The sequence below is a fragment of the Thalassotalea sp. HSM 43 genome, from assembly GCF_004752005.1.
GTDB lineage: Bacteria > Pseudomonadota > Gammaproteobacteria > Enterobacterales > Alteromonadaceae > Thalassotalea_A.
This window is the reverse complement of the sequence record NZ_CP038493.1, coordinates 1555327-1612997: the sequence shown is the minus strand read 5'-3', so window position 1 is coordinate 1612997 and position 57671 is coordinate 1555327. Positions and strand designations below refer to the sequence as shown.

General features: G+C 44.3%; 56 protein-coding genes (1 of these 56 running past the window's edge). 21 read left to right on the top strand and 35 right to left on the bottom strand.

The window, feature by feature from the left end; translation table 11 throughout:
• Window positions 1–135 precede the first annotated feature (135 nt).
• Complete coding sequence (locus tag E2K93_RS06920; protein ID WP_135438393.1) at window positions 136–327, top strand: bacterioferritin-associated ferredoxin; 192 nt, start codon at window positions 136–138, stop codon at window positions 325–327.
• 52 nt (window positions 328–379) lie between these two features.
• Here the strand turns inward: E2K93_RS06920 and bfr (E2K93_RS06915) are convergent, their stop codons facing one another.
• From bfr (E2K93_RS06915) to E2K93_RS06905, 3 genes are all read right to left on the bottom strand, one after another.
• Complete coding sequence (bfr, locus tag E2K93_RS06915; protein WP_135438392.1) at window positions 380–844, bottom strand: bacterioferritin; 465 nt, start codon at window positions 842–844, stop codon at window positions 380–382.
• 9 nt (window positions 845–853) lie between these two features.
• Window positions 854–1342 (bottom strand): bacterioferritin, encoded by a 489-nt coding sequence (bfr, locus tag E2K93_RS06910; RefSeq protein ID WP_135438391.1) that lies wholly within the window; start codon window positions 1340–1342, stop codon window positions 854–856.
• A 97-nt stretch (window positions 1343–1439) separates the two neighbouring features.
• Window positions 1440–1895 (bottom strand): hypothetical protein, encoded by a 456-nt coding sequence (locus tag E2K93_RS06905; RefSeq protein ID WP_135438390.1) that lies wholly within the window; start codon window positions 1893–1895, stop codon window positions 1440–1442.
• 285 nt (window positions 1896–2180) lie between these two features.
• Here E2K93_RS06905 and E2K93_RS06900 point away from each other — a divergent pair, with 285 nt between their 5' ends.
• Complete coding sequence (locus E2K93_RS06900) at window positions 2181–3533, top strand: APC family permease (protein WP_135438389.1); 1353 nt, start codon at window positions 2181–2183, stop codon at window positions 3531–3533.
• Here E2K93_RS06900 and E2K93_RS06895 read toward each other — a convergent pair.
• From E2K93_RS06895 to E2K93_RS06885, 3 genes are all read right to left on the bottom strand, one after another.
• Window positions 3506–3832, bottom strand: a complete 327-nt coding sequence (locus E2K93_RS06895; RefSeq protein WP_135438388.1) for an antibiotic biosynthesis monooxygenase family protein — start codon at window positions 3830–3832, stop codon at window positions 3506–3508. The genes E2K93_RS06900 and E2K93_RS06895 overlap by 28 nt on opposite strands.
• Window positions 3832–4443: a DUF938 domain-containing protein gene (locus E2K93_RS06890; RefSeq protein ID WP_135438387.1), complete on the bottom strand. Its 612-nt coding sequence runs from the start codon at window positions 4441–4443 to the stop codon at window positions 3832–3834. Before E2K93_RS06890 ends, E2K93_RS06895 begins: the two co-directional genes overlap by 1 nt.
• Window positions 4444–4579: 136 nt before the next feature.
• Window positions 4580–5452, bottom strand: coding sequence for a mechanosensitive ion channel family protein (locus E2K93_RS06885; protein ID WP_135438386.1), 873 nt, complete (start codon window positions 5450–5452; stop codon window positions 4580–4582).
• A 167-nt stretch (window positions 5453–5619) separates the two neighbouring features.
• Here E2K93_RS06885 and E2K93_RS06880 point away from each other — a divergent pair, with 167 nt between their 5' ends.
• The 3 genes from E2K93_RS06880 to E2K93_RS06870 all read left to right on the top strand — a co-directional run bounded on the left by E2K93_RS06880 (window position 5620) and on the right by E2K93_RS06870 (window position 7231).
• Window positions 5620–5877, top strand: coding sequence for a hypothetical protein (locus E2K93_RS06880; protein WP_135438385.1), 258 nt, complete (start codon window positions 5620–5622; stop codon window positions 5875–5877).
• Window positions 5878–6141: 264 nt separating this feature from the next.
• Window positions 6142–6507, top strand: coding sequence for a CidA/LrgA family protein (locus E2K93_RS06875; RefSeq protein ID WP_135438384.1), 366 nt, complete (start codon window positions 6142–6144; stop codon window positions 6505–6507).
• Entirely contained in the window at window positions 6500–7231 is a 732-nt protein-coding gene (locus tag E2K93_RS06870) for an LrgB family protein (RefSeq protein ID WP_135438383.1), read from the top strand. The genes E2K93_RS06875 and E2K93_RS06870 overlap by 8 nt, the downstream gene beginning before the upstream one ends.
• Before the next feature lie 2 nt (window positions 7232–7233).
• Here E2K93_RS06870 and E2K93_RS06865 read toward each other — a convergent pair whose 3' ends face one another.
• Entirely contained in the window at window positions 7234–8397 is a 1164-nt protein-coding gene (locus E2K93_RS06865; RefSeq protein ID WP_135438382.1) for a helix-turn-helix domain-containing protein, read from the bottom strand.
• A gap of 384 nt (window positions 8398–8781) precedes the next feature.
• On the opposite strand from E2K93_RS06865, the gene E2K93_RS06860 reads away from it, so the two are divergent.
• Together E2K93_RS06860 and E2K93_RS06855 are read left to right on the top strand one after the other, a co-directional pair.
• Window positions 8782–10899 (top strand): PKD domain-containing protein, encoded by a 2118-nt coding sequence (locus E2K93_RS06860; protein ID WP_135438381.1) that lies wholly within the window; start codon window positions 8782–8784, stop codon window positions 10897–10899.
• Between the two features lie 145 nt (window positions 10900–11044).
• Window positions 11045–12001, top strand: coding sequence for a LysR substrate-binding domain-containing protein (locus E2K93_RS06855; protein WP_135438380.1), 957 nt, complete (start codon window positions 11045–11047; stop codon window positions 11999–12001).
• A gap of 48 nt (window positions 12002–12049) precedes the next feature.
• Here the strand turns inward: E2K93_RS06855 and E2K93_RS06850 are convergent, their stop codons facing one another.
• Together E2K93_RS06850 and E2K93_RS06845 are read right to left on the bottom strand one after the other, a co-directional pair.
• Window positions 12050–13006 (bottom strand): transporter, encoded by a 957-nt coding sequence (locus E2K93_RS06850; protein ID WP_135438379.1) that lies wholly within the window; start codon window positions 13004–13006, stop codon window positions 12050–12052.
• A 280-nt stretch (window positions 13007–13286) separates the two neighbouring features.
• Window positions 13287–13934, bottom strand: a complete 648-nt coding sequence (locus tag E2K93_RS06845; RefSeq protein WP_135438378.1) for a YceH family protein — start codon at window positions 13932–13934, stop codon at window positions 13287–13289.
• A gap of 271 nt (window positions 13935–14205) precedes the next feature.
• Between E2K93_RS06845 and E2K93_RS06840 the strand changes: the two genes are divergently transcribed.
• Window positions 14206–14865 (top strand): hypothetical protein, encoded by a 660-nt coding sequence (locus tag E2K93_RS06840; RefSeq protein ID WP_135438377.1) that lies wholly within the window; start codon window positions 14206–14208, stop codon window positions 14863–14865.
• A 50-nt stretch (window positions 14866–14915) separates the two neighbouring features.
• On the opposite strand, the gene E2K93_RS06835 is transcribed toward E2K93_RS06840, so the two are convergent.
• The 4 genes from E2K93_RS06835 to E2K93_RS06820 all read right to left on the bottom strand — a co-directional run bounded on the left by E2K93_RS06835 (window position 14916) and on the right by E2K93_RS06820 (window position 19055).
• Window positions 14916–15779 carry a YicC/YloC family endoribonuclease gene (locus tag E2K93_RS06835; RefSeq protein ID WP_135438376.1) on the bottom strand — a complete coding sequence of 288 codons (864 nt, stop codon included), beginning with the start codon at window positions 15777–15779 and terminating at the stop codon, window positions 14916–14918.
• 234 nt (window positions 15780–16013) lie between these two features.
• Window positions 16014–17705 (bottom strand): GMC family oxidoreductase, encoded by a 1692-nt coding sequence (locus E2K93_RS06830; protein WP_135438375.1) that lies wholly within the window; start codon window positions 17703–17705, stop codon window positions 16014–16016.
• Window positions 17705–18352 carry a gluconate 2-dehydrogenase subunit 3 family protein gene (locus E2K93_RS06825; protein WP_135438374.1) on the bottom strand — a complete coding sequence of 216 codons (648 nt, stop codon included), beginning with the start codon at window positions 18350–18352 and terminating at the stop codon, window positions 17705–17707. The genes E2K93_RS06830 and E2K93_RS06825 overlap by 1 nt, the downstream gene beginning before the upstream one ends.
• Before the next feature lie 94 nt (window positions 18353–18446).
• Complete coding sequence (locus E2K93_RS06820) at window positions 18447–19055, bottom strand: thioredoxin family protein (protein WP_228445535.1); 609 nt, start codon at window positions 19053–19055, stop codon at window positions 18447–18449.
• Window positions 19056–19229: 174 nt separating this feature from the next.
• Between E2K93_RS06820 and rph the strand changes: the two genes are divergently transcribed.
• Together rph and pyrE are read left to right on the top strand one after the other, a co-directional pair.
• Window positions 19230–19943 carry a ribonuclease PH gene (gene rph / locus E2K93_RS06815; RefSeq protein ID WP_135438373.1) on the top strand — a complete coding sequence of 238 codons (714 nt, stop codon included), beginning with the start codon at window positions 19230–19232 and terminating at the stop codon, window positions 19941–19943.
• Window positions 19944–19964: 21 nt separating this feature from the next.
• On the top strand, window positions 19965–20609 hold the full coding sequence (gene pyrE / locus E2K93_RS06810; RefSeq protein WP_135438372.1) for an orotate phosphoribosyltransferase: 645 nt from the start codon (window positions 19965–19967) through the stop codon (window positions 20607–20609).
• Window positions 20610–20706: 97 nt separating this feature from the next.
• Here the strand turns inward: pyrE and E2K93_RS06805 are convergent, their stop codons facing one another.
• Window positions 20707–22233 carry a DUF1254 domain-containing protein gene (locus E2K93_RS06805; protein ID WP_228445533.1) on the bottom strand — a complete coding sequence of 509 codons (1527 nt, stop codon included), beginning with the start codon at window positions 22231–22233 and terminating at the stop codon, window positions 20707–20709.
• 156 nt (window positions 22234–22389) lie between these two features.
• Between E2K93_RS06805 and E2K93_RS06800 the strand changes: the two genes are divergently transcribed.
• On the top strand, window positions 22390–23325 hold the full coding sequence (locus E2K93_RS06800; protein WP_135438371.1) for a LysR family transcriptional regulator: 936 nt from the start codon (window positions 22390–22392) through the stop codon (window positions 23323–23325).
• Here the strand turns inward: E2K93_RS06800 and E2K93_RS06795 are convergent.
• From E2K93_RS06795 to bioH, 5 genes are all read right to left on the bottom strand, one after another.
• A complete protein-coding gene (locus E2K93_RS06795) occupies window positions 23322–23717 on the bottom strand; it encodes a VanZ family protein (protein ID WP_135438370.1) in 396 nt (131 codons plus the stop codon). The genes E2K93_RS06800 and E2K93_RS06795 overlap by 4 nt on opposite strands.
• Before the next feature lie 116 nt (window positions 23718–23833).
• Window positions 23834–24163: a DUF4144 family protein gene (locus tag E2K93_RS06790; protein ID WP_135438369.1), complete on the bottom strand. Its 330-nt coding sequence runs from the start codon at window positions 24161–24163 to the stop codon at window positions 23834–23836.
• Window positions 24163–25269, bottom strand: coding sequence for a mechanosensitive ion channel family protein (locus E2K93_RS06785; protein ID WP_228445531.1), 1107 nt, complete (start codon window positions 25267–25269; stop codon window positions 24163–24165). Before E2K93_RS06785 ends, E2K93_RS06790 begins: the two co-directional genes overlap by 1 nt.
• 39 nt (window positions 25270–25308) lie before the next feature.
• Window positions 25309–26598: an NADH:flavin oxidoreductase/NADH oxidase family protein gene (locus E2K93_RS06780; RefSeq protein WP_135438367.1), complete on the bottom strand. Its 1290-nt coding sequence runs from the start codon at window positions 26596–26598 to the stop codon at window positions 25309–25311.
• Window positions 26599–26684: 86 nt separating this feature from the next.
• Window positions 26685–27470, bottom strand: coding sequence for a pimeloyl-ACP methyl ester esterase BioH (bioH, locus tag E2K93_RS06775; RefSeq protein WP_135438366.1), 786 nt, complete (start codon window positions 27468–27470; stop codon window positions 26685–26687).
• A 90-nt stretch (window positions 27471–27560) separates the two neighbouring features.
• Here bioH and E2K93_RS06770 point away from each other — a divergent pair, with 90 nt between their 5' ends.
• A complete protein-coding gene (locus tag E2K93_RS06770) occupies window positions 27561–28304 on the top strand; it encodes a ComF family protein (protein ID WP_189637872.1) in 744 nt (247 codons plus the stop codon).
• An 85-nt stretch (window positions 28305–28389) separates the two neighbouring features.
• Here E2K93_RS06770 and E2K93_RS06765 read toward each other — a convergent pair whose 3' ends face one another.
• A complete protein-coding gene (locus tag E2K93_RS06765; RefSeq protein ID WP_228445529.1) occupies window positions 28390–30897 on the bottom strand; it encodes a M14 family zinc carboxypeptidase in 2508 nt (835 codons plus the stop codon).
• Window positions 30898–31174: 277 nt separating this feature from the next.
• Here E2K93_RS06765 and nfuA point away from each other — a divergent pair, with 277 nt between their 5' ends.
• A complete protein-coding gene (gene nfuA, locus E2K93_RS06760) occupies window positions 31175–31753 on the top strand; it encodes a Fe-S biogenesis protein NfuA (protein WP_135438363.1) in 579 nt (192 codons plus the stop codon).
• Between the two features lie 160 nt (window positions 31754–31913).
• On the opposite strand, the gene E2K93_RS06755 is transcribed toward nfuA, so the two are convergent.
• The gene (locus E2K93_RS06755) at window positions 31914–33161 is read right to left on the bottom strand and encodes an MFS transporter (RefSeq protein WP_135438362.1); all 1248 of its coding nucleotides are present in this window, start codon (window positions 33159–33161) and stop codon (window positions 31914–31916) included.
• Between the two features lie 3 nt (window positions 33162–33164).
• On the bottom strand, window positions 33165–34454 hold the full coding sequence (locus tag E2K93_RS06750) for an MATE family efflux transporter (protein ID WP_135440426.1): 1290 nt from the start codon (window positions 34452–34454) through the stop codon (window positions 33165–33167).
• A 125-nt stretch (window positions 34455–34579) separates the two neighbouring features.
• On the opposite strand from E2K93_RS06750, the gene E2K93_RS06745 reads away from it, so the two are divergent.
• From E2K93_RS06745 to E2K93_RS06735, 3 genes are read left to right on the top strand one after another with little or no spacing between them, the layout of a single operon-like run.
• Complete coding sequence (locus tag E2K93_RS06745; protein WP_135438361.1) at window positions 34580–35635, top strand: polysaccharide deacetylase family protein; 1056 nt, start codon at window positions 34580–34582, stop codon at window positions 35633–35635.
• A gap of 10 nt (window positions 35636–35645) precedes the next feature.
• Window positions 35646–36314 carry a glutathione S-transferase family protein gene (locus E2K93_RS06740; protein WP_135438360.1) on the top strand — a complete coding sequence of 223 codons (669 nt, stop codon included), beginning with the start codon at window positions 35646–35648 and terminating at the stop codon, window positions 36312–36314.
• 59 nt (window positions 36315–36373) lie between these two features.
• Window positions 36374–36889: an NUDIX hydrolase gene (locus E2K93_RS06735; RefSeq protein WP_135438359.1), complete on the top strand. Its 516-nt coding sequence runs from the start codon at window positions 36374–36376 to the stop codon at window positions 36887–36889.
• Window positions 36890–37000: 111 nt separating this feature from the next.
• On the opposite strand, the gene E2K93_RS06730 is transcribed toward E2K93_RS06735, so the two are convergent.
• The 6 genes from E2K93_RS06730 to E2K93_RS06705 form a co-directional block, all read right to left on the bottom strand.
• Window positions 37001–37726: a YebC/PmpR family DNA-binding transcriptional regulator gene (locus E2K93_RS06730; RefSeq protein WP_135438358.1), complete on the bottom strand. Its 726-nt coding sequence runs from the start codon at window positions 37724–37726 to the stop codon at window positions 37001–37003.
• Window positions 37727–37873: 147 nt separating this feature from the next.
• Window positions 37874–38509, bottom strand: coding sequence for an SCO family protein (locus tag E2K93_RS06725; protein WP_135438357.1), 636 nt, complete (start codon window positions 38507–38509; stop codon window positions 37874–37876).
• A gap of 29 nt (window positions 38510–38538) precedes the next feature.
• Entirely contained in the window at window positions 38539–39453 is a 915-nt protein-coding gene (gene cyoE / locus E2K93_RS06720; protein ID WP_135438356.1) for a heme o synthase, read from the bottom strand.
• A gap of 9 nt (window positions 39454–39462) precedes the next feature.
• Entirely contained in the window at window positions 39463–40455 is a 993-nt protein-coding gene (locus E2K93_RS06715; RefSeq protein ID WP_135438355.1) for a COX15/CtaA family protein, read from the bottom strand.
• A complete protein-coding gene (locus tag E2K93_RS06710; protein WP_135438354.1) occupies window positions 40455–41021 on the bottom strand; it encodes a hypothetical protein in 567 nt (188 codons plus the stop codon). The genes E2K93_RS06715 and E2K93_RS06710 overlap by 1 nt, the downstream gene beginning before the upstream one ends.
• A complete protein-coding gene (locus E2K93_RS06705; RefSeq protein WP_135438353.1) occupies window positions 41018–41845 on the bottom strand; it encodes an SURF1 family protein in 828 nt (275 codons plus the stop codon). Before E2K93_RS06705 ends, E2K93_RS06710 begins: the two co-directional genes overlap by 4 nt.
• 41 nt (window positions 41846–41886) lie before the next feature.
• Between E2K93_RS06705 and E2K93_RS06700 the strand changes: the two genes are divergently transcribed.
• Window positions 41887–42105 carry a DUF2909 domain-containing protein gene (locus E2K93_RS06700; RefSeq protein ID WP_248289535.1) on the top strand — a complete coding sequence of 73 codons (219 nt, stop codon included), beginning with the start codon at window positions 41887–41889 and terminating at the stop codon, window positions 42103–42105.
• A 118-nt stretch (window positions 42106–42223) separates the two neighbouring features.
• Here the strand turns inward: E2K93_RS06700 and E2K93_RS06695 are convergent, their stop codons facing one another.
• The 7 genes from E2K93_RS06695 to E2K93_RS06665 all read right to left on the bottom strand — a co-directional run bounded on the left by E2K93_RS06695 (window position 42224) and on the right by E2K93_RS06665 (window position 50477).
• A complete protein-coding gene (locus E2K93_RS06695) occupies window positions 42224–43105 on the bottom strand; it encodes a cytochrome c oxidase subunit 3 (RefSeq protein WP_135438352.1) in 882 nt (293 codons plus the stop codon).
• 52 nt (window positions 43106–43157) lie between these two features.
• On the bottom strand, window positions 43158–43742 hold the full coding sequence (locus tag E2K93_RS06690; RefSeq protein WP_135438351.1) for a cytochrome c oxidase assembly protein: 585 nt from the start codon (window positions 43740–43742) through the stop codon (window positions 43158–43160).
• A gap of 12 nt (window positions 43743–43754) precedes the next feature.
• A complete protein-coding gene (gene ctaD / locus E2K93_RS06685) occupies window positions 43755–45344 on the bottom strand; it encodes a cytochrome c oxidase subunit I (RefSeq protein WP_135438350.1) in 1590 nt (529 codons plus the stop codon).
• A 12-nt stretch (window positions 45345–45356) separates the two neighbouring features.
• Window positions 45357–46910, bottom strand: coding sequence for a cytochrome c oxidase subunit II (gene coxB / locus E2K93_RS06680; protein WP_135438349.1), 1554 nt, complete (start codon window positions 46908–46910; stop codon window positions 45357–45359).
• A 475-nt stretch (window positions 46911–47385) separates the two neighbouring features.
• Window positions 47386–48000 (bottom strand): transcriptional repressor LexA, encoded by a 615-nt coding sequence (lexA, locus tag E2K93_RS06675; RefSeq protein ID WP_135438348.1) that lies wholly within the window; start codon window positions 47998–48000, stop codon window positions 47386–47388.
• A 216-nt stretch (window positions 48001–48216) separates the two neighbouring features.
• On the bottom strand, window positions 48217–48780 hold the full coding sequence (locus tag E2K93_RS06670) for a fasciclin domain-containing protein (protein ID WP_228445527.1): 564 nt from the start codon (window positions 48778–48780) through the stop codon (window positions 48217–48219).
• A 170-nt stretch (window positions 48781–48950) separates the two neighbouring features.
• On the bottom strand, window positions 48951–50477 hold the full coding sequence (locus tag E2K93_RS06665; RefSeq protein WP_135438347.1) for a hypothetical protein: 1527 nt from the start codon (window positions 50475–50477) through the stop codon (window positions 48951–48953).
• A gap of 456 nt (window positions 50478–50933) precedes the next feature.
• Here E2K93_RS06665 and plsB point away from each other — a divergent pair, with 456 nt between their 5' ends.
• The 4 genes from plsB to E2K93_RS06645 form a co-directional block, all read left to right on the top strand.
• Entirely contained in the window at window positions 50934–53360 is a 2427-nt protein-coding gene (gene plsB / locus E2K93_RS06660; protein WP_135438346.1) for a glycerol-3-phosphate 1-O-acyltransferase PlsB, read from the top strand.
• A gap of 94 nt (window positions 53361–53454) precedes the next feature.
• On the top strand, window positions 53455–54555 hold the full coding sequence (locus tag E2K93_RS06655) for a Kelch repeat-containing protein (RefSeq protein WP_135438345.1): 1101 nt from the start codon (window positions 53455–53457) through the stop codon (window positions 54553–54555).
• A 472-nt stretch (window positions 54556–55027) separates the two neighbouring features.
• Window positions 55028–57052 (top strand): alpha/beta hydrolase domain-containing protein, encoded by a 2025-nt coding sequence (locus E2K93_RS06650; RefSeq protein ID WP_135438344.1) that lies wholly within the window; start codon window positions 55028–55030, stop codon window positions 57050–57052.
• Between the two features lie 570 nt (window positions 57053–57622).
• On the top strand, window positions 57623–57671 hold the beginning of the coding sequence (locus tag E2K93_RS06645) for a GIY-YIG nuclease family protein (protein ID WP_135438343.1). The gene runs 239 nt beyond the window's last position; the window shows 49 of its 288 coding nt (coding positions 1–49); its start codon is at window positions 57623–57625; the stop codon falls past the right edge of the window.

Below are 57671 nucleotides of genomic sequence, written 5' to 3'. Positions count from 1 at the left end.
AACCGTTAGATATCGAGAATTGTTTTTTATTTATACAATCCGTTAACAAAAATGATGTTGATAATCATTCGTATTTAGATTAGAGTGGCGGCAAGTTATATATTGCCAACAAAAATACGCCGTAAAGAGTTAACAATGTTTGTTTGTATTTGCCATCAAATTACCGAATCTGACCTTGCCAATGCCGTTGAACAAGGTGCCAATACAATGAAGGAAATTCGCGAACAATTAAACGTTGCCAGTCAATGTGGCAAGTGCGTACAGTTCGCCAAGCAAGTGTTGGAAGAGCATAACTGCAATTACGATCTTGCGGTAAAAGTCGCCTAGCATTTTTACCTACTGATTATACGTCCCTATTATCAAACCAACCGCTGCGTTGTTACATCATCGCTTGTAAGTAATTTTTGATACCTGATTTTTCAATCATAAATTGCTGCGCTTCTAACCAATCAATGTGCTCTTCTGCCGACTCCAATATGTCTTCAAGCATATCGCGACTGACATAATCATTGACTGACTCGCAATGACCAATAGCACGCACTAAGGTATCTCGAGCGTCTAGCTCGTAATCGAGATTGGCTTGGATCATTTCTTCACAATGTTCACCAATACGCAGGCGCCCTAAATGTTGTAGATTCGGCAAGCCTTCTAAAAACAAGACGCGTTCCATAATCGCATCGGCATTCTTCATCACCTTAATTGAGCGTTTATAATCGGCTTTATTAAGCTGCTCAAACCCCCAGTTTTTGTGCATACGGGCATGCAGAAAATATTGGTTGATGGCTATCAGCTCATTGGCGAGAACATTGTTAAGGTGCAAAATCACTTCTTTGTTACTTTTCATGTAGTGCTCCTATGCGACCGGCGGCTCATCACCCATTTGTGATTGCAGGTAATTCTCAATGCCGATTTTATCAATCAGCCCCAATTGTTGCTCGAGCCAGTAGACATGATCTTCTTCGGTATCGTAGAGCAGTTTCTCTAGAATTTCTCGCGACTGATAGTCGTTCTCCGTCTCACATAGGGCGATAACATCACGCACACAGTCAACAACCTCTAGTTCTAAGGTCAAATCGTTTTGCATCATCTGTTTGACATTGCTGCCGATCAACAACGCACGACGGTCTACCAAGTTAGGCTGACCTTCAAGAAATAACATGCGTTTGATTAACCAATCGGCGTGTTGGGTTTCTTCTTCACGCTCATGTTCAAGACGTTGGTACAGCTTATTTAAGCCCCAGTCTTCGTACATTCGAGAATGAATAAAATATTGGTCGATGGCAGCGAGTTCGTTGGCGAGTAGGCGATTAAACGCATCAATTACTTTTTGACTACCTTTCATGGGTACTCCCAAAATTGGTGGGTGTGTATCCAAGAATAGCGCAAATTCTCTGACCCGCTAGCCGAGTCAGAGTGATTCAAGCAATAACCGCTAAATTTTAGTTGCTGAGGTATTTTAAGGTTTGATTATTAACACATTGGGTGAAACTTTTTTGTCGCTCTTGGCGAGGTAAATCTGCTAACGCGGCTTTTACTTGCTGCATATTTTGCTGGCGCTGTGCCTCATCGAGTTGCGCCATTTGGTCGTAAAAACAAGCAGCGATGCCGTAATTAAGCGCCGCATCAGATGCCAATGAATTGTCACCAAGGCAGGCGGTTAAATCGTTTGCCAGAGTTTCTTTGTCGGTCTCTTTAATAAGCTTGGTAAAGCTTGGCATCTGTTCGCCTTTTTCTAATAGGCAACCATAGTACATATCTGCCACCGCAACTTTGGGCATCAGCTCAGAGTGTTGTTTGGCAAATGCATCAATCATAGGGTTAGGTTGGGTATCGTCACTGGCTTGGCTGGTTAAAGGTAAGCTGGCAACAAGGATAGCGGTGATCAGTGTTTTCATCTGGTAAATATCCTAATAGCGTATGCACACAGGGTAATGAATGTTTTACAAAAAAAAAAGCCCTACACGATAGTAGGGCTCTAAAAAGGGATATCTCAGGGAGAGAAAACGAATGAAAAATCATTCTGCTAAGCATTATATAGTTGCTTAAAAATAAAGCTGTTATCGAAATGTAATTGTTGCGCCAACTTTGTGAAGCGCTTTGTAAGTGCTTAAAATATAAACAAATGACAAGTGTGGTTTGTTAGGTAATACTGGTAAAAAAACAACAAGAGTAGCGATTTTATGTCTGATCACGGTTTAATTCGTACCTTATCACGTAAAGAAGTGCTGGTTTTAGCGGTTGGTGCCATGATTGGCTGGAGCTGGGTGATCATGACCGGTGTGTGGATAAGCTCGGCGGGAACCTTGGGCACACTGCTGGCATTTGTTGTTGGCGGCTTCGCTATTTTACTGATCAGTTTGACCTACGCCGAACTGGTATCGGCGATGCCCAAAGTCGGCGGCGAACATGTTTATACCCAACGGGCTTTTGGCCGCACGGGCTCATTTATCTGTACCTGGGCCATTATCATGGCCTACGTTACCGTGCCTATCTTTGAAGCGGCGGCATTACCCACGGCAATGGAGTATTTATTTCCTAACATCAAACTTGGCTATTTGTGGCGCATATACGATGCCGACGTGTACATCAGTTACGCCATTATTGGCGTGGTCGCTTCAATCATCATGACCTTGATTAATTACCTCGGTGTTAAGTTTATGGCGGTGGTGCAAACCACTATCACCTCGGGCTTTTTAATTGTTGGTGTGATGTTTTTGGCCGGAGTTGGTGTCAATCTCGACTTTGCCAATGCCCAGCCCTTGTTTGTTGATGGCCACATCGGCTTTTTTGCGGTACTGACGATGGTGCCTGCGCTGATGATAGGCTTTGACGTTATTCCGCAATCTGCTGAAGAGATTAATCTCAAGCCAAAACTGATTGGCAAGTTATTGGTAATTTCGGTTGCCGCTGCGGTGTTGTGGTATTGCTTGATATCCCTTGGCGTGGCGTTATCCCTTGATAACCAACAAATAGACAACAGCATTATGGCAACCGCCGATGCGACAGCCGAAGTATGGCAGGGGCAATGGGCGGGTAACTTGATGGTGGTTGCCGGTATTGCCGGCATCATTACCAGTTGGAATGCGTTTATTCTTGGCGGCAGTCGCGCCATTTATGCGATGGCAAAAGCAGGCATGCTACCTGCGGTATTTGCTCGAGTACATCACAAACATCGCACCCCGTATGTGGCGATTTTATTTATTGGTGTGTTGTCTTGCATCGCACCATTTTTTGGCAAAACCATTTTGATCTGGCTGATTAACTCGGGCAGTTTTGCCGTGGTAATTGGTTATGGCATGGTGGCATTGGCGTTTTTGCAATTACGCAAAACCGAGCCAGACATGCCACGGCCATTTCGCGTCAAACATGGGGTGTTGGTAGGTCGCAGTGCGTTTATTTTGAGCTTATGTTTGGCCTATGTTTACATGCCGTGGGGACCAGGTTCATTACTCTGGCCCTATGAATGGGTTATGGTGTTGGGTTGGGTATTGCTTGGCGTGATTTTTTACGCGCTGTCGTCGGCAAAGAAGTAATCTCGCTCAACTAAGCAGATGCGGGTGGCGTAGGTCTTATACCAATGTTTGCGCCCCATTTGTTGGGCGATCACGTGCTCGCTTTGTTGTTTCCACTGCTTGATAGACTCAAGATCTTGCCAATAGGATACGGTGATACCCAGCTGCTCTCGCGCCGACTCTTCACCCAGAAAACCGGCATGTTGCTCGGCCAGCTCTAACATTCGCTCGGCGGTACGGCCATATTCGGGATCGTCAGACTGTAAGGTGCTGGTAAAAATAACCGCATAGTATGGCGGTGTTGGGGTCTTGGCAATCATTAGCGTCTCCAAACCAGTAATTGATTATTCGCCGGCATTGTAATGTCCTGTTCAAGGGTAAAGCCATAGCGTTGTGCCAGCTCATTCACCGCTTCAAAATCACGGATACCACTTAACGGGTCGCGGTCTTTTAACCACAATTGAAAGTCAGCATTCGATGCACTGGTATACTCGCCGCCGTATTTAAATGGACCATAAATAAGCAAGCTGCTCTGTTGTTTACGCAAGCTGGCATCAGCCAATTGAAACAGCTTTTCAACCAAGGACCAAGCAACAATGTGTAAGGTATTGGCGCTGTACATGGCATCATAATGTTGCTCTGGCCAGCTGTTTGATTGCGCTAAATCAACGCTGAGTGGTGCCGGCAGATTGGCTAAATCTAATTGTTTTAGATTGTGGCTTAAGCCGGCAATATGTAAGGCAATATCACTGCATTGCCAGGTAAGGTGGCTTAATGCTGGCGCAAAATGGCCGGCGTGTTGCCCAGATAAACTGCCAATTTCAAGGATGTTGCTATGCTCGGCAAGTAACGGCGAGAGTTGCTCGAGGATCACCTGCTTATTACGTTCGCAAGAGGGTGAAAAATTCACCGTATTCAGTTCGGTTAACATGGTATGTGGTTGTCACAGCTAGGGTTTAACGTTTGTAAGCAATATAGCTTGTATTGGCTAGCAAAGGAACCGTTGCGCTGCTGTCATTGTCACTAGATTGAATTTGCCATCCATGGCTATTTTACGTCAGATGAATTCAATCGCTGGCCTTTTCGGCAGGGTAAAAATGCACATCGCGTTGTGGGAACGGAATGCTGATGCCTTCATTGTCAAAGGCAAGTTTGAGCTGTTCATGTACGGCAAAATACACTTCCCAGTAATCTTCGGAACGACACCATGGACGAACAAAAAAGTTAACTGAGTCGGCGCCGTGTTCACCAACAAAAATATCAGGCGCTGGGCTTTTTAAGATGCGCTCTTCGGCAGTCAGTACCTTTTGCACAACTTCGCGTACATGGGCTATTGAGTCGTTGTAGCTAACGCCAAATTTCATATCCACACGGCGAGTGCGCATGGCAAAGTCATTAACCAAACAGCCATTAGATAACAAGCCATTAGGAATAAAGATTTTGCGGTTATCAAAGGTCACCAAAATGGTATTAAAGATTTGAATTTCTTCAATGCGACCAATAAAGCCTTGTGCTTCAATCACATCACCGGCTTTAAATGGGCGGAAGAATAAAATAATGATACCACCAGCGAAATTGGCCAAACTGCCTTGCAATGCCAAACCAACCGCTAAACCCGCGGCACCTAATAGGGCGACAAGCGATGCGGTTTCGACACCTAACATTGAGGCGAAAATGATTATGGCAATCGCCTTTAAACCAAGGCTTAGAATATTTAATAAGAACTTGTGCAAGGTAACTTCAACGTTACGCTTGCTCATTGAGGCGTCAACCATACCAATCAGGCGTTTGACCATCCATAGCGATATCCACAGAACAACAACGGCAATAACAATTTTGCTTGCCAGCATAATGAATAAATCGATAAAGGTACTGATGTGTTCTTGCAGTGATTCTACGTTTATATGTTCGAGAAGCTCGGAATCTTCTATAGCATCCATAGTTAAAACCTAATTAAGTTTTTATTATTACATCTCTGAATATAGTAGAAATTTTTTCAATCTGCCGAACCGAGCGAGGATTTTTTTAAGCTTATTTACGCCTTTTTGTAATAAATCGACGGAGGCCATGACTATAACAAGTAATCAGCTAAAAAGAGGAACAGAAAATGTTAGAATTTATTGGTTTATTTAGCCTTATTTTATTAGCCATGGGCATTGGTTACTTGTGCGATAAAAAATACGGCACCAACATGATGTCGGTAAATAGCAGTGACTTTGACTTAGGTTCACTTTTTACCGATACAACAAAACAACAATCGGCCAAAGATGATGAAATCGCCTCATTAAAACAGCGTGTGGCGGTATTAGAAAAGCTAGTGACCGACAGCCAGTATGATCTAAAGCGTCAAATCGATAACTTATAAGACGCTAAGCCTTAAAAAACGCTCAACTAGGCACACAAACGTCCATACCAGTAGCATTTGCAAGCTTAATCAATGCTGACATTTAAAAGCGCAATTGCTGCTGGTGTTGTTTGTTCTCGCCGTCATAACTGATATATTTACTCTGCTATTTATCAACCACGCAACATAACCTGTGCCGCTGTCTATGGCAGTCAGGTCAACAGTCAGGCGAGCCGTTTAAGACTAGGTTATGTTGAATAAAAAACTAACGATTAAGCGAGTTACATGAAGTTTGTATTGGGCTTTGCCATTTTATTGGCGTATCAGTTACTGGGCGAGATCCTGGTCATCTTGTTGGAATTATCCGTATCCGGCCCGGTAATAGGCTTGTTATTGTTATTGGCGACCTTGATTGTGCGTGGCCGAGTTGGCGAATCACTCAACACCTCGTCGAGCCATTTACTGGGTCATCTATCGTTGATGTTTATCCCCGCTGGCGTGGGCTTAATGACCCATTACAAACTTTTGGCGCAAGAGTGGTTGGCAATAAGCGTTGGGTTAGTTGCCGGCACCCTAATTATGCTGTTTAGTTGTGCGCTGATCATGCATGTTTTAGCGAAACTATTTACGCCGGAGGCCATCGATGATTAGTACCGACAAACTCGATGCCATCACAACGTTAATTCATACCTCACCGCTTACCGGCTTATTGATCACCTTATTTGCCTATGCCGGTGCCATGGCGTTATTTAAACGTTGTGGCGGCAACCCGCTACTTAATCCGGTCATCATATCGGTCATCATTATTGTCACTATTTTATTGCTTACTGGCATTTCTTATGAGGATTATTTTAACGGCGGTAAGTTAGTGCACTTTTTATTGGGGCCCGCGGTGGTCGCTTTAGCCATTCCCTTGTATCAGCAACTGCATCGTATTAAGAAGCTGATGATACCAATTACCATAACCTTGTTTTGTTCGATATTTATTGGTGCCTTCAGTGCGATTTACCTTGTGGATTGGCTCGGTGGCAGTTTGTTAACGCAAATCTCTATTGCCCCTAAATCAACCACCACGCCGGTGGCGATGGGCATATCAGAGAATATTGGTGGCATTGTCTCATTAACCGCAGGCCTGGCAACAGCAACAGGGGTTATTGGCGCTATCTTTGGTACCAAAGTGTTTTCGTTAATGGGCATCAAAGATGACAGCATCAAAGGCATAGCCATGGGCTTAACCTCACACGGTATAGGCACCGCAAGGGCGTTTCAGGTTAGCAATACCATGGGCGCATTTTCTGGTTTAGCGATGGCGCTTACCGCCTGTGCAACGGCCATATTTCTCCCCGTGATTCTTACTTGGTTTAATCATATATAACCCTAGGCTTCTAGAGTGCAGTTGCTTTGTCTGTTATTTAAATGGCTTTTTCTATATCGAGACGGCGTCATACCAACGGATTTTTTAAACGCGGTGTTAAAAACCGATTTACTGTTAAAACCAACTTGGTAAATGACTTCTGTTATAGCGGTATCGGGGTGTGTAATAAGAATGTTTTTCGCTTCTTCAATGCGATACATATTGATAAATTCGTAAAAATTAAGCTGAAAATGACGATTAACTGTCATCGATAGCTCTTTGCTCGACATCTGCAGTTGCTCTGCCAATGATTCAATTGATATATCTGAGTTTAAATAGGGCTTATTGCTGCGCATTAATGATTCTATGCGATTAATGTAATCGGGTTTAAAAGCGCTGTTATCGTTATCACCCTGTTTGCTATCAAAAATGGTTGAGGTTCTTGTGACGATGTCAAAAAGCGACATCACCAGCAACGCTATGGTCAATATCATGGTCAGATAATAGCTGCTCACACCTATCAAGCTAAACACTTCACGATCAATTCGAATAAATAAATCAAATACTTTAAATCCGCTCAACACCGCTTCAATTGCCACAATGGTGATAAAGCCTGCTGCTAATGTCATTAACCACTTGTTAGAAAACCTTATCGGTGTCGAAAAATCTTGCTGTAAAAGCAGCTTGAGACAAGCAATTCCATAGCCTAAACGAACAATCTTGATGACCGACTCAAAGCTAACATAATGCCAAGACTCGGTAAGACGCCAGGTACGTATTAAAGTGTGTTTAAGGAAGTAGTCTTGAGAATAATAAACCACAAAAAGATAGACCATAAAGGCGATAAATAAGCCAAAGTGGAGCATATGTTTGGCTTGTAGTTTAAAGCCTTCATTGCTTAGTGATTTAAAACACAAATACAGTAAAACAGCGTCGAGGCAATAACCTAAACTGCCGATAAAAAATAGGTTTGGTGATAATTCGATGATTTCATAGCGAAACTGCTGTCCATAATAGCTAAGTTCATGGGCAGCAATCAGCACGTGGCAAAAAATAAACGCGCAGAGAAGGTAAATATGCAGTGGTTTTTTACTGGCCGATAGAGTCAAAGACAGCGCAATGCTCAAGCACAATATGATGGTTATGATCAGTGATATGTCGTGTAAATTAAAAACAATAACATTCATAGGGTAGCTGTTTTCTTATTATTTATACTATTAATGTGCGTTATCTAGCGCTGAAAATAATTGGTATGTTTTGATGCTAACGTAACTTAAGTTGTCATGCCAGTAAATTTAATTATCTATAAATATCATGGTCTTAATGGTGTTTGTTCGGTTGGTGTAGTCGTTATCCATACCTCTAAAATGCAATGTCGAGTAAATGACCTCGTATTTAGACGACAATTGCTCTGTCTCTCGCTACGTTGAAAGGTGCAAAGGAGTATGCGCAGGTTTTCAGAATAATCGAATCGTTGTTAGCGAACGATTATATGGGGCTGAAAATAAACAATTTCATCAAGGAATAAGAACCAAAAGTTCTAAAACTAAAATAACAGCAAGAGATATAACATGAAAAAAATAACAATGAATGATTTTGCTAAAGCCTGCTTATTGGTTGGCTTATCCACTGGGGCTGCGAGTGTGTCAGCACAACAGTGCCAGGATATTGTTTGGGAAGATAACTTTGACCAAGCAAGTCTGGATACTAACGCTTGGGATATTATGCTTGGCGATGGTTGTAGTTATGGTATCTGTGATTGGGGTAATGGCGAACTACAAAGTTATCAAGCTGAGAACATTACTCTTGAAAATGGCGTAATGACAATCGAAGCTCGAAAAGAGCGCATTAGAGGTTCGCAATATACCTCTGCACGCATTCGTACCGCAAATATGGCCGGTAGTGGTGAATGGGCATTTGGTCGTTTTGAAGCCAGATTTAAGTTTCCTGATGGCCAAGGTATGTGGCCGGCATTTTGGATGCTACCGACCGATCCCGCTGAAGGCTGGCCAATGAGTGGCGAGATAGACATATTTGAATCTGTCGGTCAAAGTGCAAATTTTGCTTATGGCACAATCCATTATGGTCAACCTTGGCCTGACAACGCGCATCAGGGCAATGGCATTATGAAGCAACCTGGTAAATGGTCTGATGATTTTCATACCTATGCCATTGAGTGGGACGCTAATGAAATTCGTTGGTATGTCGATAATTTGCTGTATTCGACCAAAACACCTGCGGATGTAGCACCTGAAAACTGGCCATTTGATGGCAGCAATGATTTTCATATCTTACTTAACTTAGCCGTTGGCGGCTCATGGGGTGGTGAGGTTGATGACTCTGTATTACCGCAACAATTGCAAGTTGATTACGTGCGTGTATTCGCTGGTAAACAGCCAAACCTTGCCGGTAATCACTTACCACAACCAGGTTCAAGTGAAACCTACAGCGTTATTAACCCTGGCGCCAGCACCAGCTGGTCGGTGACCGGCGGTACGATCAGTGGTTCAGGAAATCAAATTGAGGTGCAATGGGACACTGCCAGTGCAAATACAACGCAAGTGCTAACCGCGACGTCGGGTGGTTGTGAAGTATCGACTAATATCTACGTCGGTAAACAATTATCTAGCGAATTGGTTTTAGAAGATTTTGATGGCACCAGCAATATGACCTATAGCGGCAGTGACGGTACCTATGACGCGACGTCAGGTGCACTGACTTATACTCGAAGTGCAGCAGCACAATGGGACGTTATCTTATATTCGACATCGGCTATCAGCGATGCCGGTGCATTTGTGTTGGGCGATAAGGCGTTTCAACTACAAGTAAACAATAACGATCCAGCTTTGGTTGGCAAAGAAATATTAATCCAACTGGAAGATCGTACTGTGGCCACCCCAGACAACTACCCAAGTGGTCGTCATAGCGGTTACAACGCATTTATAGAGCACGCTAATGGCCTACAAACATTAAGATTTCAAATGGTAGATCGTATCGACGGTGCGACGGCAGATTCGTCAGTCGACTCGCTGTTACTTATGACAGATCCAGGTAACTTTACCTCGGATGTGTATGTTATCGATAATATTGAAATCTTAGGTGAGGGTACAGGCACTCCGCAAAATAACCCACCGGTCGCATCCTTTACGGTAAATTGTTCAGAGTTGAGCTGCAGCTTTGATGCCAGTGCTAGTAGTGACAGTGATGGTTCAATCACGGCTTATGACTGGGATTTTGGCGACGGTAATTCCGCATCTGGCGCTAGCGTCAATCATAGTTTTGCCAGTGATGGTACGTATACGGTGACATTAACGGTAACCGATGATGACGCAGCAACCGACAGCGATGCTCAACAGGTTACTGTAACGCAAGGCTCTGCAGAAGCAACCAATGTACAAGTGGCTGCAGTCGTTACCGGCACCATTGGTGCGGGTCGTGGTAAGAAGTTTGGCTCTGCGACGGTCACGGTTGTTGATAATTTAGGTAATGCCGTGGCTGGTGCAACGGTTACCGGTAACTTTAGTGGCTCTTGGAATGAATCAGCAAGTGCTGTTACCGACGCCTCTGGTGTAGCGGTTCTGCAAACATCAAGTTCGTTATCTGGTGGTGTAAGCGTCAACTTCTGTGTATCAGATGTGGCTTCAACATTGCCATTAGACAGCGCACAAAGCTCAGATATGTGTCCGTAATCACATATCACGTGTAACAAAAAGCCCGGTTTGATCGGGCTTTTTTATGCTTAAAAATTACTTTTCTGCATTTGCTAATTGCTAGAATTTACAATCATGACAATACTTTAGATAACAATTTGGCGAATCAATAACTTATGGTGTTATGGCGAACAACCTCAGGCGCATTGACTTAAACTTATTAAATATCTTGGCGGCACTGTTGAGTGAGCCAAGCCTAACCGCGACGGCAAAAAAACTGAATATGTCACAGCCGGCGGTGTCTATGGCCTTACAACGTCTTAGAACCTTATATGATGACCCGCTGTTTGTGCGCGATGGCCGCACCCTCAAAGCGACCGCGAAAGCACGCCAACTTGGCGCTGAAATTAACGGCGCCTTAGATATCATTGAAAATACCTTACCGAATACACAGCTATTTGATCCGGCAAGCTCTAAGGTGAACTTTAAACTCAATGTGTTTAGCTTTGCCGAGCAATTGTTTGCCCCTAAATTACTGGTCAGCCTCGCCGCGATAGCACCGAAATGCACGTTGACCGTCACCACCGATTACCAACAAAACCCATTAGATTTAATGCGTAATCGTGACATCGATTTGCACCTTAATTACCAACATGTCGATAACCCCGATTTTCATTGTCAGTTGGTTGAGTCTGATCCCATGTTGGTGGTCGCCAGAAAAGACCACCCGCGCTTTGCCGATAAGTCTGAAATTTCTATGCAGGAGTTTTTACAGGAGCAACATGCGGTGTATACCTCAGGGTTTAATCTCGATGTGTTTAATCAGGTGTTTATTAAAGAGATGGTTGGGGGCTTTAAAGAGCGGGATATTGTTTATTACGGCTCATCAGAAGTCACCGCTATGTCGCTGATTGCCACCACAGATGTGATCACCATTTTGCCACAAAGCTTGGTGTTATTGCTGGCGGATGTGTTTCCGGTAAAAGCCTTTCAACCACCGTTCCCATGTAACCCGTTAACGACGTATTTGACCTGGCATGTATCGCGGGAATATGAATACCAACATCGTTGGTTTCGTGAGTTTGTTATTGAACAAAGCGTGCGCTTTTTAGATCAACTCAAACAAGCGCCGCTCCCATAATCATTCAAGCAACTATTTAAGCAACTATTCAATCAACTAATCACGCGATCATAACAGTGGGTTTTTTACCACAGGGATCACCACAAAACGAATACCCCATTCAGGACCAAACTCATCGGCCTGCATCACGTAACGGTAACCTTCAACCGCCAGACGCACCGGCGTATCACCAAAGCGAGTCATGTAATCAAAACCTAAACCAACAGGTACGGTATATTTGTCGCTACCGGATTTGTTCCAATCGATGGTGATGTTAGGCGCCATACCGATTTGCAATTTTGATGACATTCTTACACGCCAGATGTATTGAATATCGGTAAGACTTAAATCTTCTTCTTCACCTTTGCTGTTCACCGCTTCTGATTGACCAACACCTTCAAAATGCTGAACCACCGCACCATAGGTGTACTTTTCACCTAACTTGATGGCAATCAAGCTTGGGCCAATGGCAAATTGGTCGGCGCCATTGGTTGATAAATAAGTTTCTTCAGCGGTTGGCAAGAAGGCTGATACACCCAGACCTATGGTCCAGCCATTTTTCGGCGCTTTCGGACCAATTGCTGCCAACACAGCGGTATCACCTAAACCACTTTCGCGATCCATGCCGGGTACTTCAATGCTTTGGAATTGAAATACCGGACGTAATATAAAGTTGTAATCGTTACTAAAATCAAACGACATTACCGGCTGAAACTTGGTGCTGTGGCTGATGTAGCTGTTACCCGCTTTATCTTCAAGCGAGGTGATATCGTGCTGAGCCCATAGCATCCACAGATCCGCTAACGGGTTATTTAATTTCTTTGACAGTTCGGCCAACTCTTCAGTTTCGCTTAGCCCTTGCTGCTCAACTATCTTGCTATTAGCTTTGGGGTTAGCTTTAGCATTGGCATCGGTATTAGCACTTGTATTAGCACCTGTATTAGCACCTGTATTCGTATCGGCAATAGCATTGCCGATAACCCCAAGCGACGCGACAAATGCGGCGGTGAGTAATAGCTTTTTCATGTGGTTGGCTCCAAAACTGTGACAAACGATTTATGCCGCACAGTGTAAGGAGCCACCAATAGTAAGACTAATAAATACAACAGCATAAACACATCAATTTGATTGATGTGTTTATATCTATATGAATTTAAATGACTTTATTGATGTTTCTAGAAAGGAAACTTTACATTTTATTACCAGACGCCGTTGCAACACTGAATCACAACGGCACTAGTTTAGAAAGGCATTAGTCGAGAAAGGGTACAGCGATATAACCGAAGCTAATTACGACAACAAGGTATTATGACAACAGCTCAGCAATTTGTTGTTTTAGCTCAGCGACTTCTTGCTCCAACTGCTCAACGCGTTGTTGTAAGCTGCCATCCTCTTGTTGCATTGCCTCAGCAATGTTTTGCTCATTGCTGCTGGTGATCGCCTCACTTTGATCAACAAACAGGTTTACCCAGCGATTTTCACGTTTACCAGGTTCACGTTCTAGCTTTTGCACCAATTGCTTACCGTTATGATCTTGCAATTGATTCAGCGCCATTTCCACTTCAGCAACATCGGCAAATTCCGCCAAGCGATTGGTACGAGTACGCAGTTCACCTGGTGTTTGCGCGCCACGCAGTAACATCACACAAATGATACCGCGCTGCTGTGCACTAAACTGCAAATCACCAAATTCGGTATTACAAAAGCGATGCGTGTATTTAGGCACCCGACTTGATGATTTCCTATCCACCATCAACAGGTTCATTTGCACTAACTCATCAATACCTTGTTGCACGTCACTTTCTGACAGCGACATCACCGGTTCGCGATTACTTTTTTGATTACAGCCATTGGTTAAGGCATTTAAAGACAGAGGGTATTGCTCAGGTGTGGTGGTTTCTTTTTCCAACATCACACCAATAATACGCGCCTGAGTGGCGGTTAATGAAATCATAAAACTGACCTGAAACTGAGGTTATGTGCTTATTTGTAGCCGACTAGCAGGTACTTGGCAATGGTGTATAACCATTTAGATAAATATTTACCGAGTCTAGTTTTAAATATTCTGTATAGAACAAGGTAGTTTTGATTTTAACTTTTCAATGATATTACGACTAAAAGGTAGCTTCTATTTCGACAATAACACCTACATTAAAATTTTGCCTATTGATAAAAATTAATATAATTAGTACCTTATATTTCGCATCAACATAAAGGACTATTTAATGCGCTATTCAATTGTCGTTTCCCTTATCTATATCGTTTTCTTTTCAAGCAAAGCTGAAGCTCAAGATCATTGCCAACAACATTTCGACGCCCTTGAAAATATTAGAACTATCATGAGAGCCGGCTATAAAGAACCACATGGTGAATATTTGAGAAACAGGGAGCGTGAGATAAAAGAAGACATTCGGTTATGTAAAAAATCAAAGCCTAAAAGCACGAAAACGTATAACTATATAACCCAAAAAGAAACACATAAAAAGAAACTGCAAAGTATTCACGTACCTAACAAAGACCAACTAGGACGACAAGCATTAATAATAAAAGGGCTCTTTGAAGGAAAGAAGCAGCAAGCATGGTTAGACCATTATCAGCGCCCTGATGAGTGCCGATCGCCTGAAACAAGCAGTCAATTTGCAAAGTGCATAAATCATAGAGATGAAGCTGCTGAAAAATTTTCTGCTAACTGGAATCGAATGATTACGACAACCAACACAAATATTCCCAAGCAAAGTAATTTGGGTTCACAAAATGCTAATCAACAAAAAGCGAGTACCTTCAACATCGGGACATGTAAATTTTGGACGGAAAAATACAAACAAAATCCTAAAAATTTAGATGCTCGCGACTTAATGGAGCAAGCGTGTCATAACGTAAATTAGAAGCTTCTTGGCGATATAGTTGTTATATCGCCAAATAGTTAAGGGTATTGTTATTCTATGTTTTGGATCTGCTCACGCATCTGCTCAATCAATACTTTCAGTTCAACTGCTGCTGCGGTGATGTCGGTATTGATGGATTTTGAGCCTAGGGTGTTTGCTTCGCGGTTAAACTCTTGCATCATAAAGTCTAGGCGTCGGCCTTGGGCGCCGCCTTTTTTGAGGATCTTATTGGTTTCTTTTACGTGACTGAATAGGCGGTCGATTTCTTCGTCAACGTCCATTTTTTGCGCCAGTAAAACCAACTCTTGTTCTAGTCGGCCTGAGTCTGGTTCGATGTTGGCGTCATTGAATTTTTCGATGATGCGTTCACGTTGCCATTTCACAATGTCTGGCATCTGTGCCTTTACTTGCTCCGCTTGTGTGACGATGCCTTCAAGGCGTTCAACAATCAATGCCGCCATGTTTTTACCTTCGCTGGCGCGAGCGGCTTTAAAGTCAGCTAATGCTTTATCAAAGCCAGCTAATAGTTCTGCTGAGATTACGTCCATATCGGCTTCTTCGGCTTCCATAACGCCAGGCCAGCGCATTATTTCAACGGGGTTTAGTGTTGAGTTGTTGGCTTTGTCGTTTATCCATTGGGCGCTGGCAATAAGTTGCTCTGCTAACTTTTCGTTAATCGACAAATTACTTTTTGCTGCCGGGTTGGCGTTAAAGCGTAAGCTACATTCGACCTTGCCGCGGTTAAGTTGCTTGCGAAAGCGTTCACGTAGAACCGGCTCTAAGCCACGAAACTGTTCTGGCAGGCGAAAGTAGGTTTCAAGGAAGCGTTGATTTACCGAGCGGATTTCCCAAATGGCGTTGCCCCAGTCACTTTTTACTTCGTGACGAGCGAACGCAGTCATGCTGTGGATCATATAATTACCCTTGTCATTGTTGTTTAAATTTTAAAGGGCAATCGGCACACTTTCTCTATATCTGTGCCAATTGCTAACTCAAATTATGCTACAAGGGTTGGCATTGAGCAAACTTGTGTTGGCTCAATTGCTTAGGGAATAGCCAATCGGGACAACTTCTTACTAAAAACAGGCGAAGTTGTCGGCGATTGTGCTTGTGATTGCGCTTTTGATTACTCTTATGATTACGGTCGGTTAGCTACTCAGTTGCTGCTTGATGTGCTCGGCAACCCGAAATGCGTTGGCGTAAATGGTGTAGGTATACGGTACGCTACCACCGGTTGGCATAAACGAGCCATCGGTGACATACAGATTACTGACATCATGCGCTTTGCAATTCTTATCTAACACTGAAGTTTTTGGATCATCACCGAAGCGACAGCCGCCAGCTTGCAGGTTTGGCGGTGGGTAACTACTTACTGATGAGCTAATGTTAGTCGCGCCCATGGCTTCGAGCAGGGCTTCGGCTTTGGCACTTATGTACTCGCCTACTTTAATGTCGTGTGGGTGGGCACCTATGCGTACTTTGGCGACAGGGTCACCCCATTTATCGGTGGCCTCGCTATCTAACTCAACAAAGCAGTTGTCGGTGGGTAGCCAGTCATTAAATACTTCAAAGCGTAATGTTTTGCCAAAGTTAAAGGCATCTTGCAGATTGCTTTTTAACTGTTCGCCCCATACCAATTGATCGTCATCGTCCCATTTGGTTGAGCCGGCTTTTGAGATCGGGTTTTGATGAAACAGAAAATCTACGGTGCCACCTTTGCTGGCGGCGCCAAATTCTTTGTCGTCAATTTTGTACCAGTCTTGTAGAGCGCGATTGATAAACGGGCCAACTACGCGTAGTTGCTGCTCTTTATCTTTGTCGATGTCTTTGAAGATGAAATCGCCGCGACCTGTGCCGCCGGCAGAAAAAATCATGTTTTTGCCGACCTGAGCGTTATTGTTGGCTAAGCCATTGGCATGTTTCGGCCCGGTTGATGCTAATAACAAACGTGAGGTTTCAATGGCCTGACAGGCGACCACGTATATTTTGCCGGTGACTTTGTGTTGGCGATCTTGGTTATCGTAAAACCATACACCGCTGACATCGCCTTGCTCGTTTGATTCCAGTTTAAATACTTTGCTGTGCGGGCGAATGGTGCAATTGCCAGTAGCAACGGCGTGGTTTAATAGTGCGGCGCGACCACTGCCTTTGGCGCCAGACGAACAACCGTAACTTGAGCAATAGCCAGAGTATTCACAGCTGTTTCGGCCCATTGCTGGGCGAGATAACACCGCGCGTGGCACCGGAAAACTGTGGTAACCGATTTGTTTTGCGGCCTCGTCAATCCAGGCGGATATCGGGTGCTCGGCCGTTGGTGAAAATGGGTAATCCGATTTGTGCGGTTCTAAATAAGGGTGATCAACCACTTTGCCAGAAACACCGACAACGTTATCGACCATGTCATAAAAGGGTTCCATGTCATCATAGCTGATTGGCCAATCAACAATATTGGCCCCGTCTATGCCGCCAAATTCTGACTTTAAGCGAAAGTCCATGGGTTTTAAGCGGTGGAAATAACCACTCATCAAGTTTGATGAACCACCCACCATATTGCCATTCCAAAAGTCCCAGCCAGATTCGCTGGTCGCTTCGCCTTGCCAGTAGCTATTGCCCTCGTTATCTTCGTATTCTTCTTCGATAACGTGTTGCTCATCTTCAAGCTTCGGTGAGTAGGTGGTGCGACGACAACAGGCCAGCTCGTCTTTGTAAAAGTCTTTTTCGGTTAACCATGGGCCTTTTTCTAATACTAAGACTTTCTTGCCTGCTTTGGCTAAGGTATAGGCCACAGGCGATGCACCTGCGCCACTGCCAACGATTACCGCATCAAATTCTTTGTTCATTAGCGCGCCTTATTATCTTTATCTTGTTGTGGTTCTTGTCGGACATCAATATTGCCGTAGGCGGTTAATTCATAATAGCGCTTGCCTTTATCGGGCATCGGAAAGCCTGCTTTGTGTTGCAGCCATTGCCAGCCAATACCATCGGGATTACCGCCATAACTGCTCGGCGCCAACATGGCTTCAAAGACATAACTTATCAAGGTGCTCAGCCAGTTTTCACCGGCGCGCGATTTGCTGATCGCCCGCAGCGCTTTTTCTTTATCGTCGTGGCTCAGTTTGCTAAAAGGCTGTTGGTAATGCTTTTGTGTGTAACCGTTGAGCCAGCCAACGCCATTGCGGACAAATTGCTTCTCTTCTTCGTCAATAGGCTGCTCGTTTAACAAGTTAACCAAGTAGTTGATGGCTTGAAATTCTTTGGCTCCAGGGCCAGTGTCTGAGCTTGGCAGTAAATGTTGCATCGCCACATCAAGGGTTAGCCATGGGTCTTGACTGATGTCGACTTTGCTGGCGCTGTTAGCAAAGGCTAAACTGACGGGTGCCATCGATATTGCGCTGCTCATTGCCGCTGACTTTAAAAACTGCCGGCGGGAAATGCGGCTCAGTATCGCTTTTGGGGGTTGATACTCTTTATCAAAAAAAGAATTCATAGCACTACCTTAATTATTCGCCCTAATCATTTGCTTCAACTATTTACTTAAATTATTTACTTCAACTATTAACGTCAACTCGTTACGTTAGGTATTAACCTTGGCCGTCTTGACGTTGGGTGAGTTTGTCTATTTCAAACTTACGTAAATTGGCTTTGTTATTGTCTGCGTTGAAGGTGTCGATAAATTCAAGCCAGGCTTCGCGTGAATAGGCAACACCTGAGTTGTCGAGAAATTCTGCCGTATCTTTCGATAATATGACCTTGCCTTGTCCGGTGGATACATACATATGCGGGTAACCAAGAACCTTAGGGAAGCCAGCCATAAAGTCGGCGTTTTCATTTACGTCACTGACATTAATCTTAAGTAAGACAAAGGTGTCATGCAGTTGTTTATAAATATCAGGGTTTGCCGCCAAAAACGCATCAATCTTGTGGCACCAGGTACACCAGTCTCCACCAATTTCTATTAATACATTACGCTCAGACTCGTTGGCGAGTTTAATGGCGTCTTTGGCATCTTGAAATGGATCACGCTTAGGGTCGTATACTTTCGAGTATAAAGGCAGCGCATTTTCAATGCTGGCATTGGCCGTTGCATTGGTATTGGTGCTATCACTGTTATTGTCGGCTAGGCCGACTAACGGCCAGCTAAGTAGGCTTACCAATACCGCTAAAATTATGTTTTTACTGCTTTTCATCATATTTTTTGGTCTACACTTTCTCTACACTATTAATGTGACCTCTTTAGTATTAACTAAATTTCAACAACTTGCACCTGGTGCCTTAATTGTCCAAGCAATCGACACTTTCTCTATTAAACTCAGTGGATAAGCTTTATAATGCGCGCCAGTAAAAAATCAAATGTAGGATAGACTATGCGACCAAGTGGCAGAAGTGCAGGGCAAATTCGCCCAGTAACCATTACCCGTCAATTTACCGCTCATGCGGAAGGCTCAATTCTTATCGAGTTTGGCGATACCAAAGTAATCTGTACAGCAACTGTAGAAGAAGGTGTACCAAGATTTTTGAAAGGCCAGGGCAAAGGTTGGATCACCGCTGAATACGGTATGTTGCCGCGTTCTACGCACACCCGCATGCGCCGTGAAGCCGCTGCTGGTAAGCAAAGTGGTCGTACATTAGAAATCTCTCGCTTAATTGCTCGTTCATTGCGCGCCGCTGTTGATTTAGCCGCACTTGGTGAAAACACCGTTACTGTCGATTGTGACGTTATCCAAGCCGATGGTGGTACACGTACCGCTTCTATCACCGGTGCTTGTGTGGCATTGGTTGACGCGCTTGATTACATGCGCGCCAAAGGTTTGTTAAAAACCAACCCACTTAAGCACATGATCGCTGCTGTATCGGTTGGTATTTACAAAGGCACGGCCGTTGCTGATTTGGATTACCCAGAAGACAGCGCCGCTGAAACCGACATGAACGTGGTTATGACCGACACCGGTAAACTTATCGAAGTACAAGGTACGGCAGAAGAAGAGCCGTTCAGCTTTGATGAGATGAACGATATGATGCAGCTAGCAAAAGCGGGCATTAATGAACTATTTGATGCGCAAAAAGCAGCGCTAAACTAACAAGCATTTATTGGAACAACAATGAAAGATTATCAACGCGAATTTATTGAATTTGCTTTGCAAAAGCAGGTATTGCGTTTTGGCGAATTCACTTTGAAGTCAGGCCGCACCAGCCCATATTTTTTCAATGCTGGCTTATTTAACACCGGTCGTGATTTGGCTCGCTTAGGCCGCTTTTATGCCGCAGCGCTAGTTGATTCAGGTATCGATTACGACCTGATCTTTGGTCCGGCGTACAAAGGTATTCCAATAGCGACAACCACCGCGGTTGCCTTGGCCGATCATCATGATGCTGATGTACCTTATTGCTTTAACCGTAAAGAAGCGAAAACCCATGGTGAAGGCGGCAACTTAGTTGGCTCTGCACTAGAAGGTAAAGTGATGCTGGTTGATGACGTGATCACCGCCGGTACGGCGATTCGTGAATCAATGGAAATCATTAAAGCCAATGACGCACAATTGTCTGGCGTATTGATTGCCCTTGACCGTCAAGAAAAAGGCCAAGGTGAACTGTCAGCGATTCAAGAAGTTGAGCGCGATTTTGATACTTCTGTAGTCTCTATCGTTAGCTTAAACGATGTGATCAGTTTCCTTAGCGAAAACGCTGAGATGGCAGCGCATCTTGATGCGGTAAAAGCGTATCGTAGTAAATATGGCATTGAGTAATCGCCCATTTTAGTTAATAAAAAGCCGCTCAGTTGAGCGGCTTTTTTTATGACTTTTGCTTATTGGCAATGGTTATTGTAAAGGTTTATGGCAATGATTATTTCACTTCGACAAAGTCGCTTGGCTTCCAGCTTTTGTCGAACCAGGTTTCCGTAGGTCCATAGACACGGAAGATAACGTTGTAACCTTTGCCTGCAACGGTTTGTACCCAATTGTCTCCGGCACCTTCAGGTCGTGTTGGCGCAAAATGTATGGTGATCGTGCCATCGGCATTTTTCTTCACTTTATCACCTAAACCATCAACACCTGCCGCAGCTTGGTCTGTTTCCAGCATCGAGCGGGTTTGGTTGTCATAGACCATGAACGACCAGAACTTGGTTACCGGTACATCCGCTGGCAGTGTCACGGTGTAGTGCTTTGCACCGTCTAACAGCTCATTGTTAACATCGCGAGTGGCTAATAAGTAATCCGAACCAGCGCCGACTGTTTTGGTGACCATGTCAGGGGTAATGCCAGTTGCCATAAAGTGGAACAAGGCGCGGTCATCGCTATTTACAACACCGTGTTCATTATCAATAAACAGGTGACCATTGATCAGTGGCGTAAACCATTTACGGTCATCAAAACGATTAACCGATTGCTCCGGGTGGAAGTAGTAACTACGCGCTTCGGCAGTGGCTATCTTTGACGCTTCTTTAAGGATACCTTGCATGCGCGCATCCGGTTCAAAAGCTTTACCTTTTTCAATACCTAAACGTTTAGCAAGCGACAACCATTCTGAGTCAAACACATGCGCAGGCTCATACTGAATCAGGGTGTTTATCTCATCATAAAAGCTTTCATCCATAGCATGCACGGTGTTGTATTGCACATCGGTAAAGTTAACAAATTCGGTCTGTGGCTTGCTGCCGTATGGGTATAGCTCCATGGTTTGCTTCAGCTTGGCAATATCCGCTTGCATGGTGTTTGGTTGGGTAATTACCCGAAACAATAACCAGTGTCTGTAACCCTCGGTTTTAACATGAATATAGCCTTCTGGTAGCTCGCCTTGATACGAACTGTGATAGAAGAAGTATTTACCGCCTTTACCTTTATCTTGTGGGTGGGTAACACCAACACGAGAGACAAATTCAAACGCTGCGTTATCGACTAAACCAAGAATCGGCGTGCCAACTTCCAGTACTACCGGGCCATTACGCACATCTGCTTCGGCGGTTACATACGGTGTTGTGGTGTTTGGTGTTAACCAAATACTGCGGGCATTTAACAAGCCCTCCGAAATACCTATGGTTTGGTTCGGCGTCATGCCAATGCTTTGATGTCCGGCAAGGAGTCCTTGCATCGAAGCCACTGGAATACCCGATAAAAACACCCGAACGGCATCGGCAGTATCGACAAAATCCCGGGCTTTTTGGTGCGTAGCTAAGTTAGGTGCGCCATCGGTATAAGACAGTTGGCCTAAATACTTAGAGTCCACATCGTTAGGGGTGATGATAGAGCTCGGAACCTTAGCGGCATATTCCGGCTGATTGTCATTATTGCCGTTATTGCCACTATTTGCGGCGCTGACTATACCGCACATCAACAAGGTTGCAGCGGTTAAAAAGTGTGATAGTTTTGTCATGTTAAAGACTCCAATAAGTAAATACTTACGCTGTGCTGGGGCGATATATTGCAATGTGAAATAGCGCCCTAGCTAAGAATGTTGTCAGTATAGTGAGACTTGAACTATTCTTGAAATGACTATTTTTTATACGTATATATAACTTGTGGGCATACTATGGATGTTGAACAGTCGATACATAAAATCGACCTTAACTTACTGGTTGCTTTAAGTGTGCTGTTGAAGGAGCGGCACATCAGTCGCGCCGCCGACAAGTTATTTATCAGTCAACCGGCAATGAGTAAAACCTTAAATAGGTTAAGACAAACATTTGATGATCCGCTGTTGTATCGCAGTGGCAAATATATGGTGATGTCGGAGAAAGCTGAACGTATCGCCATGCAGTTACCAGACCTGCTTGCCAGCATTGAACAAATCATAAAACAACCTCAATTTGAACCCGCCAAGTTGCAGCGTACATTTAGCTTGTCGATTCCGCCGTTACTGGGTTATGGCTGTTTGGTGTCTTTGTATGAAAGCTTGAGCGAAATTGCGCCTAATGTATTGCTTGAAGAGCATCCGCCGCTAAGCCAGCCAGAGCGTTATTTGCGCAATGGCGAGTTGGACTTTGCCATCCATCCTAAAAGTGATATCTCGAGTGAATTGCAAGCAACGTATATTGGCAGTGTTGATTTGACCATTTATGCGGGTAAAAACCACCCATTAGTGTCGCAGCAAGCAACATTGAAGCAGTGCTTAGAATATGGTTTTGTTAATTTGTTGGTCGAAACCAAAGCGCAGGCGAGTTTTGCTTATCCGGTTGATGTGTTGTTGGCCAAGCTTGGTCTGAAACGGCGAGTGGTATTTTCTAGCGGCCAATTGGCGTTGCTAACGGATATTTTGCGGGTCAGTGATAACTTGTTTGTGGGGCCTACATCGTTATCACAAAATGTCAGTTTTAGCGGTCAATTTAGTGCGGTGTATCATTTCCACCTAGAGCAATCGGAGCGTGTTAAGTTTTACTTACTCAATCACCCAAGAGTGGCGCAAAGTCAGGCACATATATGGTTTAAAGAGCTGTTTCTCGATTGCACCGCAGGCTTTGACGATTAACTGCTTTTCAGCAGGCGTTGATTATAGCGTGAACTGATTTTACCGAGCTCTAGTGATATTAACGTGAATAAACTGATACCAAGAAAGTTGGCGGCTAAATCGTAAAAACTAAAGGTGCGGGTGCTAATAAAGATTTGGCTAAACTCTTCCATTGTCGATAACGCTAATACCAACAGTGAGCCGAATTGCAGTAATGATGATTTCGATACATGACGAAACCTAAGGGCAAAGTTGGTCAACATGGCCATGCCACCAAATAACATAAAGTGGCCGACTTTATCGCCAAAAGGTATGCCGCGCTTGAATTCAAAAAACATGTTGTCCTGACCCGTGTTGGCCATAAACAATAAACTACAGATAAAAACCAGCATCAGAGCGGCGATAAGTCTCATACGAAAAACCATTAGGAATTTGAGGCTCTATTCTACAAACCTGACATATTTATGTTGTGTGAGTTTGTTAACACTATGTTTCTTTAAGTTTGTAGAGGTGTTAGCGCATTTTTTATTTAGTCTTTCATACTAGCGACTAGTTCAACGGCTTCCAAGATATTTTTTGCATTGATTTTTTCGGCGCAACAGATGTTGCATACCACGGCATGGTTGGCGACCAATTCGATGACATTGTCTAGGCTCGCTTGTCCTAAAACGTGCTCGCAATCTAGGTCATTTTGTAAATCCGGTAAGCTGAATACTTGGCCTGTGCTGTCAACAAGCACATCGGATTCGGTGAACAAATACAACAGCATTTCTTCATCGTTACGCCACGCATCACGGCTCTCGATGAATATCAGTTCATCTTCACCGTCATGCTTAATAAGTGCGGGCCAGTGGATCATTAGCTTGGCTGGTCGCTGTCTTCGTCATCGCTTTTACCCTTCATCATTGAAGGCGGTAATTCCTTGATGTACAAATCTTGTTTCGAATAAGGAATTTCGATGTTGTGTTCAGCGAATTTGTTATAAATGGCGTTATTGATTTGGTGCAAAATACGGCCGCGATTAGCCGGTAGGTCGATCCAACCCATCAACTCAAAATCAAGGCTCGAGGCACCAAAGTTACGAAAACGAATAATCGGTGCCGGATAACGGCATAACTCGTTTTCTTCTTGGGCGACTTCCATCAATACCTTTTGTACCAAATCGATATCGCTGTCGTAAGCACAGCCAATTTTGGCGCGAATACGAGATTTGGTGCTTGGACCGGCAGATTCATTGATGATTTTGGTGTTACCCATAACCGAGTTTGGCACGGTAATTTCAATATGATCACGGGTTAAAATTCGGGTACTGCGCAAACCGATATTGGTGACTTCACCCCGTTCACCGGTTTCAAGTACGATATAATCTTTAATCTTGTATGGCGCATCGGCCATGATAAACACCCCTGAAAACAGGTTTGCTAGGGTGTCTTTTGCGGCAAAACCAACGGCGATACCAACAATACCCGCCGAGGCGAGCCATGCCGACATGTCGATTTTCCAGGTCGATAATATGTAGTATATCGACAGGACAAGGATAATAATCAGCGCAAGGTTTTCGAACAGCGGCAAAGTTTGCATGTGCAAGACTTTGAAATGCTTCTCATTTTCTGCGGTGCGGCGCAGGATGATGCGGGTAATTCTAATAAAGAACATGGTCCACAGCACCAACAAGAAGGTATACAGTACTGGGAATATGTATCCGCCAACATGTTCAGGTAATTGGATTATCTTAGACGCGACGGAGATGCCGAATACGACAACAGAATAGAATAAGGGTTGATGCAACAAGTCGACCAACTGATCATCGAACTTGCCGTCGGTGCGCTCGGTCATGCGTCTTACCCAAGATATAACGACCTTGTCTAATATCCAGGCAAAGATAAACGAGGCAAGAACAACTATCCCGGCTTGCAGGAATAAATTATCCCCGATAAAGCCAAGGTAATGCCTTAGTTGTTGCATGAGGTTTTCCATAGCCAACCCTTTGTCTTTCTTATGGTTTTAATCTTTTGATAATAAACGCTTATTTTGCGCTTTTTTGCGTCGCAAATTCAAACAGGTATCGTTGTATAAGTGCTTGAAAAATAACGCAGCTACTTTAAGGCTAGTATCTACTTTTTCGCCTTTTGATAGGCGTATTATCTGTTGATAATAAAAGCTAACCTGGCCGACGCTGTTCATTGATTTAATCAATGCCAATGGGCTGTTATTGCCCCAAAAGCCATCGCCTATTTTTAAGCTCGTTTCAAAATCGTCAACACTGTCAATGCTTTGCTCTATTAATTTAGCAGATACATCGGGCATGGTACATAGTGGTCTCGCTAAGCCGACCATATCAATTTCACCACTGGCAACCGCTTGTTCCATCACCTCACGTGAGCGAAAGCCGCCGGTGATCATTAATGGCACCTTGGCGCTGGCTTTAATCGCTTGCGCATACTCAAGGAAGTAGGCTTCACGACGGCGAGTGCTTTCTCTTACCTCGGTTGCTTCAACACCCATTAATGACAACTGCTCGTAGGTGCCACCGGAGATTTCGAGTAAATCGATACCGTCTTCAGCTAACCAACCGGCAACTTGCACACAATCGTCTAGTGAAAAGCCACCTTTTTGAAAGTCGGCAGAGTTCAGCTTAACCGCCACTGGAAATTCAGAACCAACCGCATCACGCACGGCACGCACAACACGGCGGGCGAATCGAGCGCGGTTTTCTAAACTGCCGCCCCATTGATCTTGGCGGCGATTGGTTTTTGGTGATAAAAATTGGCTGATCAAATAACCGTGCGCACAATGTACTTGCACCCCGGTAAAGCCGGCTTCTTTCGCTAATGCGGCCGTGTTGGCATAGCGTTGAATAATATCTTCAATCTCTAATTGCGTTAGCGCACGCGGCTTAGAAAACGAGCCAAGCATTTTTAAATGCACATCTGATGGCGATAACGGCTCAGCATTGACTAACGACGGACACTGACGTCCAGGGTGAGAGATTTGCATCCATAAGTGGTTACCACCTTCGGTACCTGCTTTGGCCCACGCTTTAAACTGGTCGATGGCCGAGTCATTTTCAAGCACCACATTGCCGGCGCGCTCTAAGTAGCGTCGGTCGATCATCACGTTACCGGTAATGTGCACACCAGTGCCACCTAATGACCAGGTACGGTATAAAGTATTATGTTGTTCGGTTGGTCGGTCGTGGGCGTCGGCTAGACCTTCGGTCATGGCGCTTTTGCCAAGACGATTATTAATAACGGCGCCACATGGCAGCGTTAATGATTGTGCTAAAGGTGACATGAATTGTGCTTCCTGAAATATTTAACTTGTGCCGCTTTGTTAATTATTTGTTATTAAATGCGGCGAAATTCGCTGAAAATACGTAATTAGTCGGCGATTATACCTTGAATCCAATCTCTTAACACCCGATAAAACTCGTCTTTATGGGAAATAAAAGGCGCATGCGAGGCACGATGAAACATAAAGCTATCCGATTGCGGTACCAACTCATCCATATGCTCGATAACCGCTTTTGGCACCAGCGAGTCTAAACGACCATACAAGCGCAATAAAGGTACCTGTAAATCGCCAACGTGCGAGCGTAAATCGACGTTTTCTAGCAATGATAATGAGGCGTCGAGAATGTCGATATTCGCTTTCGGGCGAGAGTCGATAAGACTTTTTATCTCTTTTATGTCTTGGCGCACATGTTCTGAGCCCATCGCCTGAATTTTTAAAAAGTTGGCAATGGTTTTATCGCTATTGACCGCCAATTGCTGATGAAAAGACTTAAGCAATTCTGCTTTAATGCCTGGCCAGTTGTCTTGCTCAACAAAATACGGGCTTGAGGTGACCGTTACTACCGCCTTTACTAAATCACCGTGATGCAGCGCCAGCTCGGTTGCCACCAGACCACCCAATGACCAGCCAACGATTATGCTTGGTTGATCGATACAATCGGCAACCATGCGGGTAATTGATGCTATGTCATAGCGTGCCGGGATGTTTTCATGGTTGTCACCAAAGCCCGGTAAGTCGATTAACGTCACTCGGTGTTCATTCTCTAACATTTCTGCCAGAGGGCTGAATATCGCGCTGTTAAGTCCCCAACCGTGAATAAAAACCACAGGTGTGCCATCACCCTGACTTTGATATCGCAATGCGTTGTTCATTTTGTTCTAAGCTAATAACTGTAGTTGATGGCGCTATTCTAGCCCGAACCAGTGCCCATATGTAGTTTTATTGACGATTCAAGGATGAATATGAAGACAATCACTAACGCCATTGCCAGGCTAAAACACGCGGTTAGTGGCGCTTTTAGCCAATATTACCATTGTGATTTATGCCACCAAGCAAGTTATAACCAGCCATTATTGTGCATTGATTGCCAGCAAACCTTAGCGGCGTTTGATTGGTCACATTGCGCCAATAACTTATTGCATAGCCCGGCGATTGCTCGATACCTTAGCCATCAGCACTATGATGCGTTAATTGCGGTAGCGCCGCATATGCGCCCATTTAGCGACTGGATAGCGCAGCTTAAATACGCTCGGCGTTTTGAGTTAGCAACCATGCTGGCTCAGTTGATGTATCAACAAATACAAGCGACAAACATAACCGCCGATATTATGTTGCCGGTGCCGTTATCTTATGCGCGTTTGCGCTGGCGGCAATTTAACCAAACGGTATTGCTCGTCAAAGCATTGGTCAAATACAGTGCTATTCCATGTGATTTTCATTATCTACGGCGCCAGCAAAGCGTGCGTCGTCAGGTCGGTAAAAGCGGTGCGCAGCGACGGCGGGCATTGCGCAAAGCGTTTTATGTGGTCGGTGATGATATGCAGCTTAACGGTAAACATGTACTGCTGATTGATGATGTGGTGACTACAGGTACGACGGTAAACACCATTGCCAAGCTATTAAAAAAGCACGGTGCTGCGAGAGTCACCGTGCTCAGTATCAGTGTCGCCTTGTATGGCAATGCGTTAAGTGCTCAGCCAAAATAAAATAAGCTGAATATTTTAGTCGCATGGTGTTAATGGCTTAAGGTTAATCGCTTAATGTTAATCACTTAATACTAAGCGCTTCATATTAATCGCTTATCTTGACGCTAAAAGCCTTAGAAAAAAACAAGGTGTTGGCAATGATTTTCGCAGGCCCAGGCCAATAGCCACGAAACACTAAGTTAGAATCGCTGACCACGACGCGACCTTTGCCGACGTTATGGGCGATGATAGCCGCGTTACCCGAGACCAAATCAATCAGCTCTTCCGCCGCATATCCACTCATCAATGGCGCAGAGGTGTATCGGGCCAAGGTGATAAATGGCTTTGACGGCATTTCAATAATGTCAGTGGAGTTTTTAAACAAAGCCAAGTCGTCTTTATTAAAGCCGTAAGCCAATGGGTGGCTGGTATCCAGCTGGCTATTAAAAATAGTGCCGGCAATGCGTTTGTTAGCAGTTAAGTCTTGCTTGTCATCATAGGCTAAATCTCGGGTGTCAAAGGCACGATTGATTTCACTTTTGCTGGTAAAGCTGGCTTGCAAAATATTCTTACTGGCAAGATACTTCATCGCCCGTTTTTGCCCATAGATGGTGCCACCTTGTTCAGCAAAGGCGAGCAAGCGCTTGCCTGTACCTTGCGGGAAATTATTGTATTTACCATCCATCAACATAATGTGGGTGTAGTCATTAAAATTGATGCTATTTAAGCGATATATATCGACCACCGACACAGGAATGTTCATTTGCCCGTCGAGATAAAACATCATATGGCCAACTTCGGCTTCCGATACGCCGCGTCCGCCAATCATCAATACTTTCACTGGGCTTATTGGCACAATCGACGGACTGCCGATATCAATACCGGCGTTAAGACCGGTTTGTAAATCGAAGACGTCGATTTGGATGTCTTTTTGAATGCTGAGCAAGTTATCAATCCAATTGCTTTGATCTTGCACATAGGCGGGGATGATCACCGTGCCCTTGTCAAAACGAACCGCTTCATTGTTAACGCTGGCGGTAAAGGCTTGGTTGGCCACTCGCGCTTTGATGCCTTGCTCTAGCAATTTATTCAAAAATTTTGGTGCGAGATAATCATCCCAACGAAACGCATAGGCATAAGCATCGCGGCTGATCGGTGCTAACTGTTTCTCTTTGGGCTGCCACGGTGATGACGATATCGACAAGCCGCGGCTAATTTCAACCTTGGCAAATTGAATGTTAAAGGCCAGCGGCATGGTCCAGCCAGACACATCGTAAAAGGTCTTGTCTTCAAAGCTGACAACCTGATCAAAAATGGTTTTAATCACGCGGTATTGGTTTTGTTTTAGCGGCACAAAGTAACTTGAACCGGCTTTGTAATCGACTTCTTTGCCGTTGTAAGTTCTGCTTAATGGGAACGCTTGAATCTCATGCTGATTCAACAGTTTCAAAAACATGTTTAAGCGGGTCTGGTCATGTTGTTCGGTAAACAGGTATCCGGCAAAACTTTCGTTATCAGCAAGGTCTTCAATATCATCATAAAACTTGGCGCGATAATCGTGTAAACGCTGCTTGTTTTCTTGCGCCGCGGTTAAGGTGGAAAAGGAGGTCACAACATGGTTTTTAACACTATAAGGGAAGGTCAAGACGCCATTGATGGTGTCTTGCGCGTAACCACGAGAACTTGCTTGTTCAAATAAGATGCCTACGGTGCCGTTTATATCTGGGTAGGTCGAGCCTTTGCCATAGAAAAAATCGTCGAAGTCTTCTTCGGCGTAATACAGGCTGTTGTCCTTATCCAATGCTTTGGCATGGTAGGTGGCGAACAGACGGGTCATTTCTAAGTTTTCTTTTGGCGTAATCGGGTTATTACGACTTGGTACGCCCGGTTGAAAAAAGTAACTGCTGTTGTGGCCCATCTCGTGAAAATCGCCAAGGACATTCGGTTTGTAATAATGATACTGGCGCACCCGGTTTTGGCTTTCGATTTGCGTCAGTGGCAACCAGTCGCGGTTTAAATCAAACACAAAGTGATTGGTGCGACTCCACGGCCATTGAAAGTGGTGCTCACGATGGTTGGGATCGGTATTTAGACTGACATTGCGATTGGCATTCGCGTAGGTGGTGAATCGGTCCATGCCATCAGGGTTCATGCTAGGCTCGATAACAATGATCAAATCGTCGAGCATATCGTCGACATCGCCGTTTTCTGCTGCCGCTAAATAATAGGCAACCAATACCGAGGCATTTGAGCCAGAAATTTCATTACCGTGAATACTATATCCAAGCCAAACAACCGCAGGTGCATCGTCTGCTTGTTTGCCAGATTTGCGACGTTGGGCGAGGATGTCATCGAGATTTTCAAGGTTCTCTTTGCTGCTAATGGTGGCAATGATTTGCTTACGATATTCGTGGCTATAGCCCATCTCAGTGATTTGTACTTTGTCACTGGCTTGCGCTAACTGTTTGAAATAATCCATTAATTGGTCGTGACGAAGGTGGCGATCACCTACCTCAAAGCCAAACACTTGTTTCGGTGTTGGTATTTGTTGTTCGTAGTCTGACTGATCAGGGAAATAATAGGAGAGTGGCTCTGCAGCGAGAGATAAAGACATACAGGCGCAAACAGCGAGAAAAAATCGTGGCAATGACAACAAAATGCACTCCATTAATGAAAAAACGTATAAAACATGATTATTTTTAATACTTTAGCAAAAATGACTAGCAAAGTTGCAGCTATTTTCAGAACAGGGGTTGTTTAAGCATAGACAAAATTAAAAAGTTATTTGGAGTTTTACCCTTGAGAAGCGTATTATAGGCCCCATACTTGAGTTAAATAGTCAGGAATTATCCTGACCTTAAATGTCGAAGTGAGCATTTAGCGAGACACCTATGATTAATATTTCCGAAACTGCGCAGCAGCATTTTGTAAAACTGCTTTCACAACAAGCTGAAGGCACCTGTATTCGCGTATTTGTAGTAAACCCAGGCACAGCACAAGCTGAGTGTGGTGTTTCATACTGCCCTGTTGAAGCGATTGAAGCTGACGATATTCGCATCGAATATAACGGTTTTGCTGCCTTGGTTGATAAAGACAGTGAAAAGTACCTTGAAGATGCCGAGGTTGATTTCGTAACTGACCAAATGGGTTCACAGTTAACCTTAAAAGCACCAAACGCTAAGCTTCGTAGAGTAAACGAAGATGCGCCATTGTTTGAACGCGTAAATTACTTTATCGAGTCAGAAGTTAATCCACAACTTGCTGGTCACGGTGGTAACTGTCAATTGGTTGAAATCACCGATGACGGTATTGCTATCTTGCAATTTGGTGGTGGCTGTAACGGTTGTTCGCAAATTGATTTAACCGTAAAAGACGGTGTTGAGAAGCAATTGGTTGATATCATGGCTGGTGAGATCAAAGGTGTACGCGATGTGACTGAACATCAGCGTGGTGAGCACTCTTACTACTAGTCAGTTGCTGACACAATAAATTAGAAAGCCGGCTGATGCCGGCTTTTTTGTGCGCGGTTTGCGAGCAACGCGCTTATGACACGCGGTTATGACTTGCGGTTAAGACACGCGGTTAAGACACGCGGTTATGACAGCAATAAACCGTTGCGACTGTTTGAGTTTAAATTTGATGCTTGCGATCTTTGTTGTGCCAGCGGATAACAAAAAACATAATGATAATAAATGGCACCATAGACAGCACCACCATTGTCCAGCTGCTTTTAAATAACAACCAACCCGCCAATAAAGACGCTAACGCTTGAGTGACAAAGATAACAAAGTCATTGGCCGCCTGAACCTTAAACCGTTCATTGTTGTGATAGCTTTGTGGCAATAATACCGTGCCGGTAATAAACAGGAAGTTCCATCCGATACCCAATAACACCAATGCCCACCAATAATGAATCACATGTTGGCCACTTAAGGCGATAATAGCAACTAACGCATAGGCGGCAAGTCCGGCACTTAGCACCCATACCGAATGATACTTTTTAATGAGCCAACCGGTTAGCAGTGACGGCAAAAACATGGCAATGACATGGCTTTGAATAACCCACTTAGTATCATGCAATGAATGGCCGTTCATGTCGTGCATGCTTAATGGCGTTGCGGTCATAATAAAGCTCATCAAGCCATACCCAATCGCCGCTGATAGCAGCGCAATCATAAATATCGGTTGTTTTATGATGACCGATAAACCTCGAGCATCGCCGTGCACTTGGCTCTCTTCTTTGACGCTAGGGTTGCTGAATAATTGAAACAATCCCATTGCCAAGGCAACCACTAATGCCAAACCCAAAAATGAGCCGGCGTAGCCATGCTCTGAGGCGATCCAATCTTTGCCGAGAAATGCCACTTCTGGTCCCAGCATGGCGGCGTACACTCCGGATAACATCAATGCGGATAGCACTTTGGGGGCTTGCTCGGCGGTAACGCTTTCAATCGCCGCGAAACGCATTTGTTGCGCAAATGCCAAGCTCGAACCCATGATCATGGTGGCTAACAATAATAAACTGAACGAGCCATTTATAGCGGCAATACAGGCCAAACTGGCACCGATAATCGCCATAATAAAGCCAATGTTAGTGGCAATTTTACGGCCAAAGCGTTGGTTTAATTTTGATATAAATAAAGTCGCCAAAGCGGTGCCGATAATCATGGTTGTTAATGGCATGGTGGCTAATGTCGGATCTGGGGCAATTTTTGTTGCCAGCAATCCGCCAATAAAGGTGATGGTGGAGCTGATGCACATCAACATCGGCATGGTGACAAACAGCACCCAAATATTGCGCGGGTAGCCAAATACTTTTATCAACACCCAAATGGCGGCCAGCATCGCCAGCACGATACCTGCTAAGGTCATATTCATCGATTAATCGGTCCAGTTTGCGTTGGCATAATTGCGCTTGTAATGCCAATAAAGGGTGATGCCACGCGCCGCCATAAAAAAGCAAAACGCAGCCCAAAGGCCATGGTTACCAAAGTCTTTAAGTAAAAACCAGGTAGGGAAGAACACTAAGAAGGTGGATATGACCATCGAGTTGCGCATGGTTGCTGCTTGCGTCAGGCCTATGTAGACACCGTCGTAGAGATAACACCAACAAGCAATAACAGGCAGGGCGATAATCCAGGGTAAGAATTCTGTGGCATAGGCGACGATGGCATCGATATTGGTCAGCATTTGAATAAAATATTGGCCAAACAGTAAAAACAGCAGCGAATAACCAATCGCTAAAATGATGTTAAAGCGATTAGCGACACTTACCGATAACTGCATTGCGACACTGTCTTTAGCCCCTTTGGCTCTGCCGACACGCGCTTCTGCGCCATAGGCAATGCCATCTAAACCGAATGAAATAAGCAGTAAGAAGTTTAATAATATTGCGTTGGCGGCAACCACAGTATCACCGAGTCGCGCGCCCATAAATGTGATAAACACAAAGCAGATTTCTAAACACAAAGTACGAATGACGATATCGCGGTTAAGGGCGAGGAAAGGGAAAAATGATTCGCGCGCAAAAAATTGCTTCGGTGCCGCAAATAGCGGTTTTAATAACGCGCTTTTACTGGTTTGTAAGGTGCGCGCCGCCATCGCTAAACCAATAAATAAGCAGCTGTATTCGGCAATAAGTGTTGCCCAAGCCACACCGGCAACGCCCCATTCAAACACTAAGACAAACAGCAAATCTAAACTTAAGTTAACGCTGTTGGTAATGATCAGTAGCCACATCGCATACTTGGCTTTGTGCATACCCAATAACCAACCGAGCAACACCAAATTGGCTAACGCGGCAGGTAAGCCCCATATGCGGATTTCACAGTATTGTTTGGCGTACTCAAGTACCTTTTCACTGCCGCCACTCAAATACAGCGCCGAATCTACATACAGGCTTTGCAGCAATACAAAACTGATGCCGATGGCAAAGGCAACGAGTAAGCCTCGACTGAGTACCAGTAACACTTGTTGTTGGTCTTGGCTGCCAAAGGCTTGGGCAGCAAGCCCGGTAGTCGACATCCGTAAAAAGCCACAAAACCAGGTGACAAAGGTGATGATCATCGAGCCAACGGCGGTGGCACCAAGGTAATAAGGCTCACCTAAATGGCCGATAACACCAGTATCCACCAGCCCCAATAATGGGACAGTGATATTGGATAAGATCATGGGCAATGCCAAGGCAAAAAGGGCACTGCGCTCTTTAAGGCGGGCGTTCAACGAGAGGCTTTCCTTTATTCGCTACTTAGCACTGTGATAATCTTAGATAATATCCGATTATTTAGCTCTGAGATATGAAAAAAGTCGTTATTTTATTATCAGTTATATTGATGTGTTGCTCTTTACCAAGTTTTGCAACGGTGATTTTGGTCTATCATCATGTCTCTGATAAAACGCCAAAAAGTACTTCCATAACGCCGCAACAGTTTGAAAAACACCTGCAATATTTACAACAAAATGACTACAAAGTCGTGGCTTTAAATGAGGTAGTTGAGCGTATCAAGAACAACCAACCACTGACCGATAAAACCGTGGTGATTACCTTTGATGATGGCTACAGCGATATTCTTGAAAACGGTCATCCGCTGCTCAAACGATACGGTTACCCGTATACCATGTTTATTAATCCTGGCACGGTACCGAAAAAAGCCGGTATGTATTTAACTTGGCCGCAAATTAAGGCGATGTCTGATGATGGTGTGCTTATTGGCAATCATGGCTATTTGCATGATTCACTGGTTAAGGTACCAAAAGGTGTGGGTGAAAACACCTGGCTTGATAATAAATTGGCGGAACTGGTCAAATCTGAAAAAGTCATCGAACAACACACAGGTCAGAGCTGGCGCTACTTTGCGTTGCCATATGGCGAATATACGCCGCAAGCACAGCAAAAATTAGAAAAGCTAGGCTTTGTGGTCTTTACCCAGCAATCCGGCGCGGTTGGCGCGAGTACCGATTTGACCGCCGTGCCTCGGTTTCCGGCGTCTATGCCTTACGATAAACTCACGGCATTAAAGGACAAGCTTAATGCCTTGGCGTTTGATTTAACCACGAGCAGTCAACGCGCCGAGACAATTGTGCCGTATGCGGCACAGCCTGACACTTTGGTCACATTAAACAGCACCGATTTTTACCAGAATATGCTGGCCTGCTTTATTGCGGGTAAAGGTAAGGCGCAAATACAATGGCAAGACAAGAAAAGCTTTACTATGGTTTTTGATAGTAACTTCAACCCGGGACGAAACCGCGCCAATTGCACGGCACCGAGTATTTCCAAGCCTGGTCGTTTTTACTGGTACTCACGCGCTTGGTTTGTACCGAAAAAAGACGGCAGTTGGTATAACAATTAAGGAATTTGATATGGCAGAGATAACACTTTATGGTGCCCAACCATCCCCATACGTGCGCCGCGTTCGTTTGGCATTGGCATTTAAAGGGCTTGAGTATACACAGCAGGTGGTATTCCCATTTTCACCAGAAAAACCAGCAGAATTTGTCGATAACAGTCCCACTGGGAAAATCCCTTTGTTATGTCATGATGGTGATTACATTACCGACTCAGAAGTGATCATACGCTTTCTCGACCGTCAGTACCCACAGCCAGCGCTATTGCCAGAAGACAACTTATTCGCAGCGCGCAGTGAATGGTTTGCGACCTATTCAACCACGGTGATGGTGGCAGCGATTGGTGGTCATTTATTTGCAGAGATGTATCTCGCCGAAGCGTTTTTTAATCGTCCGCCGGCACAAGATGAAATTGATTTAGCGATCAGCAAAGAAATCCCAGCGATTTTTGATTACCTCGAATCTGAGCTAGATGACGATTACTTGGTCGGCAATACAATGAGCTATGGCGATTTGTCCGTGTGCTCGATGTTTGTCCTAATGCGTCATTGTAAAGTCAGTTGCGATGCCAGCAAATGGCCGAAAACCGCTGCCTATATTGGCCGAGTATTCGCCAGTGAAATATTTGCCACGCTGATTGCTGAAGAAGAGCAAATCTTGCGTGAATGGGGCTTACCAATTTAATTGCTATTTCGGGGCAAAGTCAGTAGGCTTGCCCCACTTTTAACGTTCAATATATCCTCATGCGCCTTTTACGAAGTACCACTCATCCTGATATCGACAACCTTTGTGCCAGCAGTTTTCATCGCCAAGCGGCACGCGCCATTATCGTTCGTGGCGAGCAGATTTTATTGCTGTATACCGAGCGCTATCATGACTACACCTTGCCAGGCGGCGGGGTTGATGAAGGTGAAGATTTAGAGCAAGGTTTAGTGCGCGAACTAAAAGAAGAAACCGGTGCGCAAAATATTCGCAATGTGCAAGCGTTTGGCCGTTATGAAGAGTTCCGACCTTGGTACAAAGCCGACTATGACATCATGCATATGGAATCGTTTTGTTATACCTGTGAAATTGACGATGAGTTAGCCAACACCGAACTGGAAGCCCACGAAATTGCCAATGGCATGCGTCCGGTATGGATCAATATTTATCAAGCCATTGCCCACAATGAACATACCATGGCCAACAGTGAGAAAAAGGGTATGTCGATTGAAAGGGAAACGTTTTTACTAAAGCTGATCGTAAAAGAATTGCTGTAATCTTTTCAAGGGGTCAGATCACTTGAAAGTTCATTGTCATTTCAAGTGTTCTGACCCCTTGAAGAAAAAAGCCAACTCAATGAGTTGGCTTTTTGTTTATTAGGCGAGTCGTTAGCGTTTTACTTCTGCGTTATGGTAGATGTTTTGTACATCATCGCTGTCGTTCAGCATGTCCATAAACTTGTCGAACATCTTGATGTCGTCTTCTTCGCTGATTTCTTTGTAATCTTGTGGGATCCACGTGATCTCGTCGACTTCAAATTCAACGTCACCAAGTTCTTCAGCTAATGCATTTTTAGTATTGAAGTATTCAGTATGTGGCGCTGTTACGGTAATGATACCGTCTTCTTTCTCAACGTTAGTCACATCTACGTCAGCCATCATTAGGGCTTCGAAAATGGCTTCATCGTCATCACCGGCGAAACAGAATAGCGCAACGTGGTCAAACATGAACGCAGCTGAGCCTTGGGCACCAATTTTTGAGTCGGTCTTAGTGAACGCAATACGCACATCTTTGATGGTACGGTTTGGGTTGTCGGTTAGACAGTCAACAATCACCATAAAGCCGCCAGGGCCAAAACCTTCGTAACGAGCTGGTTCGTAGTTTTCACCACCGGCACCGCTGGCTTTGTCGATTGCTTTGTCGATTACGTGTGTTGGTACTTGATCTTTTTTGGCTTTATCGATCAGACGACGCAATGCTAGGTTGCCATCAGGGTCGAGGCCACCGTTTTTCGCACACACATAGATTTCTTTACCGTATTTTGAATACACTTTGGTCTTTTGGCCGGCGGTTTTCGCCATAGACTCTTTACGGTTTTGGAACGCTCTACCCATTAGTCATGTCTCTTCGTTTGAATTCATTTGCGCCAATTTTAGCAAGGATTGACGTTAGTGTGTAGAGCCACAATTGTGACTCTACTTGTTAGATATCAATTAAATGAGGATATTTTTTATAATTTCAATGCTTAGCCGCAAATGAGACTAATTAACTTGCGAGTAAATTAGCTTAAAATCTTCCAGCATACGCTCAGAATCAATCGCCGGCACAGTGCCGGGCTCACCTTGAATAGGCTTGAAAATGGCTTGGATTTGCCCTTGTGGATTGGTCATAACAATAGACGCACTGTGATTAACCAAATAAAACTCTTGGTTGGTATCCTCGGTAATGGCATACATTAAGCCAAGACTGCGGGAAAACGGAAACAGCGTATCGTGACCACCGCGCAATGCAATAAAGTCGTCATTAAAATAATTAATGTAATTGTTTAACTGCTCGACGGTATCACGTTTTGGATCGGCGGTGACCATGGCAACTTGTACCTGATTGCCGGTGATTTCCTGCATCTGTGGATAGATGTAGTTAAGCTCTTGCAATGTCATCGGGCAAACATCAGGACACGAGGTATAGCCAAAGAAGAACAAGCTCCATTTGCCTTGCAAATTGCTGTTATCAAACTGCTCACCGTTATGGTCGGTAAGATTAAAGTTAGCGATTGATCGCGGCTGCTGATACAACAGGGCGTGTTTAGGCTCTGCCATCTGGCGTTGACTTTGGTAGAGAAATGCCCCCATTGCAACAGCAATAACGGCAATAATAACGACTAAAACTTTATTCATCTTTGCTACTTCTTATCTGCAAATGATGATCACACCGCCGGAAGCGCGTAGTGATCAACCAATAACACTATAAACAACAACATTAAGTGGACGATGGAAAAACGAAAGGTTTGCATCGCCGTTTGTTTGTCGGCATTAAACTTCAATTTCCAGCTATAAGCAAAGAAAATAATGTTCAATGCACAAGCGCCAATGAGATAAATCCAACCACTCATACCCACCAAATACGGGATCAAGCCGACCACAAATAACAAGATGGTATACAACAGGATTTGCGTTTTGGTGAACTCGATACCATGGGTAACCGGCAGCATTGGGATATTTACTTTGGCGTAATCGTCACGACGGTGAATCGCCAGCGCCCAAAAATGCGGTGGTGTCCAGGTAAAGACCAGCAATACCAACAACAACGCATGAGGATGAATTTCATTGGTCATCGCCGTCCAACCAAGTAATGGTGGAATGGCACCGGCTAAACCGCCTATGGTAATGTTTTGCGGTGTCGCGCGTTTAAGATACATGGTGTAAACCACCGAGTAACCAACCAAGCCTGACAATGTTAACCACGCGGTGAGCGGGTTAACTAAGCCATACAACATCACGAAGCCGATCAGCGCCAATGATGCGGCAAAGGCAATGGCCTTACTGTTACTGATGCGACCGTTAGGTAATGGGCGATTATGGGTTCGTGCCATAACCGCATCGATACGTTGGTCAACAATGTGATTAATCGCCGCCGATGCCGACGAAAGTAAGCCGATACCCAACATGGCCGGAATCAATATCTGCCATGGAATCGCGCCCGGCACAGATAAACTCATGCCAACCAGTGCGGTTAATACCAGTAACGCCACGACCCTAGGCTTGGTGATTTCATAATATTCTCGCCAGCTAACCGGTGAGTCTTGCTCAAGAGCGATAGATGGTGCTGAAGATTTGGCCATAACAGTCTCCTAAATCTTGCGGCGCAAGCTGTATGTGAGGGTGATAAGGGAAAGCATTAACACCGCGGCGACGACGTTGTGGGCAACCGCGACAGGTAAAGGCAAGTTAAACACGATGTTGCTTACGCCTAAGCCAACCTGAACGCCAAGAATGACCAATATCAGGGTTGCATTGCGACGGAAAAATTTCGACTGGGCTTTCATCATTACCGATATCGCTAACCAGCCTAAATACAAGGCGGTGACGATGGCACCGATACGGTGAACCGCATGAATGGTGACGCGTTCGGCATGGGTTAAGAAACCAAACTCGTATGTCTCACGCTCTGGTGGGATCAAATCAAATGAATTGCTAAAGGTTAACTGGGCAGCCCAACCGTCCTGACATATTGGCAACTCAGTACATACTAACGCCGCATAGTTACTTGATGTCCATCCACCCAGTGCAATTTGTAAGGTCAGAATGAAAATACCAAATAACGCATAGGCGCGGTATTTACGCAGACTAAAATCACCGCCGGGTACGCGATAGGGGGTAAGCCGCAAATACAATAAATAGAGCAGGCATAAGGTCACAAAGCCACCTAATAAGTGCCCCATAACCACCACCGGCATCAGTTTCATGGTGACCGTCCATGCCCCCAGCGCGGCCTGAAATATCACCGTCGCCACCAGTATTATCGGCAAAAACAGTGGCATGCCTTTGTCACGATTTTTAAAAGCGAGAATAAAAATTGCCGCAATCAATAAACCCAGTGTGCCAGCGAAATAGCGATGGATCATTTCGTTCCAAGCTTTTTGTACTTCGACAGGGCGTTGTGGAAACGCGGCTTCGGCTTTTTCTATTTCGGTTGATGTTTGTGGTACATCAATAAAGCCATAGCAACCAGGCCAGTCTGGACAGCCCAAACCAGCATGAGTTAAACGGGTATACGCACCTAAGGTGATAACCGTAATAGCCAATAAAATGGCAATAAAAACCAGTCTACGGGTGCTGTTCATTAGCCAATCCTCGAGTACTTCAACATCTTCTTCAAGTCACTCAACATCGATTTACCAAAGGCTGGCACCGCGTCTGCTTGATGTGGTTGGTCATAGGTTAAGACGATATTACCAAGTGGGTCGGCAATATAGATTTTTAACGGCGACAAAGAAGAAGCCGAGTCGTCTGCTGCTTGTTCGGCTTTGCTGACGATGCGCCAATGATTTTCATTGACTAGCTTTAATTGTTCGGCATTAAATGGCGATAAGCTAATGGCCACAGGCGTCACACGCGGTGTTTCTTTGCCCAATGCCATATAGGTACTTTCAATGCCTGATAAGGTGAATTGGCATTGCTGGTCGCAATTGTCTGGCATCGAATAGATCACCAGCCATTGTTTGTTGTCATCTTTACTCAGACCAATATCTGCCAAGGTAAGCTTATTGTTAAGCAATTGCCCTTGATTGGTTACCCCATAATTAAACCACTGATTGTCCAGCGCCAGTTTGGCGAGAATTACCGGAACAACGAATACGAGTAGCAGCAGGATAAGGCTACGGCGGTTTTTGTTTACTTCACTTGTCATAACATGCCTTTATTATCTGTATTGTGTTGGCTGTTGGCGTCTTGAAAATTATTATTATTTTGGCGCTTAAAAGACGTATAGCTGGCGACTAGCATTAGGCTTAGCCAGGCAAGGGCTAGTAATCCCCATTGTGTTGCATAACCAAAGTGTTTCTCTGGTGGCATCACTATCGGTTGCCAGCTTTTTTTATAACCGATAGATTCTTTTTTATCCAAGATAAGACTAAAGGGCAAGAGGGGAGTGTTAATTAGTTGTGAAAATTTTTCACTGTCTATTTGTTGCACTCGAATTGGCCAGTTAAGTTCATCGAAAACTTGTTCTTGTAATACAATGCCTTGGCTATCTAAACGCACTCTTCCGTTAAGCTCTAATTGGCCTTTTGGTATGCTTATCTCGGGAATGTAACTGCGGTCCAACGAACCGGCCACCCATCCTAAATTGATCAACAATTGACGACCACTTGATTGGTCGTTGAACACCGCAAATACTTTGTAACCGGTTTTGCCACTGTCGACCTGGTTATCCAATAAAAACACCATAGGTTGGACAAACTCACCAATCACCCTAATGGCAATATCATTAACGTCGGCAAAGCTGTTGTCACTGTCGTTTACTTGCTTAAGTAAGGTGGCTAAAGGGATGGCTTGTTGGTTGCCCAATTTGGCAATGCGGTCAACGCGAAGTTGTTTTTCAACACCACGTTCATATTGCCAAAAACTTAGCTTGATTAATGCACAAAATACCGCCAAGGTAATAACTACCCAGGCCAACTTAAAGCTGGCTAAGTATTGAATAATATGTGTGTTTTTATTAACGCGGGTCATCGATTACCTATACTACACAATTGGTAAAAACGGAGCGTTCCTTGTTTGAAATAATTTTTAAAGTTGTCTTGGTGGTGTTGGCGTTTTTAATGATCTATAACTTGTTTCGAGCCGGTTATATGATGAATAAAAACGAAAAAAACAAACCACCCATGTCTAAGTACATTGGTCGCCGAGTGATTATCTCAGGCTTGATTGTACTGCTTATGGCTATTGGCATCTTAACTGGGTTAATTACCCCAAATCCGAAACCTTTTTAATCCTTTAACGCCTTTGCTTAACACTAATTAAAGCGTTAAAGGATTAATCGGAAGTTGGTGTTATCGTCTTTTAAAGCGTGCTTAAAAAGCCGACAACACCGAAATTTCCTATCTCTTGCTACAAGATATAGACAAAAAGAAACAACAGTACCCAAACCACATCAACAAAGTGCCAGTACCAACTAGCGGCCTGGAATGCGAAATGATTATCTGGGCTAAAATGTCCTTTCAATACGCGGAAGAACATAACGATAAGCATGATCGCACCTAAGGTTACGTGTAAGCCGTGAAAGCCGGTCAGCATAAAGAAAGTGTTACCGTAGATACCACTGGCTAAGGTCAAACCCATTTGCGTATAGGCAATGATGTATTCTTCAACCTGCAAGCCAAGGAACACCAAGCCAAGTAGAATGGTAACCGCCAACCAAACTTTTAATGCTTTACGTTTGTTTTGCTCTAATGCAACGTGGGCAAAATGCGCTGTAAACGAAGAGGTTAAAAGCAACAAGGTGTTGATAAGAGGTAAACCATACCAACCCATAGCGGTGGTCTCGGTACCATCAGGAGTAACCGTTAAAGGCCATGCCGCCTGAAACTGTGGCCATAACACTTGCATTGTTTCAAGGTTATTACCATCACCACCTAACCATGGAACCGACAATACGCGAGCGTATAGCAGGGCACCAAAGAAAGCGGCGAAAAACATCACCTCAGAGAAAATAAACCAGCTCATACCTTGGCGGAATGAGTTGTCCATTTGCCCGGAGTATTTGCCAGCCATTGACTCGTCAATAACATTGGAGAACCAACCAATCACCATATAGATGATCAGCGCAATACCAGCCAGTAACACCCAGCCACCAAAGCCTTCTCCGGTATCAAGATTTGCCACATAGCTACCAGCGCCTACGGCAATCATAAACAGCGCAATCGCGCCGACTATTGGCCAGTGACTTTGCGCTGGCACATAATAGGTTTCGTATTCTTTTGTTGTACTCATAGTGTTTTCCTCTACACCTGATTCTTAACTCAAGGCCAATCTTTCGTTGTGCTTAACTGTTGTCAGTGATGTCATACAAGGTATATGACAATGTCAGCTCTTCAATGTGGTCGGGTAAATCGACATCGACATAAAACTGCAATGGCATCCAAACATCATTGTCTGCTTCCAGCGGCTGCTGGTTAAAGCAAAAACACTCAATCTTTTGAAAGTAATTTGCCGCTTGTCCAGGTGATACCGAAGGTACAGCTTGGGCAACAGCATAGCGGCCTGATTGATTCTTGGCGTAAAATTTTACAAACTTCATTTCTCCCGGGTGAACCTCAATAAAGTTCATCTCAGGTTCAAACTTCCATGGCGCACCTTGTGCGGTGCGACTAAGAAACTGAACCTTGATGGTACGTGAGGTATCGATGCCGTTGTCATTAACCTCGGCAGCGGTACTGGCCGTTTTGCCATTTAACCCGGTGATATCACAAAACACGTCATAAAGCGGTACCAGAGCAAAACCAAAGGCGAACATGGCAAACACGGTTAACACCAACTTGCCGACACTTTTCTTCACCTTTTTTTGGTGATCGGTGTTTGCGTCTGCTGTTTCAGTTTGCGGCTCGTTTTGTTGTTGCTCTGTACTCATATGAAGTGCTGCCTATTTTATTTCTGGTGGTGTTTCAAAGGTGTGATATGGCGCTGGCGACGGCACAGTCCATTCTAAACCTTCGGCACCTTCCCAACATTTCGCTTCGGCTTTTTCGCCACCGCGAATACACTTGATAACCACGTATAAGAAAATCAGCTGTGATAAACCAAAGGCGAAACCACCAATACTGATCCACTTATTAAAGTCGGCAAACTGTAGGGCATAATCCGGTACTCGACGCGGCATACCAGCTAGACCGATAAAGTGCATAGGGAAGAACAGAACGTTGACAGAAATCAGTGAACACCAAAAGTGTATCTTACCGATTTTCTCGTCATACATGTGGCCCGTCCATTTTGGTAACCAGTAATAGGCGGCTGCGAATAATGAGAACAGCGAACCGGTAACCAGTACATAATGGAAGTGAGCTACAACAAAGTAGGTATCATGATATTGGAAATCAACCGGCGTCATCGCCAGCATCAGACCACTGAATCCACCAATGGTAAACAAAATAACAAAGGCTATTGAGAACAACATAGGTGTCTCAAAGGTCATTGCTCCTTGCCACATGGTTGCGACCCAGTTAAACACCTTAACCCCCGTTGGTACGGCGATTAGCATGGTGCAGTACATAAAGAACAACTCACCCGCTAGCGGCATGCCCGTGGTAAACATGTGGTGAGCCCAAACGATAAACGATAAGAACGCAATGGATGCGGTCGCGTAAACCATAGAGCTGTAACCAAACAGTTTTTTACGGGTAAAGGCTGGAATGGTGGTCGATACAATACCGAATGCCGGTAAGATCATAATGTACACTTCAGGGTGACCGAAGAACCAGAATATGTGCTGGAACATAACCGGGTCACCACCACCGGCGGCGTTAAAGAATGAGGTACCAAAATAGGTATCGGTTAATACCATGGTAACCGCACCGGCGAGAACCGGCATAACCGCAATCAAAAGGTAAGCGGTGATGAAGAATGTCCATACAAACAATGGCATCTTCATGTAGGTCATACCTGGTGCACGCATGTTCATGATGGTCACGATGATATTAATCGCACCCATAATCGATGAAATACCCATAATATGTACGGCAAACACGAAGAATGCAGTACTGCCATTTGAGTAGGTTGTCGATAATGGCGCGTAGAATGTCCAACCGAAGTTAGGACCACCGCCTTCCATAAACAATGATGCCAATAAGATGCTGAACGCAAATGGCAAAATCCAGAATGACCAGTTATTCAATCGTGGTAGCGCCATATCTGGTGCACCGACCATCATCGGTATCATCCAGTTTGCCAAACCCGTAAAGGCTGGCATGATGGCACCAAATACCATGATAAGACCGTGTACTGTGGTCATTTGGTTGAAGAAGTCTGGTTCAACAATTTGCAAACCGGGCTGGAATAGCTCGGCGCGAATGACCATAGCCATCGCACCACCGGTAAGTAGCATGATGAAACTGAACCAAAGATAAAGGGTACCAATATCCTTATGGTTAGTGGTGTATAACCAGCGCTTCAGGCCGGTCATTTTATGATCATGGTGATCATCATGATGATCTAATGTTTCTGTAGCTGTACTCATAATCATTCCCCCTTATTTGACTACATCTTTGGCTTGCACAGCATCGCCGGTATCGTTACCCCAGGCGTTGCGCTCGTAAGTAACCACTGCGGCCATCTCTTGTGGCGTTAGCTGAGCGGCAAAACCTAGCATAGCGGTACCTGGTTTGCCGTTAGCAACCATGTCAATATGAGCGGCAATGTCACCGGTGGCCATAGCGCTGCCTTTTAAACCAGGGAATGCTGGCGGCATACCTTCACCATTTACTTGGTGACACGCGGCACATTTAGCGACGTAAACTTGCTCGCCGAGCTCCATAAGCTTGGCCATGTCCAAATCGTCCATGTTCACTGCAGCCGCTGGTGCAGGTTCTGCTTCAGGTGTGGCTGCTGCACTGTCGCTTGCGCCATCTGGAGCAACCGGTTGAGCACTGGCGCCACTCGCACCTTGACCAATTTCTTGAACGTCTTTGGCTTGTATGGTTTGACCCATATTATTACCCCAAGCATTACGCTCATAGGTAACAACAGCAGCAATCTCTTTCAAGCTAAGTTGCTTGCCGTAACCTTGCATACCGGTGCCAGCACGACCATTGAATACCACACTGATGTGTTCAGCCATTTTTTCAGCATCCACAGCAATACCTGAACCCGCGAGAGCTGGGAATGCAGGCGGTAGACCTTGACCATTAGGTTGGTGACATGCGGCACAATGCGCGGTATAGGTTGTTTCACCCAATGCCATCAAATCGTCCATAGACATTTCCGCATTAAGCGAAGCTGCTTCTGCTTGCTTGGCTTGAGTCATGGCAATCTTTTGTTCATTGATCCAAAGCTCATAGTCTTCTTCACTGCGTACATCGACAACAATTGGCATATAGCCGTGGTCTTTACCACATAGCTCGGCACAACGGCCACGGTAAATACCAGGTTCATTGACATTGGTCCAAGCTTCATTGATAAAGCCCGGGTTTGCGTCTTGCTTGACGGCAAACGCTGGAACCCACCAAGAGTGAATTACGTCATCTGAGGTAATTAGGAAGCGTACTTTACGGTTAACCGGTATGACCAAAGGCTTATCTACTTCAAGTAAGTAGTTTTCACCTTTTGCTTCACCTTCACCTTCGCGATTATCAAACTGTTCGCGTGGGGTAGACAGCACACTGTAATATTCGATGCCTTGATCAAAATATTTGTAATGCCACTTCCATTGGGAACCGGTGACCTGAATGGTTAGGTCGGAATTGGAGTTATCCTCCATATCGATCAAGGCCGTGGTTGCTGGCCATGCCATACCAATCAGAATAAGAATAGGAATAGCGGTCCAAAGTATTTCTACTTTAGTGCTTTCATGAAAATCGGCTGGCTTTACGCCTTTCGATTTACGGTGGAAGATCATGGACCAGAACATGGCACCGAATACTACGATACCAATGACGGTACAGATCCATAGAACCAACATATGCAAATCATAGACATTTTGGCTGACATCCGTCACACCTTTAGTCAAATTTAATTGCGATTCTGCCCAAGCTGAACTGGCAAACGTACTTGCCAACAACAGCCAACCCAGGTTACGTCTTTTCACTCGACATCTCCTCTGCTTGCAAAGCCAAAGAAAATACAGAAAAAGGGACAAGATACATCTTCATTCGATGTCGCAAATTTCCGTAAATTATTGTTATTGTTTTATACCGGTTAAATGATTAACTCGGCCATTTACGTACTGCAAATCTACGTTTAGTTTTGACGTGGTAGATTTAGCGCATTTTCTTATTGTTGTAATCGGCTGGTGTCACCAGGTGGCAAACAATCGGCCTGTTTTTGTTTATTTCATGTTCTAGAATTACTTAATTTTTATACAAGGTAAAGCGCTTTGTTAGAAATTTGTAAATCTTTTTTACAATCCAGATTATAAATGGGGCTAGAGTAAATACTCTTGTGTTTTAATGGGTTATAGGCGAGGTAAGGCGATGGAGGTTTTTTTGAGATACAAAAAACGCCCTAATTTGGGCGCTTTTAGAAGATGTTTGACTGCTTAAAGTTTGTACAGTTTTGCTGGGCTACATCCAGTCTGCATTGCGAACCACACCGACGGCGATTCCCTCAATATTAAAAGGTGTATTGGCTAAATCGACAACAATCGGTGAGAATGCTTCGTTCTCAGCGTGTAAATAAACGACATTACCTTCTCGTTTATAGCGTTTGACCGTCACGTCATCTTCGACACGAGCAACAACAACCTGACCGTTGTGAATATCGGTCGTTTGATGCACTGCTAAGAGGTCGCCATCAAATATGCCAATGTCTTTCATGCTCTCGCCATTAACGCGCAATAAGTAATCAGCAGCAGGGTGAAATAGACTACCGTCGATCTTGTATCTGTCTTCAACGTGCTCTTGGGCAAGAATAGGTTCACCTGCCGCAACTCGACCAATTAATGGCAAGCCTTCTTCTTCAATATGTTCTTCGGCTAGTTTGATACCACGGGAGGTACCCGGCAGCATTTCAATAAAGCCCTTTTTGGCCAGCGCTTTTAAATGCTCTTCCGCAGCATTCGCCGATTTAAAACCAAAAAAGTTGGCAATTTCCGCTCGTGTCGGTGGCATGCCGGTTTCGTTTATTTTTTCTTTGATCAAATCAAAGATTTGTTGTTGTCTGGCAGTCAATGCTCGCATGATATTTTTACAGCCTGTTTATCCGTACAGTAACTGTCAGTATATACAGCTTGGCAAGAATCGCAACCGATTATTTGTTTATGCCTGAATATGCTTGTGCTAATCATCGAAGGTATAAATCGAATTAAGACAGCGACATACATATGTTGGCACATAAAAAACGCCCTCATTGAGGGCGTTTTAGCTTGTAGTAAGGTTGTTCAGGTACAGGGGTGGTTAAGGCTTTAATACCGTATCAATGATATGCACCATACCGTCTGACAAGCGATTATCTTCGCTGATGATCTTCGCTTCTGATTTTTCGGCAATGATCAGGCCATCATCGTAATAAATACTGTTGCCATCAAGCATCTCGACCATTTTCGCACGGGTCACAGAACGTGAATTGCGCACGCCTTCAGTAACGTGATACTTCAATACATCAGCAACGCCATCGGCGCCAAGTAAACTCACGGCGGCATTAAACGCATCGGCATCATTGGTGGTGTTGGTTAGCATATAAAAAGCGTTGTCATTAGGCGCAAATACGGTTAAATCGCTGCCATCGAACGCGGCTACGGTGCCGGTAGCAATCAGCGCGGCGACTAATACGTCAAAATCTTCGCCGTTACTGTCAAAATCAAATGGTTCGCCAGACGCTCCAACAGCGAAATCGACGATACTTACATCGGATTTTTCTGTCCACTTAGGTTTTTCTGCGTAAGCCGATGCACATAAAAAAGTCGCAACTGATAGTGTTGCAATGGTTTTTGTTAATGAACTCATTACCGTATTCATCATAGTGTTCCTCTGTTTATTTTGACGTTGATAGTGATGGAGTAGTTACGGTAATTCGCTGCCAGAAGATCACTCAATAGATAACTCACCACTGAGTTATGGCTGTTAATCCGCGAATAGGCCACGACAATTTGCCGTGACCTTGCTATCGGGAATGACAGCTATGTGCGTGGTTAGTTGCTGTCTTTTTGGTTTGCAAAGGTCATGTCGTATCCGCTAGCCGATTGCTCATTTTTTTGCAGCAACAAGAACATGGCTTGGCTGGACTCGTCTAAGGTAATTGCTTGTGAGGCGAGCAGTATGTCGCTGCTGTCGCGCTTGGCAACGGCATATACAGTGTAGGTATTGTTTAACAGCTCGATATTACTGGCGTTTGCGTAACTGATATGGCGATAATTCGTTGAAGTTTCGATCAACTCATCACTTTGCACAAAGTAGACACTGACGCTATTGAAATCATCATCTTCAACAAGGTTTATGATGTCAATTTGGTGACTATAAATACTGCTACTTTGGGTGGTTTCAACCGCTAATGAATTGATTTTTATTTCTACTTCATCGACCAGTCCATCGCCATCTTCATCTACATCGCCGTCGCCATCATGATCAACGTCTTCTTCGCTGAGGTAAAAGAAGATGGTTTTCTCTTCGTTTTCAGCTAGGGTCAACAAATGATTGGTTAGCAAGGGTTGTTGTTGCGACGAGCTGAGCAAATCAATGCTGTAGTCACCTTGGCTGACAATATAGGTGTCACTGTATTGACCAAAACCGATGTTATCGATAGCAATGGTTTCATCAATTGAACGCAAGGTGGCATCTATAGAATGGTCATAATCAGGTATTAGGTCGTGCTCAGTAATACTGTTGAACAGTCGCAGTTTAGAATCATCCCCATCGCTTTGTAATGTCATAAAGTCGTATTTTGAAATCATATCGATGGCAAACGGCGACGAGCCTGCACCTTGGTTTTGTCGCACCACGACAATATATTGCGAGGTGTATTGCATAGGCGCTTGGGTCGATTGAAATAACACTTGGTCACTGCCAGCTTGGGTAATATAAAAGGTATAGTCGTCTTGATCGTGTTTTTGATTTTCACTGATCACCCCGTAATTAAGTTGTTCAAGCGCAATCGCCTCATTGAAGGTTTCATCGGCTTTCGACATGTAGACATCAATATCTTGCATTGCTTCATGTAAGTTGAGCAGGCGGATATTAAACAACTCCTCGTCATTGTCGTTATCATCATCAATGACTGGAATTTCAAAGGACATCACTTGCGGCGCCTGGACGTCACCTGTTAGGGCAAAAAATTGAATGCTGTCTTTACTGAATTTATGGCTTTGTTGATAGATGATTTGTAGATCTTCGCGACTGCTGCTGTCAGCATCATCTTGCCAAGCAAGCTCCACATAATAGTCGTCAGCTTCGAGCTCGTAACGGTTGTTTGCATCAGCAAATGCTAACGGTGAAAAGGTGATTTCAAAATCGTCGTCATCGTCATCTTCGTCGAGGTTTTCATCGACAGTAAAGTAAATGCTAGGCGCGTTGTTTGAGGCATTGTAAAACTGCACAAAGGCATTGTCAGAATCGCTCTGTTCATCGTCTGAACTGCACGCGGTCAATAAACTGGCTAATACACTGGCGCAAAGCACAGGTTTTATGCTGTTTAAAGAGAGTGTCTTATTATGTAAATTCATGGTTCCTACCCTATTAAATTAAAAAAAGAACAAGCCATATTGTCGATATGGCAACACCCAAAATAGATAACGGTATTAACAAATTGTTCACTTGGGTAACGCCTATTTACAGTACTTTACGAAACGGCTTTAAACTTTACGTTGCTTTACATTTGGCGGGGGAACTTTCGCTATTTGTGCTAATAAAAAAGGCGGCGGTTTTGCTGCTGTTGGGATTGCCCAATACTGGCATTTAATAACTCGCAAGCATTGGCTGATTTTGGCCGATTTAGTGATTGGATTTTCTTTAGAGAGTCGCAAATGGGTTGCTTCACGCTCCTGCTATTTCGCGATATAGCAGCCTTTTTATCGATATTTATGCTCAAATAGTGGCGAATGTAGCAACAGCATCGATAATAATGGTAGAATTGCCGCAAATTTTTAAGTGATTAATCCGCCAAGGATTTTAAATACAAAATGAGAGCCTTGTTCTATTTTTTATTATCTTTACCTGTACGCTTGTTGGTCAAGTGTAAGGTAATTCCTGACAACGCTGAAACGTTCGAGTTGGGCGACAACAAAGACGTGTTTTATATTGTCCGTCATCAATCGGCGAGTGACTTATTGGCATTACGAATGGCCTGTAAGTCTTTAAACATGCCTGATCCATTAGAAAGCGTTGTCGTAGATGGCCAACAAATGGAACGTTGCATTTGTTTGGAAAAGCCAAGCTCTATTTTTCCTTGGATGAAACCTGGAAAAACGCGCGCTATGAGTTCAGGGTCGGCGTTACTTAAGGCGCACCAAAAAGATCATGAGCGCAACGCGAAGCTTATTCCGGCGAACCTGTTGTGGGGACGTAAACCGGGCAAAGCCAAAGTCAATGTCAGCGACATGATTGCCGATGAGACCTCGCCTAACTTTTTACGTAAGTTCTTTATCGTTTTGTTTTTGGGTCGTGATGCCTTAGTGCGTTTTAGCGAGCCCGTATCATTACGTCAAGTGGTCGATACGCAAGGCAGTGACGACATCGCCGCGCGAAAATTGATACGTATGGCGCGTATTCATTTTCATCGCCAATCGGTCGCAACGACCGGCCCACGTTTAATGGATTTGCACCAAAAGTTTACCGCCTTATTTGCCAATCCAGCGATCAAGCGTCTGATTAAAGAAGAAGCAAAATCCAAGGGTAAGAGCGAAGAAGAGATCAAAAAACAGGCGCGCGGCATGATGAAAGAAATCGCCGCGGATTATCGCCCGGTAACCATACGACTTGGTGACCGTGTTTTGACCTGGTTATGGAATCGTTTATACAACGGTATCGAAGTGAAAAATGGCGACCGCTTGCGTGAGTTATCACAAGCCGGCCATGAAATCATTTATGTACCGTGTCATCGCTCACATATGGATTACTTATTACTGACCTATGTGATTTATCATCAGGCAGTCGCGACACCGCGAATCGCCGCGGGTATCAACCTTAACTTTTGGCCTGCTGGGCCAATTTTCCGTAAAGCGGGTGCATTCTTTATTCGTCGTAGTTTTCGTGGCAACCGCTTATATTCAACGATTTTCCGTGAATATTTAGGCTTACTGTTTACCCTTGGTTACCCTGTTAAGTACTACACCGAAGGTGGTCGCAGCCGCACCGGTCGTTTACTGCAACCAAAAACCGGTATGATCGCGATGACGGTGCAAAGCATGCTTAAAGGCATCGAACGTCCGCTAACCTTAGTGCCTGTTTATCTTGGTTATGAGCACGTTATGGAAGTCGCCAGTTACCACAAAGAACTGAAAGGCAGCGGCAAACAGAAAGAGTCGGTATTCGGTATTATTAAAGCGATTCGTAAGTTGCGCAACTATGGTAAAGGTTACGTCAACTTTGGTGAGCCGATCAGTATCAATGATTACTTAGACAGCAATGTGCCGGAATGGAAAGAAAGCATCGATCCTATCGACCCGCCTAAACCAAAATGGTTAACACCAACGGTAAATGGCCTAGCAGATCAGGTTATGACCGAAATCAACAAAGCCGCGGCATTGAATTCGGTGACCTTAACGGCGCTTATTTTATTAACGTCTGAGAACAAAGCGCTCACGCGTAAAGAGTTAGAAGCGCAACTAGACTTCTTTATTGAGGTGCAAAAAGCCGCGCCGTTCAGTAAGGAAGTGTATATTCCGCATGAATCCGGTAAAGAGTTAGTCGACTCGGTTATCAGTCTTAATAAAGTCGATGTGACTGACGATAAAATGGGGCAATTAATCTCGTTAACTGATCAAGCTTGTTTAGAGATGAGTTATTACCGTAACAATATTTTGCACACCTATATGTTGCCGTCAGTGGTCTGTCGTTTATTAAACACCTACGACAAATTAACCACCGAAGAAATTGACACGAAAGTAGAACAATTGATGCAGCTAATTAAGGCTGAGTTGTTCTTATGGCATAGCCATGATGACATTGTTGAACAAACAGAGACGATACTTAAGTACTTTGAACTGCAGCAATTGATTAAGCAGAGTAAAGCGGGTTACTGGAGCATTAATGCTGAGAACAAAAGTAGCCATATGCTTAACCTAATGTCATCGTGCATCAGTGAAACGGTACAGCGTTACACCATTGTTTTGAATATCGTCAATAGCTCGTCACCAATCGCTCGCTCAGCATTAGAAAGCGATGCCACAACGTTGGCAGAGCGCATGTCGAAGTTGCATAACATCAATGCACCAGAGTTTATCGATCGCAAGGCACAAACCGCCGTGGTTAATGCCCTGCGTGATTATGGTTATATTGAAACCGATGATACCGGTAGCTTTATCAAAACCGATAAATTGGCCAGCCTAGATGAAACCCTAGAGCATTTGATTGAGCCAGATGTATTGCAAAGTATTTTGCATACTTAATCGAAACAAATGACAAAAGGCTGGTAGATACCGGCCTTTTTTGTGTCTGTTTGCAGCATAATTAGCCATTAAATTTTGGTATCTTTTGGTCAACATGCTAACGTTTGTGGCAAATCACTTTTTTAAAGCCATTGTTATGCGTTTAGCCTTATTATTTACTTTGTTTTTGCCACTTGTTGCTCAGGCAGCACAGCCGTCTGTTGATGTTCCTGCGCTGCCGGAGCCGGTCAGCAATAATGCCGTCGCTAAGGTACAAACCAAGCAAGGTGAGTTTATTATTAGCTTTATGGGCTTGGCGGCCGGCAAGACATATCAAGATGTGCACAACAAGGTTTGGGCGTGGCAAGTGGGCAGTGATGCTTGGCAGGCGAAAACACCTGTACCTTCAAGCTTGCCACTAAAAGGGCGTTTGGCGGCAATTGCGGTTGGTATTAACGATAAGGCTTATATCTTTGGTGGCTATACGGTTGCTAAAGACCATTCGGAAATCTCCTCACCTGATAGCTTTCGCTATGACGTTATCAACGACCGTTATGAGACGATTGCACCTATGCCGGTACCCGTCGATGACAGTGTCGCCTTGGTGTATCAGCAGCGTTATATTTATCTGATCAGTGGCTGGCACAACGCGGGCAATGTCAATTTGGTGCAAATTTACGACACCAAGACTGACAGCTGGCAACAAGGCGCGCCATTTTTAGGTGAGCCTGTTTTTGGTCAAGCAGCGGGCTTGGTCGATAACGTTATGCTGGTGTGTGATGGCGTAAAAGTTCAGGCTAACCTGTTAAAAAGACGCAGCTATGCCATGGCAACACAATGCCTTAAAGGCAGCATAGATGAGAAAAACCCAGCTAAGATTGATTGGCAATTGGTTGAACATCCTACCGGTCAGGGACGCTATCGAATGGCAGCCATAGATGTGGCTGGCAAAATTGCCTTTGCTGGTGGTTCAAGTAACCCATATAACTACAATGGCGTCGGTTATAATGGCGAGCCATCTGAGCCTGATGCTAAATTATGGTTGTTTGAGCCAAGCGATAATAGCTGGCAGGTAATATCAACTGAGCACCTAACCATGGACCACCGAGGCTTAATTAAGCTTAATGATCAATTGCTTACCATTGGCGGCATGACAACCAATCAGCAAGTGTTAGATAAAGTCACGATATGGTCAGATAACACTCCATTACCGTAAACAACATCATCTAACATTTTTTAAATATTTGTTGATCTGGATCAGTATCAATCCTGCGGCCATCTCCTATGCTTTAGTTAGTTTAAATAAACGGGATAACACAGGAGAGAGTCATGGACAATTTAAGCTTTCTACTAAACGATCCTATTGTCTGGATCTCAGCTATTGGATTAACAACCGTATTGGTTATTTGCAGCTACTACGTGTACTTTTTTATAAAACACATAAACGGTGATTTGTAATTCTCTTATTAACACATAATTTATCTCCCTCGGGTAAATTAATTTTTGGCGATGTCAATTCATGACCTTTCTCTAAAGGCTTTGTGGCATCGCTTTTTCTTATCTAAATCAATATTTTCAGCAAACCCTTCTAAAATAGCCGCGATATACGCAACATATCGGCTTATTCCTTGCAATTCGCTGTCGCAAGGTTAATATCGAATTGATAACAAGAAAAAGGGTAAGGGTTTATGTTAGGGCAATTGTATGCCGGGCTTATTAAAGCGACGGCGAATGTGACCAGGCTAGCTGTAGCAACACTATTGGTGGTGCTACCATTAACGGCTCAGGCAAAAGTTATTGCCAACTCGGTAAAAACGACCAAACAAATCAATTTCAAAGGCCAATCGCTGGAGATCATCAGTGGTGAATTTGAATTTGCGCTCGACCCATTAAATGCTGCCAATACAGCCATTGTTGATTTGCAGCATGCCAGCAAAGACAACGACGGTATGGTGCGCGCCAAAGCCAACTACGTGGTCATTCAGCACCAAGATCCTAAACTGCGCAACGGCGCATTAATTGAAGTGTCTAATCGTGGCTCGAAAGCCTCGCTACGCTATTTCAATTTTGCCCCCCGCAGCGCCATGCCAACTCAAGCATCACATCTTGGTGATGGTTTGATTCAGGAGTTGGGAATGTCGATGATCTGGGTTGGTTGGCAAGGCGATTTGAATGCCGGTGAGCATGTTTTACGTGCGCAATTACCGAAAGCATTAGGCCAAGCCGGTTGGGCTCGCAGCGACTGGACGGTAGATACGCCTAAATCGTTATTGTCCCTTGCTCATCGCCCCCAAATAGATACGGTTTATCCCGTCGAATTTAGTAAAGAATCTCAAGCGTGGCTGACGCGTCGTATGGGGCGTGACAGTTTGAAAAGCGTGGTGCCACGCGACAGTTGGCAATTTAGCTCCGACGGCAAGTCGATTGCGGGCAACTTTGAACCAGGCATTTATGAATTAGTATACCCAACCAAAGACCCACTCGTTGCAGGTGTTGGTTTAGCGATATTGCGTGATACCGCCGATTACGTAAAACAAGCCGACAGCCCATATCAAGTTGATAAAACCATCGCCTTTGGGGTATCACAAACTGGCCGCTTTTTACGTCATTTTTTATACCAAGGTTTCAATGAAACAGAAGGCGGAGAAAAAGCTTTTGATGGTATGTTTATCCATACCGCTGGCGCCGGCCGAGGCAGTTTTAATCACCGATTTGCGCAACCGTCCCGCGACGGCCATCGCATGACCGCCTTCTTTTACCCAACCGATATATTCCCGTTTACCAGTGAACGTGTGCGCTCGTCGATTACCAATAAGAAAGAGGGCTTGTTAAAACGTCATCACGAAGACTTTTACCCGAACATCTTTTACACCAATACGGGCTATGAGTATTGGGGCCGAGCTGCAGCGTTGATACATACTCATGATATTTACGATGTTGAACCAAAGAAAAACGAACGTATTTATCACTTAGCCTCTGCGCAGCACTATGTAGAAGGTCATCAAAATTTAAATGCAATAAGTCAGGTTGATAACTTATTCCAAGGCAATCCAATCGATTTTCGCGTGCAATTACGTGCCTTATTGGCGCACCTTGCCAATTGGGTTGTAAAAGAAAACGCGCCACCGCGTAGTGCGTTTCCAAGGTTTGCCAACCAAACCCTTATCACGTTTTCACACTTTCAATTACCACCTTGGTTGCCTATTGATAAACCATACAAGCCTCATACTGCCTATGAAGTCGATTACGGCGATCAATGGCAACAAGGCATTATCGATAATCAACCACCGGTGATATTGGCTGAAATCATGCCAGCGGTGCCTAAGGTCGATAATAACGGTCATGAGCTGGGCGGTATTAAGCACCCTTTGATTCAAGCACCGATTGCGACCTTTATGCCATGGAGCTTGCGATACAATAAATTCGCCAGTAATGAAATCAGTGATTTTCGCGGTGCAACTTTACGTTGGAGTAAGGACAAAATATTGCAACGCTACAGCAACGAAAAAGCGTATCAAAATCACCTTAAAAATATGTCTGATAAGAGTGTAAAAAGTGGTTGGTTGTTACCACGAGACGTTAGTCGCGTATTACAGCAAGGTAAATGGCTGTGGCAGTGGAGTATGCAACAACCTAAGAAGAAAGTTGCAACAACACTAATACAAGACAAACAAGACACGCAAGCCACGCAAGACAAGCAACAGAGCGAATAGCAATAACCTTACGACGATAAACAAAAAAGGAGGCGCTAAGCCTCCTTTTTTCTTGTGCTATTAGATTAGATTGTCGTTCAATGCATTTGCTTTGACTTTCAGATATTAGTCTGTAAATTACATAAATAGTGTAGCGAATAAGAGCGAACTAGAGCCAGCCAAGGAAAGATAAAGTTGAGTAAGGTATTTTTTATTTTTGGCTTAGTATTAATGACATACGGCGTAGTGATGTATGTTATAGATTTTCTTCCCGTTGACATGTTTCATCATTCGAACGAAAACGAGTACATTAAATCAGTTAGTAATGATTCAATATCTTGGTCTGCATACAAGTTGCATACAAGTTGCATGCATTGATTGTTGGGTTGTTACTAGTGGTCGCAAGTAAGTTCACAACAGGCTGAAATGAGCGGTAAGCGGCTATACGCTGTCTCTCAAAAATAACACCGTCATTGCGGCGAAGGCCGCAACCCCGTATTGTAAAAGTGTGCCTCTAAATCCCCACCACTACGTTTTCAAAAACAAATCTAAACTATAATTAAAGTTCATTTTTTGAAATGGACTTCAATTATGAAACGACCTGTAATTTATATTCTTTCTAACGAGCGAAATACTGTTC

Bases quoted from the DNA above. Each gene is read 5' to 3' on its own strand.
- E2K93_RS06920 (WP_135438393.1), top strand. From the start codon at position 136: ATGTTTGTTTGTATTTGCCATCAAATTACCGAATCTGACCTTGCCAAT.
- bfr (WP_135438392.1), bottom strand. From the start codon at position 844: ATGAAAAGTAACAAAGAAGTGATTTTGCACCTTAACAATGTTCTCGCC.
- bfr (WP_135438391.1), bottom strand. From the start codon at position 1,342: ATGAAAGGTAGTCAAAAAGTAATTGATGCGTTTAATCGCCTACTCGCC.
- E2K93_RS06905 (WP_135438390.1), bottom strand. From the start codon at position 1,895: ATGAAAACACTGATCACCGCTATCCTTGTTGCCAGCTTACCTTTAACC.
- E2K93_RS06900 (WP_135438389.1), top strand. From the start codon at position 2,181: ATGTCTGATCACGGTTTAATTCGTACCTTATCACGTAAAGAAGTGCTG.
- E2K93_RS06895 (WP_135438388.1), bottom strand. From the start codon at position 3,832: ATGATTGCCAAGACCCCAACACCGCCATACTATGCGGTTATTTTTACC.
- E2K93_RS06890 (WP_135438387.1), bottom strand. From the start codon at position 4,443: ATGTTAACCGAACTGAATACGGTGAATTTTTCACCCTCTTGCGAACGT.
- E2K93_RS06885 (WP_135438386.1), bottom strand. From the start codon at position 5,452: ATGGATGCTATAGAAGATTCCGAGCTTCTCGAACATATAAACGTAGAA.
- E2K93_RS06880 (WP_135438385.1), top strand. From the start codon at position 5,620: ATGTTAGAATTTATTGGTTTATTTAGCCTTATTTTATTAGCCATGGGC.
- E2K93_RS06875 (WP_135438384.1), top strand. From the start codon at position 6,142: ATGAAGTTTGTATTGGGCTTTGCCATTTTATTGGCGTATCAGTTACTG.
- E2K93_RS06870 (WP_135438383.1), top strand. From the start codon at position 6,500: ATGATTAGTACCGACAAACTCGATGCCATCACAACGTTAATTCATACC.
- E2K93_RS06865 (WP_135438382.1), bottom strand. From the start codon at position 8,397: ATGAATGTTATTGTTTTTAATTTACACGACATATCACTGATCATAACC.
- E2K93_RS06860 (WP_135438381.1), top strand. From the start codon at position 8,782: ATGAAAAAAATAACAATGAATGATTTTGCTAAAGCCTGCTTATTGGTT.
- E2K93_RS06855 (WP_135438380.1), top strand. From the start codon at position 11,045: ATGGCGAACAACCTCAGGCGCATTGACTTAAACTTATTAAATATCTTG.
- E2K93_RS06850 (WP_135438379.1), bottom strand. From the start codon at position 13,006: ATGAAAAAGCTATTACTCACCGCCGCATTTGTCGCGTCGCTTGGGGTT.
- E2K93_RS06845 (WP_135438378.1), bottom strand. From the start codon at position 13,934: ATGATTTCATTAACCGCCACTCAGGCGCGTATTATTGGTGTGATGTTG.
- E2K93_RS06840 (WP_135438377.1), top strand. From the start codon at position 14,206: ATGCGCTATTCAATTGTCGTTTCCCTTATCTATATCGTTTTCTTTTCA.
- E2K93_RS06835 (WP_135438376.1), bottom strand. From the start codon at position 15,779: ATGATCCACAGCATGACTGCGTTCGCTCGTCACGAAGTAAAAAGTGAC.
- E2K93_RS06830 (WP_135438375.1), bottom strand. From the start codon at position 17,705: ATGAACAAAGAATTTGATGCGGTAATCGTTGGCAGTGGCGCAGGTGCA.
- E2K93_RS06825 (WP_135438374.1), bottom strand. From the start codon at position 18,352: ATGAATTCTTTTTTTGATAAAGAGTATCAACCCCCAAAAGCGATACTG.
- E2K93_RS06820 (WP_228445535.1), bottom strand. From the start codon at position 19,055: ATGATGAAAAGCAGTAAAAACATAATTTTAGCGGTATTGGTAAGCCTA.
- rph (WP_135438373.1), top strand. From the start codon at position 19,230: ATGCGACCAAGTGGCAGAAGTGCAGGGCAAATTCGCCCAGTAACCATT.
- pyrE (WP_135438372.1), top strand. From the start codon at position 19,965: ATGAAAGATTATCAACGCGAATTTATTGAATTTGCTTTGCAAAAGCAG.
- E2K93_RS06805 (WP_228445533.1), bottom strand. From the start codon at position 22,233: ATGACAAAACTATCACACTTTTTAACCGCTGCAACCTTGTTGATGTGC.
- E2K93_RS06800 (WP_135438371.1), top strand. From the start codon at position 22,390: ATGGATGTTGAACAGTCGATACATAAAATCGACCTTAACTTACTGGTT.
- E2K93_RS06795 (WP_135438370.1), bottom strand. From the start codon at position 23,717: ATGAGACTTATCGCCGCTCTGATGCTGGTTTTTATCTGTAGTTTATTG.
- E2K93_RS06790 (WP_135438369.1), bottom strand. From the start codon at position 24,163: ATGATCCACTGGCCCGCACTTATTAAGCATGACGGTGAAGATGAACTG.
- E2K93_RS06785 (WP_228445531.1), bottom strand. From the start codon at position 25,269: ATGCAACAACTAAGGCATTACCTTGGCTTTATCGGGGATAATTTATTC.
- E2K93_RS06780 (WP_135438367.1), bottom strand. From the start codon at position 26,598: ATGTCACCTTTAGCACAATCATTAACGCTGCCATGTGGCGCCGTTATT.
- bioH (WP_135438366.1), bottom strand. From the start codon at position 27,470: ATGAACAACGCATTGCGATATCAAAGTCAGGGTGATGGCACACCTGTG.
- E2K93_RS06770 (WP_189637872.1), top strand. From the start codon at position 27,561: ATGAAGACAATCACTAACGCCATTGCCAGGCTAAAACACGCGGTTAGT.
- E2K93_RS06765 (WP_228445529.1), bottom strand. From the start codon at position 30,897: ATGTCTTTATCTCTCGCTGCAGAGCCACTCTCCTATTATTTCCCTGAT.
- nfuA (WP_135438363.1), top strand. From the start codon at position 31,175: ATGATTAATATTTCCGAAACTGCGCAGCAGCATTTTGTAAAACTGCTT.
- E2K93_RS06755 (WP_135438362.1), bottom strand. From the start codon at position 33,161: ATGAATATGACCTTAGCAGGTATCGTGCTGGCGATGCTGGCCGCCATT.
- E2K93_RS06750 (WP_135440426.1), bottom strand. From the start codon at position 34,454: ATGATCTTATCCAATATCACTGTCCCATTATTGGGGCTGGTGGATACT.
- E2K93_RS06745 (WP_135438361.1), top strand. From the start codon at position 34,580: ATGAAAAAAGTCGTTATTTTATTATCAGTTATATTGATGTGTTGCTCT.
- E2K93_RS06740 (WP_135438360.1), top strand. From the start codon at position 35,646: ATGGCAGAGATAACACTTTATGGTGCCCAACCATCCCCATACGTGCGC.
- E2K93_RS06735 (WP_135438359.1), top strand. From the start codon at position 36,374: ATGCGCCTTTTACGAAGTACCACTCATCCTGATATCGACAACCTTTGT.
- E2K93_RS06730 (WP_135438358.1), bottom strand. From the start codon at position 37,726: ATGGGTAGAGCGTTCCAAAACCGTAAAGAGTCTATGGCGAAAACCGCC.
- E2K93_RS06725 (WP_135438357.1), bottom strand. From the start codon at position 38,509: ATGAATAAAGTTTTAGTCGTTATTATTGCCGTTATTGCTGTTGCAATG.
- cyoE (WP_135438356.1), bottom strand. From the start codon at position 39,453: ATGGCCAAATCTTCAGCACCATCTATCGCTCTTGAGCAAGACTCACCG.
- E2K93_RS06715 (WP_135438355.1), bottom strand. From the start codon at position 40,455: ATGAACAGCACCCGTAGACTGGTTTTTATTGCCATTTTATTGGCTATT.
- E2K93_RS06710 (WP_135438354.1), bottom strand. From the start codon at position 41,021: ATGACAAGTGAAGTAAACAAAAACCGCCGTAGCCTTATCCTGCTGCTA.
- E2K93_RS06705 (WP_135438353.1), bottom strand. From the start codon at position 41,845: ATGACCCGCGTTAATAAAAACACACATATTATTCAATACTTAGCCAGC.
- E2K93_RS06695 (WP_135438352.1), bottom strand. From the start codon at position 43,105: ATGAGTACAACAAAAGAATACGAAACCTATTATGTGCCAGCGCAAAGT.
- E2K93_RS06690 (WP_135438351.1), bottom strand. From the start codon at position 43,742: ATGAGTACAGAGCAACAACAAAACGAGCCGCAAACTGAAACAGCAGAC.
- ctaD (WP_135438350.1), bottom strand. From the start codon at position 45,344: ATGAGTACAGCTACAGAAACATTAGATCATCATGATGATCACCATGAT.
- lexA (WP_135438348.1), bottom strand. From the start codon at position 48,000: ATGCGAGCATTGACTGCCAGACAACAACAAATCTTTGATTTGATCAAA.
- E2K93_RS06670 (WP_228445527.1), bottom strand. From the start codon at position 48,780: ATGATGAATACGGTAATGAGTTCATTAACAAAAACCATTGCAACACTA.
- E2K93_RS06665 (WP_135438347.1), bottom strand. From the start codon at position 50,477: ATGAATTTACATAATAAGACACTCTCTTTAAACAGCATAAAACCTGTG.
- plsB (WP_135438346.1), top strand. From the start codon at position 50,934: ATGAGAGCCTTGTTCTATTTTTTATTATCTTTACCTGTACGCTTGTTG.
- E2K93_RS06655 (WP_135438345.1), top strand. From the start codon at position 53,455: ATGCTAACGTTTGTGGCAAATCACTTTTTTAAAGCCATTGTTATGCGT.
- E2K93_RS06650 (WP_135438344.1), top strand. From the start codon at position 55,028: ATGTTAGGGCAATTGTATGCCGGGCTTATTAAAGCGACGGCGAATGTG.